At 46.9% G+C, this 57671-nt stretch carries 52 protein-coding genes and 3 pseudogenes (1 of these 55 running past the window's edge); 10 read left to right on the top strand and 45 right to left on the bottom strand.

What is annotated here, in order from left to right:
• The 3 genes from alaS to hflK all read right to left on the bottom strand — a co-directional run.
• A protein-coding gene (gene alaS, locus VSQ61_RS17165; protein WP_334345616.1) for an alanine--tRNA ligase crosses the window boundary here: on the bottom strand, nucleotides 1–854 show its 5' end (the start). It extends 1786 nt beyond the left edge of the window; only the first 854 of its 2640 coding nucleotides appear in the window; its start codon is at nucleotides 852–854; the stop codon falls past the left edge of the window.
• A 444-nt stretch (nucleotides 855–1298) separates the two neighbouring features.
• Entirely contained in the window at nucleotides 1299–2270 is a 972-nt protein-coding gene (hflC, locus tag VSQ61_RS17160) for a protease modulator HflC (RefSeq protein ID WP_334345615.1), read from the bottom strand.
• Nucleotides 2263–3285 (bottom strand): FtsH protease activity modulator HflK, encoded by a 1023-nt coding sequence (hflK, locus tag VSQ61_RS17155; protein ID WP_334345614.1) that lies wholly within the window; start codon nucleotides 3283–3285, stop codon nucleotides 2263–2265. Before hflK ends, hflC begins: the two co-directional genes overlap by 8 nt.
• A 275-nt stretch (nucleotides 3286–3560) precedes the next feature.
• On the opposite strand from hflK, the gene VSQ61_RS17150 reads away from it, so the two are divergent.
• Nucleotides 3561–4913: an MATE family efflux transporter gene (locus tag VSQ61_RS17150; RefSeq protein WP_334345613.1), complete on the top strand. Its 1353-nt coding sequence runs from the start codon at nucleotides 3561–3563 to the stop codon at nucleotides 4911–4913.
• 325 nt (nucleotides 4914–5238) lie between these two features.
• Here the strand turns inward: VSQ61_RS17150 and VSQ61_RS17145 are convergent, their stop codons facing one another.
• The 33 genes and pseudogenes from VSQ61_RS17145 to ybiA form a co-directional block, all read right to left on the bottom strand.
• Nucleotides 5239–6108: a MerR family transcriptional regulator gene (locus VSQ61_RS17145; protein ID WP_334345612.1), complete on the bottom strand. Its 870-nt coding sequence runs from the start codon at nucleotides 6106–6108 to the stop codon at nucleotides 5239–5241.
• A 183-nt stretch (nucleotides 6109–6291) separates the two neighbouring features.
• Nucleotides 6292–7320, bottom strand: coding sequence for a C40 family peptidase (locus VSQ61_RS17140; protein WP_334345611.1), 1029 nt, complete (start codon nucleotides 7318–7320; stop codon nucleotides 6292–6294).
• A 121-nt stretch (nucleotides 7321–7441) separates the two neighbouring features.
• A complete protein-coding gene (locus VSQ61_RS17135) occupies nucleotides 7442–7945 on the bottom strand; it encodes a restriction endonuclease (protein WP_334345610.1) in 504 nt (167 codons plus the stop codon).
• 91 nt (nucleotides 7946–8036) lie between these two features.
• Complete coding sequence (locus VSQ61_RS17130) at nucleotides 8037–9656, bottom strand: Na/Pi cotransporter family protein (protein ID WP_334345609.1); 1620 nt, start codon at nucleotides 9654–9656, stop codon at nucleotides 8037–8039.
• Nucleotides 9657–9836: 180 nt separating this feature from the next.
• Nucleotides 9837–10730: a bifunctional riboflavin kinase/FAD synthetase gene (locus VSQ61_RS17125; protein ID WP_334345608.1), complete on the bottom strand. Its 894-nt coding sequence runs from the start codon at nucleotides 10728–10730 to the stop codon at nucleotides 9837–9839.
• Between the two features lie 25 nt (nucleotides 10731–10755).
• Complete coding sequence (truB, locus tag VSQ61_RS17120) at nucleotides 10756–11646, bottom strand: tRNA pseudouridine(55) synthase TruB (protein WP_334345607.1); 891 nt, start codon at nucleotides 11644–11646, stop codon at nucleotides 10756–10758.
• 61 nt (nucleotides 11647–11707) lie between these two features.
• The gene (locus VSQ61_RS17115; RefSeq protein ID WP_334345606.1) at nucleotides 11708–12667 is read right to left on the bottom strand and encodes a DHH family phosphoesterase; all 960 of its coding nucleotides are present in this window, start codon (nucleotides 12665–12667) and stop codon (nucleotides 11708–11710) included.
• Nucleotides 12668–12733: 66 nt separating this feature from the next.
• Complete coding sequence (rbfA, locus tag VSQ61_RS17110) at nucleotides 12734–13099, bottom strand: 30S ribosome-binding factor RbfA (protein ID WP_334345605.1); 366 nt, start codon at nucleotides 13097–13099, stop codon at nucleotides 12734–12736.
• Between the two features lie 78 nt (nucleotides 13100–13177).
• The gene (infB, locus tag VSQ61_RS17105) at nucleotides 13178–16270 is read right to left on the bottom strand and encodes a translation initiation factor IF-2 (protein WP_334345604.1); all 3093 of its coding nucleotides are present in this window, start codon (nucleotides 16268–16270) and stop codon (nucleotides 13178–13180) included.
• A 39-nt stretch (nucleotides 16271–16309) separates the two neighbouring features.
• On the bottom strand, nucleotides 16310–16594 hold the full coding sequence (locus tag VSQ61_RS17100) for a L7Ae/L30e/S12e/Gadd45 family ribosomal protein (protein WP_334345621.1): 285 nt from the start codon (nucleotides 16592–16594) through the stop codon (nucleotides 16310–16312).
• Between the two features lie 10 nt (nucleotides 16595–16604).
• Nucleotides 16605–16859, bottom strand: coding sequence for an RNase P modulator RnpM (gene rnpM / locus VSQ61_RS17095; RefSeq protein WP_334345620.1), 255 nt, complete (start codon nucleotides 16857–16859; stop codon nucleotides 16605–16607).
• A 62-nt stretch (nucleotides 16860–16921) separates the two neighbouring features.
• Nucleotides 16922–18199, bottom strand: coding sequence for a transcription termination factor NusA (gene nusA, locus VSQ61_RS17090; protein ID WP_334345603.1), 1278 nt, complete (start codon nucleotides 18197–18199; stop codon nucleotides 16922–16924).
• An 89-nt stretch (nucleotides 18200–18288) separates the two neighbouring features.
• Nucleotides 18289–18756, bottom strand: coding sequence for a ribosome maturation factor RimP (gene rimP / locus VSQ61_RS17085; protein WP_334345602.1), 468 nt, complete (start codon nucleotides 18754–18756; stop codon nucleotides 18289–18291).
• 196 nt (nucleotides 18757–18952) lie between these two features.
• The gene (locus tag VSQ61_RS17080) at nucleotides 18953–19897 is read right to left on the bottom strand and encodes a calcium/sodium antiporter (protein ID WP_334345601.1); all 945 of its coding nucleotides are present in this window, start codon (nucleotides 19895–19897) and stop codon (nucleotides 18953–18955) included.
• A 185-nt stretch (nucleotides 19898–20082) separates the two neighbouring features.
• Entirely contained in the window at nucleotides 20083–21516 is a 1434-nt protein-coding gene (purB, locus tag VSQ61_RS17075) for an adenylosuccinate lyase (protein WP_334345600.1), read from the bottom strand.
• Nucleotides 21517–21550: 34 nt separating this feature from the next.
• A complete protein-coding gene (gene purC / locus VSQ61_RS17070; RefSeq protein WP_334345599.1) occupies nucleotides 21551–22255 on the bottom strand; it encodes a phosphoribosylaminoimidazolesuccinocarboxamide synthase in 705 nt (234 codons plus the stop codon).
• 81 nt (nucleotides 22256–22336) lie between these two features.
• Entirely contained in the window at nucleotides 22337–23119 is a 783-nt protein-coding gene (locus VSQ61_RS17065; RefSeq protein WP_334345598.1) for an amino acid ABC transporter ATP-binding protein, read from the bottom strand.
• Between the two features lie 14 nt (nucleotides 23120–23133).
• Nucleotides 23134–23820 carry an amino acid ABC transporter permease gene (locus tag VSQ61_RS17060; RefSeq protein ID WP_334345597.1) on the bottom strand — a complete coding sequence of 229 codons (687 nt, stop codon included), beginning with the start codon at nucleotides 23818–23820 and terminating at the stop codon, nucleotides 23134–23136.
• Between the two features lie 115 nt (nucleotides 23821–23935).
• Entirely contained in the window at nucleotides 23936–24820 is an 885-nt protein-coding gene (locus VSQ61_RS17055; RefSeq protein ID WP_334345596.1) for a transporter substrate-binding domain-containing protein, read from the bottom strand.
• 276 nt (nucleotides 24821–25096) lie between these two features.
• On the bottom strand, nucleotides 25097–28171 hold the full coding sequence (locus VSQ61_RS17050; RefSeq protein ID WP_334345595.1) for a PAS domain-containing hybrid sensor histidine kinase/response regulator: 3075 nt from the start codon (nucleotides 28169–28171) through the stop codon (nucleotides 25097–25099).
• Nucleotides 28172–28476: 305 nt separating this feature from the next.
• Nucleotides 28477–29718 carry a D-alanyl-D-alanine carboxypeptidase family protein gene (locus tag VSQ61_RS17045; RefSeq protein WP_334345594.1) on the bottom strand — a complete coding sequence of 414 codons (1242 nt, stop codon included), beginning with the start codon at nucleotides 29716–29718 and terminating at the stop codon, nucleotides 28477–28479.
• Between the two features lie 91 nt (nucleotides 29719–29809).
• Nucleotides 29810–30262 (bottom strand): hypothetical protein, encoded by a 453-nt coding sequence (locus VSQ61_RS17040; RefSeq protein ID WP_334345593.1) that lies wholly within the window; start codon nucleotides 30260–30262, stop codon nucleotides 29810–29812.
• A 91-nt stretch (nucleotides 30263–30353) separates the two neighbouring features.
• Complete coding sequence (locus VSQ61_RS17035; protein ID WP_334345592.1) at nucleotides 30354–30503, bottom strand: FeoB-associated Cys-rich membrane protein; 150 nt, start codon at nucleotides 30501–30503, stop codon at nucleotides 30354–30356.
• Nucleotides 30504–30659: 156 nt separating this feature from the next.
• Nucleotides 30660–30827: pseudogene (locus tag VSQ61_RS17030) on the bottom strand (transcriptional repressor); the annotation flags it as partial.
• 151 nt (nucleotides 30828–30978) lie between these two features.
• Nucleotides 30979–33171, bottom strand: coding sequence for a ferrous iron transport protein B (gene feoB / locus VSQ61_RS17025; protein ID WP_334345591.1), 2193 nt, complete (start codon nucleotides 33169–33171; stop codon nucleotides 30979–30981).
• A 101-nt stretch (nucleotides 33172–33272) separates the two neighbouring features.
• A complete protein-coding gene (locus VSQ61_RS17020; protein ID WP_334345590.1) occupies nucleotides 33273–33494 on the bottom strand; it encodes a FeoA family protein in 222 nt (73 codons plus the stop codon).
• Between the two features lie 113 nt (nucleotides 33495–33607).
• The gene (locus VSQ61_RS17015; RefSeq protein WP_334345589.1) at nucleotides 33608–33820 is read right to left on the bottom strand and encodes a FeoA family protein; all 213 of its coding nucleotides are present in this window, start codon (nucleotides 33818–33820) and stop codon (nucleotides 33608–33610) included.
• Nucleotides 33821–34063: 243 nt separating this feature from the next.
• Nucleotides 34064–34342, bottom strand: a complete 279-nt coding sequence (locus VSQ61_RS17010) for a DUF2325 domain-containing protein (protein WP_334345588.1) — start codon at nucleotides 34340–34342, stop codon at nucleotides 34064–34066.
• Between the two features lie 127 nt (nucleotides 34343–34469).
• Entirely contained in the window at nucleotides 34470–34835 is a 366-nt protein-coding gene (locus VSQ61_RS17005) for a DUF2752 domain-containing protein (protein WP_334345587.1), read from the bottom strand.
• A 1-nt stretch (nucleotide 34836) separates the two neighbouring features.
• Nucleotides 34837–35172 (bottom strand): DUF4234 domain-containing protein, encoded by a 336-nt coding sequence (locus VSQ61_RS17000; protein WP_334345619.1) that lies wholly within the window; start codon nucleotides 35170–35172, stop codon nucleotides 34837–34839.
• 217 nt (nucleotides 35173–35389) lie between these two features.
• Nucleotides 35390–36229, bottom strand: a complete 840-nt coding sequence (locus VSQ61_RS16995; protein WP_334345586.1) for a TIGR02452 family protein — start codon at nucleotides 36227–36229, stop codon at nucleotides 35390–35392.
• Between the two features lie 55 nt (nucleotides 36230–36284).
• A complete protein-coding gene (locus VSQ61_RS16990) occupies nucleotides 36285–37154 on the bottom strand; it encodes an NUDIX hydrolase (protein WP_334345585.1) in 870 nt (289 codons plus the stop codon).
• On the bottom strand, nucleotides 37151–37717 hold the full coding sequence (gene ybiA / locus VSQ61_RS16985) for a riboflavin biosynthesis intermediates N-glycosidase (protein WP_334345584.1): 567 nt from the start codon (nucleotides 37715–37717) through the stop codon (nucleotides 37151–37153). Before ybiA ends, VSQ61_RS16990 begins: the two co-directional genes overlap by 4 nt.
• A 472-nt stretch (nucleotides 37718–38189) precedes the next feature.
• Here ybiA and VSQ61_RS16980 point away from each other — a divergent pair, with 472 nt between their 5' ends.
• On the top strand, nucleotides 38190–39575 hold the full coding sequence (locus tag VSQ61_RS16980; RefSeq protein ID WP_334345583.1) for an MBOAT family O-acyltransferase: 1386 nt from the start codon (nucleotides 38190–38192) through the stop codon (nucleotides 39573–39575).
• Between the two features lie 22 nt (nucleotides 39576–39597).
• Nucleotides 39598–40578: a GDSL-type esterase/lipase family protein gene (locus VSQ61_RS16975; RefSeq protein WP_334345582.1), complete on the top strand. Its 981-nt coding sequence runs from the start codon at nucleotides 39598–39600 to the stop codon at nucleotides 40576–40578.
• Nucleotides 40579–40875: 297 nt separating this feature from the next.
• Here VSQ61_RS16975 and VSQ61_RS16970 read toward each other — a convergent pair whose 3' ends face one another.
• From VSQ61_RS16970 to VSQ61_RS16930, 9 genes and pseudogenes are all read right to left on the bottom strand, one after another.
• Nucleotides 40876–42138, bottom strand: a complete 1263-nt coding sequence (locus tag VSQ61_RS16970; RefSeq protein WP_334345581.1) for a zinc-binding dehydrogenase — start codon at nucleotides 42136–42138, stop codon at nucleotides 40876–40878.
• A 118-nt stretch (nucleotides 42139–42256) separates the two neighbouring features.
• A complete protein-coding gene (locus tag VSQ61_RS16965) occupies nucleotides 42257–42904 on the bottom strand; it encodes a class II aldolase/adducin family protein (protein WP_334345580.1) in 648 nt (215 codons plus the stop codon).
• A 1-nt stretch (nucleotide 42905) separates the two neighbouring features.
• A complete protein-coding gene (locus VSQ61_RS16960; RefSeq protein ID WP_334345579.1) occupies nucleotides 42906–44087 on the bottom strand; it encodes a PHP domain-containing protein in 1182 nt (393 codons plus the stop codon).
• A 128-nt stretch (nucleotides 44088–44215) separates the two neighbouring features.
• The gene (locus VSQ61_RS16955; protein WP_334345578.1) at nucleotides 44216–45088 is read right to left on the bottom strand and encodes an SDR family NAD(P)-dependent oxidoreductase; all 873 of its coding nucleotides are present in this window, start codon (nucleotides 45086–45088) and stop codon (nucleotides 44216–44218) included.
• 364 nt (nucleotides 45089–45452) lie between these two features.
• A pseudogene (locus VSQ61_RS16950) lies at nucleotides 45453–46448 on the bottom strand (ABC transporter permease).
• A gap of 158 nt (nucleotides 46449–46606) precedes the next feature.
• Nucleotides 46607–47061: pseudogene (locus VSQ61_RS16945) on the bottom strand (ATP-binding cassette domain-containing protein).
• A gap of 359 nt (nucleotides 47062–47420) precedes the next feature.
• A complete protein-coding gene (locus VSQ61_RS16940) occupies nucleotides 47421–47723 on the bottom strand; it encodes a 6TM ABC transporter family protein (RefSeq protein ID WP_334345577.1) in 303 nt (100 codons plus the stop codon).
• Between the two features lie 418 nt (nucleotides 47724–48141).
• Nucleotides 48142–48630, bottom strand: a complete 489-nt coding sequence (locus VSQ61_RS16935) for a hypothetical protein (RefSeq protein WP_334345576.1) — start codon at nucleotides 48628–48630, stop codon at nucleotides 48142–48144.
• Nucleotides 48631–48989: 359 nt separating this feature from the next.
• Nucleotides 48990–49541, bottom strand: a complete 552-nt coding sequence (locus tag VSQ61_RS16930; RefSeq protein WP_334345575.1) for a hypothetical protein — start codon at nucleotides 49539–49541, stop codon at nucleotides 48990–48992.
• A gap of 202 nt (nucleotides 49542–49743) precedes the next feature.
• On the opposite strand from VSQ61_RS16930, the gene VSQ61_RS16925 reads away from it, so the two are divergent.
• The 7 genes from VSQ61_RS16925 to VSQ61_RS16895 form a co-directional block, all read left to right on the top strand.
• Nucleotides 49744–49950, top strand: coding sequence for a hypothetical protein (locus VSQ61_RS16925; RefSeq protein WP_334345574.1), 207 nt, complete (start codon nucleotides 49744–49746; stop codon nucleotides 49948–49950).
• Nucleotides 49951–50424: 474 nt separating this feature from the next.
• Nucleotides 50425–51081 carry a YczE/YyaS/YitT family protein gene (locus VSQ61_RS16920; RefSeq protein WP_334345573.1) on the top strand — a complete coding sequence of 219 codons (657 nt, stop codon included), beginning with the start codon at nucleotides 50425–50427 and terminating at the stop codon, nucleotides 51079–51081.
• Nucleotides 51082–51546: 465 nt separating this feature from the next.
• Entirely contained in the window at nucleotides 51547–53664 is a 2118-nt protein-coding gene (locus VSQ61_RS16915; RefSeq protein ID WP_334345572.1) for an alpha-glucoside-specific PTS transporter subunit IIBC, read from the top strand.
• A gap of 249 nt (nucleotides 53665–53913) precedes the next feature.
• Nucleotides 53914–55248, top strand: a complete 1335-nt coding sequence (locus VSQ61_RS16910; protein ID WP_334345571.1) for a 6-phospho-alpha-glucosidase — start codon at nucleotides 53914–53916, stop codon at nucleotides 55246–55248.
• 294 nt (nucleotides 55249–55542) lie between these two features.
• Nucleotides 55543–56046 (top strand): hypothetical protein, encoded by a 504-nt coding sequence (locus VSQ61_RS16905; RefSeq protein WP_334345570.1) that lies wholly within the window; start codon nucleotides 55543–55545, stop codon nucleotides 56044–56046.
• 240 nt (nucleotides 56047–56286) lie between these two features.
• Nucleotides 56287–57057 (top strand): MurR/RpiR family transcriptional regulator, encoded by a 771-nt coding sequence (locus tag VSQ61_RS16900; RefSeq protein ID WP_334345569.1) that lies wholly within the window; start codon nucleotides 56287–56289, stop codon nucleotides 57055–57057.
• On the top strand, nucleotides 57044–57671 hold a 628-nt coding region (locus VSQ61_RS16895; protein WP_334345568.1), incomplete at its 3' end, for a MurR/RpiR family transcriptional regulator. The genes VSQ61_RS16900 and VSQ61_RS16895, both read left to right, overlap by 14 nt.

Genomic DNA, 57671 nt, shown 5'->3' with positions numbered 1-57671 from the left:
AAGGTAGCGGAACGGATATGATCCGTAATGAGACGAATGGATACGTCCTTATTTTCATCCTTTTTGTATTCTGCATGGGCGAATTCACACACCTTGTCCCGAAGAGCCCGAACCGTATCCACATCAAAGATGGAATCTACATCCTGGACCACAGAAGCCAGACGCTCCAAGCCCATGCCTGTGTCAATATTCTTCTGTTCCAGCTCCGTATAATGATTGTTGCCGTCATTGTCAAACTGGGTAAAGACGTCGTTCCAGATCTCCATATAACGATCACAATCGCAGCCTACGGTACAGTCCGGCTTGCCGCAGCCGTACTTCTCGCCACGATCATAATAAACCTCGGAACAGGGACCGCAGGGACCTGCGCCGTGCTCCCAGAAGTTGTCCTCCTTGCCAAAGCGGAAGATCCGCTCTGCAGGAATCCCGATTTCCTTATTCCAGATATCAAATGCCTCATCATCTTCCAGATAAACGGACGGATACAGCCTGTCCTTATCAAGCCCTACAACCTCGGTCAGAAATTCCCAGGTCCAGCCAATGGCCTCACGCTTAAAATAATCTCCGAAGGAGAAATTACCCAGCATCTCAAAGAACGTGCCGTGGCGTGCTGTCTTTCCTACATTCTCAATATCTCCTGTACGGATACACTTCTGACACGTAGTCACACGTTTTCTGGGCGGAATCTCTGCCCCTGTAAAATAAGGCTTTAAAGGAGCCATGCCGGAATTAATCAGCAGCAGGCTCTTGTCATTGTGCGGAATCAGTGAAAAGCTCTTCATGGCCAGATGGCCCTTACTCTCAAAAAACTCCAAAAACATCTTTCGAAGCTCGTTTACTCCATATGGTTTCATTTGTTCCCTCCTGGGCCTGCTTTATTATAGAAAGAGCACAGGCCATATCTTCTATATTTTAACAGACTAAGTCCGTTCACCCCATAGGGGGTATTCCTTACCGAATTGGACATAAGTAATCCAATAAGTATAAATTATAAATAGATTTTGTTTCTCTGTCAATGTTGAACGTAAATTTGTCTGTGTCTAGTAGTCCGTATCGGAAATCCTTGTGTATATTTCTGAGGATACTTTTCCGAGAGTGCAGGTCAAAAAACGCAGACGTAGTGGTGCTACGGCGAGGCTTTTTGACCTGTGCTATCGGAGAAATAGACCGGAAATATGCACAAGGATTTCCGGTACGGACTACTAGTAAATGTTATGAATTTTATCAGCAAAATAACAGATGACAGGAACCATTTACCGTATTCCTGCCATCTTGTTTATCATTTATCTTATCCTTATTTATTGTCCTGCAAAAATCCGTGCAATCGGCGAATCAGCCGGAAGTATAAGGGTCTTCTCGTTGCTGCCCTTCAAGCTCTCCTTGGCTGCGTCCAGGCTGCGCACAAAGGCATAAAAGTCGCTTCGTGTCTCATCTGCATAGGCATCCGATAGAATCCGCATATATTCCGCCTCTCCCTCTGCAATAAGCTGCTCTGCCTGGGCATGGGCTTCGGAAAGCATAATGGAAACCTCTTTGTCCGTAGTATTCTGGATTATCTGGGCCTGGGAAGCTCCCTCCGCCGTATACTGGGCCGCAATGTTCTCACGCTCGGAGATCATACGGGTGTAGACAGCCTGCTTGTTGTCGTCAGGCAGATCCAGCTTTTTCACCTCCACTGCCAGAATGTTGATGCCATACTGCTGGTAATTGTCCCCGATGCTGTCCATAATCTCCTCAGTGAGCGATTTAATCTCCACCACTTCAGTCTTTTCCTCCAGAATCAGATCGTTGGATTCAAGCTCTTCTCCTGCATCGGCGGCTGTGATGGTCATTTTCCCATCACGGCTCTTGATGATCTCATCCTGTGTCATATTGGATACCGTATTCTTCGTGGCATTGTAGACTATGGCATTGATGCGGTTCTCCGCATTGTAAATGGAATTTGCCAGGGTCTGGGTAAACTTTAACGGGTCCTCCACTCTCCACAGCACATAACTGTCCACAATCATCGACTTCTTGTCGGAGGTAATGACATCCGAGGCAGGCAGATCATAAATAAGCATCTCTTTTGGAACCGTATCCACAGACTGGATAAAGGGCACCTTAAAGGTCAGTCCGGATACTGATACCACTCGCTGAACCTTTCCAAACTGCCGAATCAGCTTATACTCATCCTCATGGCAGATCACAATGCTGTTGCCCAAAAGCAACAGGAGCATAAGGGCCAGCAGATATTTCCATATCCTTCCCGCTTTTTTCACCTTACTCATTGTCATTTCCCTCCTCTCCTGCTGCATTACCCGAACCAATGACCGTATTAAACGGTTCCAGGGGAAGAAGCTGCTGCACCTGGCCGCCCTCTCCGCCCTGGATGATAATCTTCATATCCGGCATCACATCCTCCATAGTCTCATAGAACATCCTCTGCTTTGTGATAGTGGGATATTTGATATATTCCTCATACATGGAATTGAAACGGGCTACCTGCCCTTCCGCCTCATTGATGCGGCTCTCCTTTTGGGCCTGGGCATCCTGGACAACCTTATCCGCCTCCGCCTTGGCTTCGGGAATCTGCTCATTGCGGTATTTGTTGGCATTATTAAGGGCTGTCTCTTTTCCCTGCTTTGCCGTCTCTACCTCCTTAAAGGCCGTGACAACCTCCGCAGTAGGCGGCTGAGCATCCTGAATGCTGATATTCACCAATTGAATTCCGATGTCGTAGTTCTCCAGCTTGTCCATAATCATCTGCTTAATATTGGCCTGGATCTCGTTCTTTCCAGTGGTCAGTACGGAATCCACACCGTAGGAACCGATGGTGGTGCGGATGCAATTCTGGGCAATGTTATCCAGAATCGTCACCGGGTCCTCGGAGGCATACAAAGCCTTCACCGGATCGGAAATACGGTACTCCGCATAAAAATCCACTCGAATAAAATTGTAATCTGAAGTGATCATCATAGCGTCATCCGTATAATTCTCCTCTTCATCATAGCCTACGGATAAGCCCTGGATGGTGGTATTTACCTTCGTTACGGTTTGTATAAGGGGAATCTTAAAATGAAGCCCCGGCTCCGTCACGGCTCTTGGCTGTCCGAAGGTGCAGACTACTGCCTGCTGCTCCTCCTGAATGGTAAACCAGCAGGAATTGGCAACAGCCAGCACCAATGCCGCCAGCACTACAACCGTTAAAATGCGCTTTACTTTTTTTAAATTTGGCTTTGGCCAGCCTGGGGCTTTTCCGCTTTCAGGATTTACTTCCCGAAAATTTCTTCTGAACTGGAACATAATTTTTCCTTTCTTTTTGCTACTATGTACAATAATATGCATTATAGCAAAATTCTGCCGTTTTGTATACTCCCTGTCCTTATCCATTGACATCCAAATGGTTTCATATTACCATATTTTCTGTAATCATTTCATAGTGTTGGGCGAACGTCAATCCGCAATGGCAGTTAATCTTCGGAAAGAAGCCTTCATAAACTTTTAGAGCTCAGCTTAATGACTCTAGCTGCAAAGGAAATGGTTTTCAAGCAATTAATATACAAAGGAGCATCTCGGCTATGAAAAAGGATTTGACCCATGGTCCCATTACAAAAACCATGCTGCTGTTTGCGGTTCCCATGATTCTGGGAAACCTTCTGCAGCAGCTCTATAATGTGGCGGACACGCTGATTGTGGGACAATATCTGGGACCGGATGCCCTGGCCGCCGTAGGCTCTTCCTATACCCTTATGACCTTTCTGACCTCCATTCTCTTAGGGCTCTGTATGGGCAGCGGCGCTGTGTTTTCCATCCGCTGCGGTGAAGATAACCAGGAGGGGCTTAAGGTCAGCATCGTACATTCCTTTTTGATGATTGCTGCTCTTTCCTTGATTTTAAATGGCCTGGTTTTTGTTTTTATCGATCCCATTCTCCACTTTCTCAAGGTCCCGGACAGCATCTATGAGATGATGCGTTCTTATCTATGGATTATTTTTTATGGAATCACAGCTACCTTTTTCTATAACTTTTTCGCCTCCCTCCTGCGTGCGGTAGGAAATTCCGTCACACCTCTTATCTTTCTCGGGGTCTGTGCCATCTTAAATATTGTTTTGGATCTTCTGTTTGTGATTCGGTTTCACTGGGGAGTGGCCGGTGCTGCCGCTGCCACGGTAATTGCTCAGTATGTGTCCGGCCTGGGACTTTTTGCCTATACCTTTTTATTCTTCCCTGAATTTCGGTTTTCTCTAAAGGGTATTCACTTGAAAAAGGCCGTATTTTCCGAAATTGCACGCTTTTCCTCTCTCACCTGCCTGCAGCAGTCCGTGATGAACCTGGGTATCCTCATGGTACAGGGACTGGTCAACAGCTTCGGCCCGGCAGTTATGGCGGCATTTGCCGCTGCAGTGAAGATTGATTCCTTCGCTTATATGCCGGTACAGGATTTTGGAAATGCATTTTCCACCTTTACCGCCCAGAACTTTGGAGCAAAAAAATCAGAGCGCATTCGGGCTGGAATGAAAAGCGCCGTCTTTTGCTCTGTTGCTTTCTGTCTGATAATCAGCACATGCGTCTTTGTTCTTGCCCGGCCTTTGATGCTGCTCTTTGTCAAGCCCTCAGAAACAGAGATTCTGGCAATTGGTATCCAGTATCTGCATATTGAAGGCTCCTTCTACTTTGGCATTGGCTGTCTGTTTTTACTCTATGGCTTCTACCGTGCAGTGGAGCGTCCCGGCATGTCTGTGGTACTCACAGGAATTTCTCTAGGGACACGAGTGCTTTTAGCTTATGTACTGTCCGGCATTCCAGCAATCGGGGTTGCGGGCATCTGGTGGTCCGTGCCGATTGGATGGATACTGGCAGATCTGGCTGGATTTGGATATCTGTTTCTTATGCGGAAGCACAAAAAAGATCCTCTTGCCCGTATTTCGTAAGAAGATCCTTTTCTATCCCGTTTTGGCCATTTTCTACATGTATATTTAACGCAATGCTATATCCGCAATGTCATTAAGTTAATCTTCGGAAAATTACCGGCGCAGGGGAGGAGGGACGCCCCGGATAGGGGTGGCGGTTCTTACCCGAAGCCTTCATAAGCTTATAAAGTTTAACTTTATGACATTGGCTATATCAGTAAGCTCTATAAAAATAGTTCTTATGTAAGTAATAAATGTATGTCACACTTTAAGAGACCAATCTATTATAAAAATATTGGTTCAAACATTACAAATTTTTCACAGAATCTTATAATGTGGTATACCTTTATAATCCTTCCATCCCCGGATAACGCTCCAAAAACTTCTGATTAGCCTCCTCCATCCGTTTACAATATTCGCTATAAGAAGGACTAAGCTGCTTCATAGCCGGTAGAAACACCTCCGTGTAACCACTAGCCTCCTGAAATTCTCTCATACACTCCATCCATCTCCCAGCAGCAGAATTTCGATATTCTTCCGACTGCCTATAAGCCAGATACCCTTCAATCGTCTCCCTGTTTCTTGCAAGAAAAGCCTCCGGCTCCTCAATGGACTGCTTAACTTTGTCAAACATCTCCCCAATATGCTCTACACCAAGGCTCTTTGTCCCCTCCTCCATAGCCTTTGCCACATCCTCCGGCACAGGAACGGATGGCATACCATCTAAAAAAGACAAAACCTTTTCATAAGCCTCCTGCTGCTCCTCTGTCTTTGCCGGTTCATTTAAAAAACCAGAAAAATGCATACAGACAAACCTTCCAAAAAATCCAGGAAAAGCATCAAGCAGCCTTTCTCCAATCGTTTCCTGCATCTCCAAAGTCCGAAGCTCCCCCTCAATCTCCGCATAAGACCTGCCCTCTCCCAGGTTCCGAATCAATGCATCCCTTTTCACATTTCTCAAAGCCTCTAGCTCCTTTCGAATAGACACCTTTCGCAGCACCTCACCCGTATCATCTTGCAAAATCTCACGAATATCCTCCATGCCAATGCCAAGTTTGCGCAAAACCCCAATTCTCTTTAATATCTCCACATCCTCTCTCCTAAAATCTCGATATCCATTTTCCTGCAAAATCGGAGCAACCAATCCCTTCTCCATGTAATATTCAATAGCCTTCTTCGTCAAATTCGTACACTTACTCACTTCATGAATTAGCATATTTCTCACCTCCATCTGAATCATAAGCCCTCCCCCAAGGGAACAGTCAAGAAGCTTTTACACAAAAAATACCAAAAAATAAATCCTTCTACACGCAAGGAACTGCTAAAGCCTTTCCTAATGAAAAAAAGAGCCATATCCCATCGAATACAGCTCTTTCTCTCATGCAATTATATATCAAACCTAATCATTAATAATCCGCGCCGCACTCACCGGACTCCGGTAATACATATTCGAAATAATAATCCCAGTCCTAGAATTACTAGCATGCACTACCTGACCATTTCCAATGCACATAGCCACATGATTTATCCGCCGCCCATTCCCATAAAAAATCAAATCCCCAGGCTTCGCCTCACTCACACTAATCTTCGTACCACAGCCAGCCTGTGCCCTAGAGGAATGCGGCAGGGAAATTCCAAAGTTCCGATATACCGACATGGTAAATCCGGAACAATCTGCACCCTTAGTCAGGCTGGTGCCTCCCCATACATAGCGATTGCCTACATACTGCTTTGCAAACTCACAGATAGAAATCCGCACATCCGTAACGCCCTCGCCATACAAAGCCTCTGTAATTGTAAGCGCCGTCTTAAGCTCACTGGTTACATTCACATATTCAGCAGCCACATAGCCTTCTTCACCGTCAATATCCACCTTAATCCAATCACCTTGTTCCTCAATCACGGCCAACTCCTCACCCTTTGGAATCATTGTCCAAAAGTCTGCCTCCGTGCTGGGCTCCATCCGAACATAAAGAGCATCCGCATCTACCTTGGCTACCGTCTGTCCCAACTGAAACGCCAGATTCACAGCTTCTTCACCGGTATATAAATACTCTGCCTTTACATAGCCTTCCACTTCACCAGATACAATGTGAGCCCATTCGCCCTCAGTCCCAAGGATCTCACATGCGGAATCTTTCCTGAGCTTACCAACCAGCTTACTGTCTGTGTTTGCCTCGGACCGAATGTTAAGATTATCCTCCACATTGGCAATTCCGATATTCACATACCCCTCCAGAGGCGTACCCGTCCAAACAACCTCAGCAGTTGCCTTTGTTTCTTCCTCCGTGTTTTTAGTCTGATCAAAATTAGCTGCGATTCCTTCACTCAGGCTTTCTCCAAGGTCTGCAGCATTTGCATTGATACCAGTTGCCGCCATCAATACCGCTCCCAATACAAATCCTGCTGTTCTTCTGCTTCTATACATAAATGCCTCCATTTATTTCATAATTTATTACGAATTTGTTAAATTTCTATTACATGATATCGAAATTATAGAAATTTGTCAAGCCTGTTTTTGTTACAATTCAGCAATAATTCTCACGATGCTAGATCTTCCGCCTTGCTGTACGAATCAGATGCTTCAACTCCTCACGATCCCAGAGTTCTACCCCAATCTCATCTCCCAGCTCCAGCGCCGAAGGAAAGAAATAACTGTTCGTCAGAACTACCGGAATCTCACAGCCATAAAAGCTTGCGCCTGCATAAGCCTCCTGGACCGCTTTGTTGGAAATTTTTCCTGTATAATGTTTACATTGCACTGCATAGGATACTCCGTCTTTGTCTGCCAGAATATCCACGCCCTGATCGCCGCTTCCCTTTGTTACCTCCACATGCGAAAAACCATTCCGCACCAAAAGCTCCGCAATATATTCCTCAAATTCCCAGCCATCCATTCTGTCAAAATCTGTTTTTCGGAACCGGCGGTTCTCTCCTGTCTTCCGAAACAGCCATCCTATAAACCGAAACAACATTTTAAAAGGCCAGAAAAAAATGCGAAGCAGCAATAGCACAGGCGCTGCAATCAGATAATAAAAAAGCTTTAAAAACATATCCCCTATAACCTTTCGGTACACAAATAAGACTGCCGCAGAGAGAAAACAGTTTCCTTTATCTCTGCAACAGTCTTGCCTCTATCTGCAATTATTCATCCAAAATCGCAAATGCAATGTTGGTGGCATGGTCCGCAACACGCTCCAACCCGGAACAGATATCCGAGAAAATCATGCCCGACGCAGGCGTACACTCATTTCTGGTCAGGCGATCCACATGAGACTGCTGAAGCTGCTTTTCCAGAATATCCACCTGATTCTCAATCTGGGAAATCTCCTCCACATGCTCCCGATTGTTATGAGAAAAGGTATCCAAAGAGTATTGAAGAATCTTATTCACCAGCTCCATCATCTCACCTAACTCATGCTGGGCCTCTTTGCTGAAGTTTATATTTTTCTCAATCCGCTGCTTTGCCGAATCCGCCACATTCTCCGCATGGTCACCGATACGTTCAATATCATTCACCACATGGAACAGGCCGCCGATGCTCTTGGCATCATCCACAGGCAGGGTGGACTGGTTAATCTTTACCAGATAATCCGTAATCGCATGGTTCAGGAAATTGATATTTTCCTCCACATGATATACTTCTTCTATGTCCTCCTCATCCAGGGTAATCAGGGCATTCATGGCGCGGTTCAGGTTGTTATAGGCAAGCTGTCCCATACGCTCCAATTCCTTGGTCACTTCTACCACTGCCGTAGCCGGAGAAAATACATTCTTTGCTCCAATGTATACCAGTTCGAAGTCCTTCTCGTCGCCGCTCTCGTCTCCGGAAACCAGAAGATAGGTCAGTTTTACAATCATTCCCGAAAGGGGGAACAGCACAATTACCTGGAAAATCTTGAAGATAGTGTGGGCATTCGCCACCGCACGTCCGATATTTCCACCGGAAATCTGCATAAAGAAACCTTCCAGCCATCTGGATGCAAAAGCCAGAACAATTACCATTAAAATAGTTCCAAATACATTAAACAGGAAATGAATCAGCGATGCCCTCTTTGCATCCTTCTTTCCGCTTAAACCGGCAAGAAGGGCTGAAGTACAGGCGCCGATGTTACAACCAAGAATAATATAGAAACAGATGCCAAGCTCCAACAATCCCTGCTGTGCCATCAAAAGCACAATACTGACCGTTACGGAAGAGCTCTGTACGATCGCTGTCACCAAAAATCCCATAAAGACAGCCAGAATCGGGTTAGACAAAGAACCAAGAGCATTTACAATCAAAGGGGAATCGTGAAGGGAAGACATGCTGCCGGACATTCCGCTCAGCCCCATAAACAGCACGCCGAAGCCTAAAACTACCTCGCCAATCTTCTTAACCATAGGCTTCTTGCAGAACATAACCATGATCACGCCTGCCATAAGAAATACCGGGGCAATCTCGGAAAGATTGAAGGCTACCAACTGGGAAGTAATGGTGGTACCAATGTTGGCGCCCATGATCACGCCGGCTGCCTGATATAATGTCATCAGGCCTGAGTTTACGAAGCTGACTACCATGACCGTAGTAGCGCTGGAGGATTGAATCACTGCACAGAATACAATACCTACCAGCATTCCTACAAAGCGGTTCTTGGTAAAAAATTCCAGAATTCCTCTCAGCTTTGCTCCTGCCGCTTTTTCCAGACCGTCACTCATGAGCTTCATTCCATAGAGAAACAGGCCTAAGCCTCCGATCAGTCCCAGAATGATTGAATAATCCATGGCTTTCTCCTTTGCATTTTACTTGTTTTTTCCTGAGAATTACTGTTATTTACAGGCTTTTAGCCAATAAACCAGTGACTGTTTTGCGAACTTCATAAATTCTTCATATATACTTTAATATAAATTCATAGATCGTGCAAGTAAAATTATAGAACTTATGGAACTTATGGAACTTATGCATCAACTGAAGAATTCCCGTCCCCAGGCCACGTCGGACTCTATCTGGGCTTTCAGGGCTTCTAATGTGGGAAATCTGCGTTCCGGGCGCTCATAGCCATAAAATTGTACTTGTATGATTTCTCCGTACAGGTTTCGATCCAGATCAAACAGGTAGGTTTCTACACCTCTCTTGGTCTCTCCCCCTACTGTGGGTTTGTAGCCGATGTTGGTGATTCCCTCAAAGGTTTCTCCGGCAATGATTGTCCGAGTGGCATAGACGCCGTTGGGCGGAAGGAGCTTCTGTTCTCTCGGAAGCAGGTTCGTGGTGGGCATCCCTAAGGTTCTTCCGATCTGCCTGCCATGGAGGACTTCTCCTGTGACGGAGTAGGCATAGCCCAGAAGCTGGTTTACCAGCTCCATATGCCCCTGCTCCAGTTCTTCCCGGATGAAGGTGCTGCTGATTTCCCGGCCCTGCCAGCAGGCTTTTTCTACTACTTCCACCTGAAAGCCGCAGGACTCACTCATCTGCTGTAGCAGATGGTAATCGCCCCTGCGCTGATAGCCGAAACGAAAATCGGTTCCTACTGCCAGATATTTTGCATGGAGACGTTTTTTCAGTACTTCCTGTACAAATTCCTCCGGCTCCATATGGGAAAGCTCTGGGGTAAATGGACATTCCACCAGATAATCCAGATGTTCCCGGCGCAAAAGCTCTCTGCGTTCTTCCGGAAGGGTCAGTGCCGGCCGTTCTCCGAAATCAAAAGTAAAAATCAATGAGGCAAGTCCCTCTTTTTTCTTTTTTAAAATGCGCTCTACCAGAAGGTGATGTCCCTGATGCAGTCCGTCAAATTTTCCAAGAGAAATGGCTGTAGGCTCTGCTATCTGAAATTTTGTTGTGTTTTTGATTATTTTCATGGCTGTTACCCTTACTTTATATCACTTATAGAAACATCTTCACCGGACGGAACATCTTCTGCTCATACTGATAGATTCCCACAAAAACTCCTTTGGAATCGTAGACGCAGACAGGCGAAGCGTCTGTTCCTGCCGCCGAAACGTCAACGGCAATGGACAATTCAAAGGGATTGCCGTTATAAACCAGCCGATCCCCCGCTTCTTTCATCTGAACCCGGGGATACTGTTCAAACATTTTGTCTACAGGAATCAGGCATTCGGAAATCCTGCCTGCTGCCATTTTTTCCTCTATTTGAGAAAGACGCAGACTGTCTTCTATGCGAAACCGATCCACACGGGTGCGGAGAAGGCTTTTCATACAGCCGCCGCAGCCTAATTTCCCTCCGATATCATGGCAGAGAGTTCGTATATAAGTTCCACTGGAGCAAGTCACTGTAAAAGAAGCTTCCGGCAGTTCTATCCGGGAAATAGAAATTTCATGCAAGGTTACTTTTCTGGACTTTCGTTCTATCTCTTTCCCCTCTCTTGCCAATTCATACAGCTTCTTCCCGTTTACTTTCAAAGCTGAGTACATGGGCGGCACCTGATCGTAACTTCCCTGAAAAGAAAGAATGGCATCCCGTACTGCTTCCCCGCTTACTGTTATCTCCGACTTGTGTAAAACTTTTCCGGAGAGATCCTGCGTGTCTGTCTCCTGTCCCAGCAGCAGAACTGCCTGGTAGGTTTTTTCTTTTTCCGTCAGCATTCCGCAGAGCTTTGTGGCATTTCCCACACATACAGGAAGAACTCCCTCCGCATCGGGATCGAGAGTTCCTGTATGTCCTATTTTTTTCTGTTTTAGAATTCCGCGGAGCTTCGCCACCACATCATGGGAGGTAAAGCCTGCTTCTTTATAAATATTGAGAATTCCGTTCATTTCGGATACTTCCTGTCTGCATTTTTCGCTGTAATGCTATTGGTATTTCACAGGCTGCCATTTACTCAGCCTGTAAAAGCTGCTGTTCAATATGTAAAGTCAGATTGTTGACTACGTCATGAAGGGTCCCGTGCATGGTACAGCCAGCAGCTTTTACATGGCCGCCGCCTCCAAAGTAGGTGCAGACCTGACTTACATCTATAGGCCCGTTGGAGCGCAGGCTTACCTTATACTCCTGATTTCCTGTTTCATGAAGGAAAATCGCCACCTGAACACCCTTTGTCACCCGAAGCTGGTTCACAATACCCTCCAGATCCTTGGGCCCTACTCCATAAAACTCCATGTCCTTCTGGCGCATTCTTCCCATAATCACTTTTCCGTCTAAAAGCAATATGCTCTCCATCAGCGCCCGGCCTAAAACCTGATTCTGAATATACGTTTTCTGATAAAAAGTCTCGTCTATAATCCGGGAAAAATCAATACCTTTGGCGATCAGCTTTCCTGCGATCTCCATGGTTTTTTGCGTGGTATTGGAATACTGGAAAATCCCCGTGTCGTGGATAATGCCCATATATAGAGCTTCTGCTGTATTTTGGGATATCTTCTCTTCTTCCATTGTGCCGAAAACGAGTTCTGCCGTGGAGCTTGCCTTTGGATCAATGCAGTTTTCATCTGCAAATCCCTGATTGGTAATGTGATGGTCTATGCAGATTCTCCGGCCGGCTGTCTCAAAATACTTAAGAGCCGCTCCCAGACGCTCCTTGTCGCTTGCGTCCAGGGAAAGGAAGATGTCGTACTGCCTGTCTTCTGTATAGTCTGTCTCTATGTCTTCTCCCCCACACAAGAGTGCAAACGCCGGATTGACGGACTCCAGATAAACTGTCACCTCAATCTCCGGAAAGTTCTCCCGTATGTAGCCGTACACGGCCAGACAGGAACCGGTACAGTCCCCGTCAGGCCTTACATGCCCTGCAATTGCAACACTTTTTACCTGTTTAAGTTCATTCGCCAGTTTGATCATTTTTTCCTCCTTCTGCCGCACTTGATGCGTCATCTAGGCAGATTTAAAAGTTCTCTTCCAAACTCATTATTCTTGATCCTCTTTCCGGTTCACCTGGTCAATGAATTTGGACATATTCACACCGTACTCAATGGACTGATCCAGAATAAAACGAATCTCCGGTGTATTGCGCAGATTGATGGATTTGGCCAGCGCACGGCGGATATAGCCTTCTGCACTCTTTAATCCTGCCAGTGTATCCTGCTGCTCCTGCTCATCTCCCAGAACGCTGATATATGCTTTGGCACTCTTCAAATCAGGTGCCACCTCCACCTCCACCACCGTGGTCATAGGGTGGATCCGGGGATCCTTAATCTCGCCCCGGATGATATTGCTCAGTTCTCTTTTGACCTCTCCATTAATTCTTGTATTTTTGATACTGTTTTTTCTCATTTCTATCTCCCTGGGGCAAGCGGATATGCCTGCATATCCATTTACCCCTCAAATCAGTTGCCGGCATGCCAATGCAGCCTATCTGGGCACCTCTACCATGGTATAGGCTTCCACAATATCCAGCTCCTGAATATCATTAAACTTTTCAAAGACCAGACCGCACTCGTAGCCTGTCTTTACTTCCTTCACATCATCTTTGAATCTTCGTAAGGATGCCAAATCGCCGTCAAAGATCTGCTCTCCCTCTCTTGTAATCCGGCACTTGCAGCCTCTCTGGAATACGCCGTCCAATACATAGGAACCGGCAATATTGCCCACGCCGGATGCCTTGAAGATCTGGCGTACCTCTGCATGGCCCAGAACCTTCTCCTCGAATACCGGATCCAGCATTCCCTTCATGGCCGTCTCTACATCATTGATTGCATCGTAAATTACGCGGTACAGCCGCAGATCGACCTTTTCTCTCTCCGCCGTCTCCTTCGCCGTCGCATCCGGCCTTACATTGAAGCCGATGATAATGGCATTGGACGCAGAAGCCAGACTTACGTCGGACTCGTTGATTGCTCCTACTCCGCCGTGGATAATCTTTACCACAACCTCCTCGTTGGAAAGCTTTAAGAGACTTTGCTTTACGGCCTCCACGGAACCCTGCACGTCTGCTTTTACGATGATGTTCAGCTCCTTTAAGTTGCCGGACTGGATCTGAGAATACAGATCGTCCAGAGACATCTTAAGCTTTGTATCCTCCAGAAGCCGCTCTCTGCTTTCCTTCACATAGGTTTCCGCAAAGGCTCTTGCTTCCTTGTCTGTCTCCGGAGATACGAAGATCTCTCCTGCTCCCGGCACATCATTCAGTCCCAGAATCTCAACCGGCTTGGAGGGGCCTGCCTCCTTCACCCGGCGGCCGTTGTCATCCATCATGGCACGAACCTTGCCGTGGCAGGATCCCACTGCAATGTGATCTCCCACATGAAGGGTTCCCTTCTGCACCAAAACAGTTGCAACCGGGCCCTTTCCTTTGTCAAGCTCTGCCTCAATCACCAGACCTCTTGCCCTGCGGTTGGGGTTCGCTTTCAGCTCCAGCACCTCGGCCGTCAGAAGGATCATTTCCAGAAGGTTATCTAAGCCTTCATGAGTATGAGCAGATACGGGTACGAAAATAGTGCTTCCGCCCCAATCCTCGGGAATCAGTTCATGCTCTACCAGCTCCTGCTTTACCCGCTCAAGGTTGGCGCTGGGCTTATCAATCTTGTTAATTGCTACAATAATCTCAATGCCTGCGGCTTTGGCGTGGTTGATGGCCTCTACCGTCTGAGGCATGACGCCGTCGTCCGCCGCTACTACCAGAATAGCAATATCTGTGGAATTGGCTCCGCGCATACGCATGGCTGTAAATGCTTCGTGTCCCGGCGTATCCAGGAAGGTGATCTTCTGTCCGTTGATGGATACCACATAAGCTCCGATGTGCTGTGTAATTCCGCCTGCCTCCCGGTCAATCACATGAGTATCACGGATAGCATCCAGAAGGGAGGTTTTTCCGTGGTCAACGTGCCCCATTACGCACACAACCGGCGGCCGGGAAACAAGGGTTTCCGCTGCATCCTCTACATCCTCCAGCATCTTTCCGATTACATCCTCTTTTTCCTCCGGAACGGGATCGTAATTCATTTCCATGGCCAGCTCTCCGGCTGCCTCGAAATCCAGCTCGGAATTTACCGTTACCATCTTGCCTTCCAGAAACAGCTTCTTAATAATGACCGAAGGCTGAATCTTCATTCGCTCTGCCAGATCGTGGATGCTGATAAGCTCCGGAATCTGAATTACCTTTGGCGTAAGATCTTCCTTCTTTGGTGCCGGAGCCGCCGGACGCACCGGCGCAGAGCCCTTGCCGCCCCTGCCGTTTTTCTGGTTCGGACGATTGCCGCCCTGATTTGGCCGGCGGCTTCCCTGACCGGGCTTACCGCCCCATTTATCATTGAATTTGCTGTTTTTCTCTTTTTTGCTGTCATCATTTCGGTTCTTATTCTCCGCTCTGCGGTTTTCTGTCTTGCGAAGTTCTACAACGGGAGCTGCCGGAATATCCATGGAACGGCGGCTGTCTCTTCCCTGACCGCTTCGGCCATCCCGGCCCTGGCTGCCATAGCTTCTCTGACCGTCCCGGCCCTGACCGCCCCGGTTATCGCGATTATCCCGGCCTTGGCCTCCAAAGCTTCTCTGGCCATCCCGGCCCTGGCCGCCCCGGTTATCTCGACTGTCCCGGCCCTGGCCGCCGAAGCTTCTCTGGCCATCCCGGCTCTGACCGCCCCGGTTATCTCGACTGTCCCGGCCCTGGCCGCCGAAGCTTCTCTGGCCATCCCGGCTCTGACCGCCTCGGTTATCACGGCTGTCTCTCCCTTGTCCGTCACGGCTCTGACCGCTGCGATTCTCACGGCTCTGATTACCTTGGAACCTTTGACCGTCACGCCCCGCATTCTGTGAAGGCTTTGCTGCTGTCTGCTGCAGACGGCGTTCCGGCTGCTGTGCCGGCCGCTCTGCCTGCTGGGCGGAACGTTCCGTCTCTGGTGCAGCAGCTTTTACAGCTTCCGGTTTCACCGGCTTTGCAGCCGGCTGCTCTGCCCCTGACGGGCTCACCCCAATGCCTGATACCGGACGGCCCGATGCCGGCGCTGCCCCAGCCGGCTTTACCTGGCCGGAGGCTGCTGCGGGCTTTGCCTGACCTCCCTGTACTGCCGTTTTACCTTCGGCCGGTCTTCTCTGGCCCGGGGCTGCTGGACGATTCTGCCCCGGTGCTGCAGGACGGCCCTGGCCTCCTGGAACTGCCGGGCGCCCCTGCTGGGAACGGGCCTGATTCGCGCGCCGCTCTGCTCTGGGATCTTTGATTCCCGTCTGGCTGTTATGTGTGTTATATACTGCAATGATTTTTTTCTTTCTTGGCGGCGCTGCCGGTGCTGCTTCCTTTGCCGGTGCTGCTTCTTTTGCAGGCGTCCCTTCCTTTGCCGAAGCCGCAGGAGCCTGCTTTGGTGCAAAGGCTTTCTTTACCATTCCCTCCTGCTCATCCGTCAGTACGCTCATATGGCTCTTTACCTCTATATTTTTCTCACTTAAAAATGCGAGAATCTCTTTGTTTGACTTATCTAATTCTTTTGCAAGTTCATGTACTCTTTTCGACATACTTACCTCCGTTATTCAGTTTGTATTCCACAGGCATTTTCATTCATGGATCAAATTCTTTTCTATGGCCTTTGCCAGTCCCGCGTCCAATACTGCCAGCGAAGCCCGGAATTCCTTTCCTATGGCATGCCCCAGTTCTTCTTTTTCCCCGAAGAAATGTAAGGGCACTCTATAGTAATCACACATATTGCGAAATTTTTTCTTTGTGTTTTCTGATGCAGTCTCTGACACAATCACCAGGGCTGCTTTCCCGGCCTTAACTGCCTTTTCTGTTGCAAATTCTCCGCTTACAACTTTACCGGCCTTCATAGCCATGCCAATCATCCCATATGCTTTATTCCATGCCAATTTTATCCAGCTCCTTTTCCAGACTGTCGTACACCTCCGGAGGAATGTTCATTTTCAATGAGCGCTCCAAACCACGATTTTTCTTTGCCTTTCTCAGGCATTCTTTTGAAAAACACAGGTAGGCTCCCCGGCCATTCTTCCGGCCTGTGGTGTCCAGTACGACTTCACCCTCTGCTGTCTTTAGGATACGCAGCATTTCTTTTTTGCTTTTCATTTCCTGACAGCCGGTGCACTGGCGCATAGGCACTTTACGATTTGTACTCAATCTATCACATCCTGATCTCTGCCCGAGAGCAGATTTTTTTATTCCTCATAGGCGTCCTGAGAATACTCCTCCGAATATTCGGATTCTTCCCCGTAGGCTTCTCCATACTCTTCTGCATACATGCCTTCCTCAGGATATTCCTCACCTTCCGGGTAGGCTTCCTGATAAGCTGCCAGAGCTGCCTGCTCTTCCTGATAATGCTCGAAGTCTTCATACTCCTCGTATTCTTCGTCCACATCCAGCCATCCTTCAATCTCCTTGGCCTGTGTCTCGCTCTTAATATCAATCTTAAAACCCGTAAGCTTTGCCGCAAGCCGGGCGTTCTGCCCTTCCTTGCCGATGGCCAGAGACAGCTGATAGTCGGGAACCACCACCTTAGCTGTCTTATCCTCCGGATCTGCCAAAACCGCTACTACCTTGGCGGGACTTAAGGCATTTTCAATCAAGATTGCAGGATTCTCGCTCCAATTAATAATATCAATCTTTTCGCCTCTCAGCTCGCTCACAATGGCGTTAACTCTTGCTCCATTCATTCCCACGCAGGCGCCTACCGGATCCACATCCGGATCGTTGGACCACACAGCAATCTTTGTTCTGGGACCAGCCTCTCTGGCTTTGGTCCGGTAATCCGCTTCTCTGGCAATGGCTTTAATCTCTACGATTCCTTCCCGAACCTCCGTTACCTCTGATTCAAAGAGGCGCTTTACCAGCTCCGGATGGGTTCTGGAAACAAGAATCCGAGGGCCTTTGGTGGTATCCTTTACTTCCAGAATATACACCTTGATCCGCTCAGTAGGTTTGAATACCTCGCCCTTTACCATCTCATTCTCATTAAGCATGGCGTCTACCTTGCCTAAATTAATACTGACATTTTTGCCGATATAACGCTGTACTACGCCGGTTACTACATCCTTCTCCTTGGCGTAATACTGGTTAAACAGTACCTTGCGTTCTTCCTCACGGATCTTTTGAAGGATGACATTCTTTGCATTCTGTGTGGCGATACGGCCAAATTCCTTGGACTTAATCTCCACGTTCACAACATCGCCCAGCTCATATTGAGAATCCATCATTTTTGCATTGGCAAGGCTTATCTCCTTCACCGAGTCCTCCACCTGCTCTACCACAGTCTTTTCCGCATGTACGGAAAACTGGCAGGTCTTGGGATCGATGTTTACTTTTACATTGTCTGCCGTTCCAAAATGGTTTTTGCAGGCCGTAAGCAGGGAATTCTCAATGGCTTCCAGCAAGGTTTCCTTGCTGATGTCCTTTTCCTTTTCCAAAATCTCCAAAGCTTCCAGCAATTCTGTGTTCATTGTTCTCTTTCCTCCTCGTTTTAAGCAGAGTACTCCTGGAAATTCTCTTTCTCTCAGTCCGTCTCCAAGAGTGCTCCTGCGGCTGCAATCTAAAAATCAAAAGCCAGCCGAATCAGCGCAATGTTATCCCTTGGGAATATCTGCTCCTCTTCCTCTTCTGTTACAATTGTTACCGCATCCTTATCATATGCTTTTAAAACTCCCCGAAATTCCTTCTGCCTATCCACCATGCGGTAGGTACGGATCTCCACTTCCTGCCCCAGGCTTCGCTCAAAATCCCGTTCTTTTTTCAGCGGACGGCCAAGCCCCGGAGAGCTCACCTCCAGAATGTAGGACTCGTCAATAAAGTCCTTTTCGTCAAGAAGATCGCTTAAGGCCCGATTCACGATCTCACAGTCGTCCACGGTGATTCCGCCGGGCTTATCAATGTAAGCCCTTAAGTACCAGGTTCCGCCCTCTTTTACATATTCTACGTCCACCAGTTCAAAATGGTTGGCATTGATGATGGGCAGTACCAGCTCCTCTGTCTTCTGTTCGTAACTCTCTCTTTTTGTCATAGACTTCCTTTCCCGTCCGGGGCCATGTTCTTCTGTTTTTGCTGCTTTTCTTATTCTGTCATACCCTGCTGCTTCTCAAAAACAAAGAGTGAACTTTCGTTCACTCTTTTCGGCCGCCTTATTTAATCTACTATATTGTAGCACATTTTTGGAAAAATGCAAGAGTTTTTTTGTCTTTTCCTTCACAAATCAAAATCTACCGTACAATAATATAAGCCATATATCCCAAATAGCACCCCATCATAAAGATTCCTGTTATGCGGCTTACCTGCTCTTTTTGCCAAAGAGGGATGAAGAACACCGCCGTCAATGCTGTTAAAATCACAATATCACATACATTCTCCATACCGACGCCAATGGGATGAATGACACCTGAGGTTCCCAGAATAAATCCAATATTCAGGATATTGGAGCCCAGCACATTGCCCAGGGCAATCTCACTCTCTCCTTTTCTGGCTGCGACCACGGAAGTTACCAGCTCCGGCAGGGACGTTCCGATGGCTACAATGGTAAGTCCTACCAGCGACTCGCTCATTCCAATCCGGTAGGCAAGATCTGTGGCGGAATTTACCACCATCTGACCGCCGCCGATGATGGCTACCGCTCCTCCTGCGCAGAAGAGAAGGCTGACAGGAAGAGGGCGTGTGATACCGAATTGTTCCGCCACCCGATCCCGGACCGCCGTGCGGATAAGGCGGCACATATATCCTGCAGTTACTCCAAGGAGCACTGCCCCGTCCAGTCTGGAAATCTCCCCATTTCCGCTGTTCCAAAAGCTTTCTGCAGCAGTTCCCAGCATCAGCAGGATCATAAGAAACATCATCACATAGTCACGTCTCAAGACAGAACGCTTTACGGCCACAGGCCGAATCACTGCCGCCAGTCCCACCACCACTAAAAGATTCATAATATTGGAGCCCGTCACATTGCCCAGAGCAATATCATTACTGCCCTTTAATGCTGCCGTTACGCTTACTGCCAGCTCCGGCAGGGAAGTTCCCAGAGCGACGATTGTAAGTCCGATGACAATGGATGGAATTCCAAGCTTTCTTGCTATATCCGATGCGCCCTCCACAAAAAAATCCGCACCCTTTACCAGAAGCAAAAAACCAATAATCAAAAGTATTATGGACAATATCATTTGTTTCTCCTATTCCCTTTCGGATACTGCCATTTCCAGGGCAGCATCCTTTCCGTACACAGAAAAGACTTTTACTGCTGTACATGTAAAAGTCTTTCCGTTTTTCCTCTTATTCATACCCAAGAGCAGGTATCCCGCAGGGATGTGTATTATTCGGATGTCCTTTGGCATACCATAGGACAGCTCTAAACATTGATTTCAGCTTTTACGCCAAGCAGCTCATTATACTCATCCAGAATCGGCTGTACCACCTGGCCAAGGAACGCATCCACCTGTTCCTTCGCCCTGCCCACGTAACGAGCAGGTTCCATGGTCTTCTTCAAGTCCTCCAAAGACAGATTAAAGGCCGGATCCGCTGCAATCAACTCCAGAAGGTTGTTCTCGCCGCCATTTACCTTCACATTCTTTCCTGCTTCCATGGAAAGCTCACGAATCCGCTCATGAAGCTCCTGACGGTCTCCGCCTGCCTTCACCGCATCCATCATAATATTTTCCGTAGCCATAAAGGGCAGCTCAGACATAAGGCGCTTCTCGATGACCTTGGGGTATACCACCAGACCATCCACCACATTAAGACACAGATCCAAAATTCCGTCCACAGCCAAAAAGCCCTCCGGAACACTTAACCGCTTATTGGCCGAGTCATCCAGCGTCCGCTCAAACCACTGGGTTGCGGAAGTAATAGCCGGATTCAAAGCATCCGCCATCACATACCGGGCTAAAGAAGCAATCCGCTCACTGCGCATGGGGTTGCGCTTATATGCCATAGCAGAAGAACCAATCTGAGACTTCTCAAAAGGCTCCTCCACCTCTTTTAAATGCTGCAAAAGCCGGATATCATTGGACATCTTATGGGCGCTGGCCGCAATACCTGCCAGAACATTTAACACTCTGGTATCCACCTTGCGGGAATAGGTCTGTCCGGATACCGGGTAGCACTCAGAAAAGCCCATCTTCTTTGCAATCATGGGATCGATCTTGTCGATAGTCTCCTGATCCCCGTCAAACAGCTCCAGAAAACTGGCCTGAGTTCCTGTAGTTCCCTTGGACCCAAGGAGCTTCATGGTGGAAATCACATGGTTCAGATCCTCCAGATCCAAACAAAATTCCTGCATCCACAGGGTTGCCCTCTTTCCTACGGTAGTAGGCTGCGCCGGCTGAAAATGAGTAAAAGCCAGCGTCGGCAGAGCCTTATACTCTCGTGCAAAACGAGACAGCTCCCCAATTACATTTACCAGCTTTTTCCGGACCAGCTTCAAAGCCTCAGTCATTACAATAATATCCGTATTATCCCCTACATAACAAGAGGTTGCACCCAAATGAATGATTCCCTTTGCCTTGGGACACTGCTGTCCGTAGGCATATACATGGGACATTACGTCGTGGCGCACTTCCCTTTCCCGTGCCTTTGCCACATCATAATTAATATCATCCTGATGGGCTCTAAGCTCGTCAATCTGCTCCTGTGTAATATTTAATCCCAGCTCTTTCTCAGTCTCCGCCAAGGCAATCCAAAGTCTTCTCCATGTCCGAAACTTCTTATCCGGAGAGAAAATATACTGCATTTCCCTGCTTGCGTAGCGCTCGGATAAGGGGCTTACATATCTGTCTGTGCTCATCTTATTCTCCTATTCCAATCTTTTAAAATATGTTTTACAGTCCCAGACGCTTAAATACCTCGTTGTAAGCCTCTTCCACATTTCCCAAGTCCCTGCGGAAACGGTCCTTATCAAGCTTCTCATGGGTATTGATGTCCCACAGACGGCAGGTATCCGGCGAAGTCTCATCCGCAAGAATTATCTGCCCCTTATAGCGGCCAAATTCAATCTTAAAGTCAATCAGTTCAATGCCCGCATTGGCAAAATACGCCTTGTATACTTCATTTACCTTAAAAGCGTACTTTGTAATGGTGTCAATCTCTTCTCTGGTAGCCAGTCCCAAAGCAATGGCAAAATAGTCATTGATCAGGGGATCGCCCAGATCATCATTCTTATAGCTGAACTCCAGGGTAGGCGCCGCAAACTTCGTCCCCTCCTCTACGCCGAGACGCTTGGAAAAGCTTCCGGCTGCCACATTTCGGATGATGACCTCCAAAGGAACAATCTCTACTTTCTTCACTGCCGTTTCCCGATCACTAAGCTCCTCGATGTAGTGAGTGGGGATTCCCTCTTTCTCCAAAAGCTGGAACACATGGTTGCTCATACGGTTATTGATAACGCCCTTTCCCTGAATGGTTCCCTTTTTCAAGCCGTTGAATGCCGTAGCATCGTCCTTGTAGTCAACAATTAAAACATCCGGATCCTCCGTGGTGTAAACCTTCTTTGCCTTTCCCTCATACAAAAGTTCCTTCTTTTCCATGCTGTTTTCCCTGCCTTCCTTTATCCTGTAATAATGAATTTTCTTTCTTAGTATAACCGCTGCCATTTTGAATTTCAACTATCATTGAATATAATGTCCCAAAAATTGCTGTGTTCTAAGCTCTCTCGGATTCCCGAACACCTCTTCCGGCGTTCCCTCCTCCAAAATCCGTCCGTCATCCATAAAAATCACATGATTGGACACATCTCTGGCAAAGGCCATCTCATGAGTTACGATAATCATGGTGGTCTTCTGATCTGCCAGTTCCTTGATGACCTTCAGCACTTCTCCTGTCAGCTCCGGATCCAAAGCCGATGTAGGCTCATCAAAACAAAGAATATCCGGTGTCAAAGCAAGTGCCCTTGCAATCGCCACACGCTGGCACTGTCCGCCGGATAGCTGATGAGGATAATTGTTCATTCGATCCCCAAGTCCCATCTGAACAAGAAGCACCTGCGCCTTGTGCTCAATCTCCTCATGAATCGCCTTTTTATTCTCCTTGTAATCGGGCCGCTCCTTGGCCAGAAGCTCACTGGCCAGCATCACATTTCCAAGGGCCGTATACTGCGGAAACAAATTAAAAGACTGGAACACCAATCCAAAATGCAGCCGCTTCTTCCGAATCGCCTCTTCCTGGGTCGTCACCGGATCATTGGCATCAAAAAGCGTCTCCCCATTTACCCGGATAATCCCCGTATCCGGCCGCTCCAGAAAATTCAAACAGCGCAGACAAGTGGTTTTCCCGCTTCCCGATGATCCAATCAGCGAAACCACCTGTCCCTTTTCCAAGGAAAAATTAATATCCTTAAGCACCTCCGTGCGCTCAAAGGTCTTGCTTAAGTGTTCTACCTCCAACATCGCCATTTTCATACGCCCCCTTACCTAAAATAATCCAGCTTTTTCTCCAGCCGTCCCAGCAGCACCGTCAGCAGACCGCTGAAAATCAGATAATAAACCGCCGTGAAAAACAGCGGCCAGATCTGACCGGAAATTCCCTGGGACCCTTTCATAAACGCCTGCCCTGCCCAGATAATTTCCTGAAGGGCAATAATACGCGCCAGAGAAGTATCCTTCACCAACGTAATAATCTCATTGGACAGCGGCGGAACAATACGCTTGATCATCTGAAGCAGCGTAACCTTGAAGAAAATCTGCCTCCTGGTCATACCAAGCACCAGTCCGGCCTCCTCCTGCCCCACCGGAACGCTCTGAATCCCGCCCCGGTAAATCTCCGAAAAATAGCAGGCATAGTTAAAAATAAACGCCACGGCGGAAGCCAGGAACCGTGCGGCCTCTCCGCCGCCCCAGATCTGCTTTCCAAGCACCAGCCCCGGAAAATAAAAAATAATCAAAAGCTGAATCATCAGAGGCGTTCCCCTGATAATCCAGACCACAATTTTCGTAAAATAGCTTAAGGGACGAAAACGGGACATGGAGCCAAAAGCAATCACAAGCCCCAGGGGAACCGCACCCAAAAGTGTAACCGTAAACAATTTTAACGTTTGTAAAAAGCCAACATTCAGCGATTGAACTACAATCGGAAACTGCTCCAAAAACTGCTCCATGTATGTATCCTGCTTTCCTGTGTGATAAAAATCAAATTACAGCAAAAGATGCGGCCAGGAACCCAGCCCTCTAAGGCCAGATTCCGGTCGCAATCATTTTTATAGAAAAATTATTTTACTGCTCAATCAAAGCTGCCTGTACATTGTAGGTCTCAGCACATGCTGCCATGCTGCCGTCCCCATAGCTTGCAACAAAGAAATCATTCAATGCCGCTGCCAGATCGGAACCTTTCCGGAAGCCTACGCCATACTCCTCGCTGTTAAGCTGAACCGTATAAGTCAGATCCGCATAGCCGGTTCCCTCTCCTACCATAGCTGCCGCCATCAGGGAATCGATAACTGCCGCATCGGAAGTACCGGACTTCACCTCCAGAAGCGCATCGGACTGTGCCTTTACCGGAGTACAGCTTAAGCCCAGAGCCGTTACCTCCGCCTCGCCTGCGCTGCCTGCCTCAACGGCAAAGTTCAGATCCGCCAGACTGTCCGTATCCTGATACTGGTCTGCCTTATCTGCCGGAACAATGACAATCTGCGCATTGTTGCAGTATGCCTTGGAGCACTCCATGGCACTGGTCACTTCAGAGGTCAGGGTCATACCGTTCCATACACAGTCAATGGTCTTGCTGTCCAGCTCCAGAACCTTGTTGTCCCAGTCAATCTCTATAAACTCCACATCAACGCCCAGGCTCTCTCCGAAAGCCTTTGCCATATCTGCGTCAAAGCCGATCCACTCACCGTTCTCATCCTTGTAATCCATTGGTTCAAAATCAGTGATGCCTACTACAAGAGTGCCTTTTCCCTGCACATAAGCCATATCACTTTCTCCTGCATCTTCCGCTTCCGGTGTCCCGGCATCCTCATTATCCTCAGCCGGCGCTTCTGTCTCCGCATCAGTCTCTGTCGGAGCATCTGATGCCGGTGCCTCCTTGGAACCGCAGCCTGCCAGCAGAGCCGCTGTCATCAAGCCGCACAATAACAAACTCAAAACTCTTTTTTTCATAGTATCCTCCCGTCCCTGTACGAAAACATGTCCGAACCTTTATTTCTGTCAATCTTTGACAAAATACCGTTCATTCATATCCCCCACAGGCTTTTACTTTTTTTCTCTACCAATTGGTCACTGTACTATAGTAAAGTTACCGTTGTATTCTAGCACAGGATCGGAATACTGTCAATTATAAATTTCTTTGTTATCCTTTTTTCTCCTTATCACTTGTTACTGTTCACACCCATGATGTTCACAGTAACTATCACTTTTCACTCTTAAGACAGCATTTCAGTCAAGAGAACTGCCGCTCTTCAAAATCTCCTTCAAAAGCTCCATAAGCCCCGGAATATCAATGGGCTTTGCGATATGCCCGTTCATTCCCGCTTCAAGGGCTGCACGGCGGTCCTCATCAAAGGCATTGGCTGTCATGGCAATAATCGGAAGCCCGGAAAGCTTTGGATTATCAATAGCACGTATCTGTCTGGCAGCCTCGTATCCGTTCAGAATGGGCATCTGAATGTCCATCAGAATCAAATCGTACCGGCCGGGCTGTGCCTCCTTTATCTTTTCTACCGCAACGGCTCCGTCGTCCGCCACGTCGATTTGGAATCCTGCTTCCTCCAGGATCTCTACGGCAATTTCCTGATTCAGCTCATTATCCTCAACCAGAAGAATTCGTTTTCCTTCAAATATTGTATTATCTTCCTGGAACTCTTCCTCGATCTCTTTCTCCATAAATGGAGATTCCAAAAGTTCCCGAAGCTCTGACAGGAAAATAGGCTTTGAACAGAAAGCGGTTACGCCTGCCTCTCTTGCCTCTTCCTCAATATCTGACCAGTCATAAGCAGTCAGAATAATCATCGGTTTTTCATCTCCGATGATGGCACGAATGCGCCTTACCACTTCGATTCCATTCATATCCGGCATCAACCAGTCTATGATATAAGCGGCGTACTCGTCATCCTGCTCCTCGGCAAGCTGAACCCGAAGCACCGCTTCTTTGCCGGAGGTAGTCCAGTCCGGACGCATGCCAATCACGGAAAGCATCTTGGTTACACTGGAGCAGGTGTCAAAATCATCGTCCGCTACCAGTGCACGAAGGCCCTGAAGCTGCGGTATCACTCCCTGCTTTACGGGATCAGATGAGATGGCAAACTGCAGAGCAACGGTAAAGGTAGTTCCTTTCCCTTCCTCGCTGACCACGGAAATGGTTCCGCCCATCATATCCACAATATTTTTCGTAATTGCCATGCCAAGACCGGTTCCCTGGATGCCGCTGACTGTACTTGTCCGCTCACGCTCAAAGGGTTCAAACACCTGCTTCAAAAAATCCTGGCTCATTCCGATTCCGGTGTCTCTTACCTGGAATTCGTAGGACGCAAAGCCATCCGGCGCATTTCCCTTCTGAACAATGCGGACGCCCACAAGACCGCCGGGCTTTGTAAACTTCATGGCATTGCTTAAAAGGTTCAAAAGGATCTGATTCAATCTGAGCCTGTCGCACAAAATATGCTCATGTATCACATCGGCCGTATCAATATAGAATTCCAGCTGTTTGGATGTGATATCCGCCTGCACAATGGTTCTCAGATCGTGCATAACCTCCGGCAGAGAGGTTTCCTTTTCCTCAATCTTTACTTTTCCGCTCTCTATGCGGCTCATATCCAGAACATCGTTAATCAGGCTCAGCAGATGGTTGCTGGATGTGGCAATCTTCGCAAGATAGTCCTGCACCTGCTCCGGATTGTCCATATGCGCGGCCGCTAGGGAGGTAAATCCGATAATGGCGTTCATAGGCGTCCGAATGTCGTGGGACATATTGTTGAGAAAGGTGGTCTTTGCTTTGTTGGCATGCTGTGCCGCAGCCAGTGCATCCTCAAGATCAATCTTCTGCTTTTCCAGCTGCATTTTCATCCTTTTCTCTTCTTCAATGTCAACAAAAAGCCCCACAAAGGTAACGGGAGAGCCGTCTGCGCGCCTGGACAGCCGGCCGGCTGCATGAAACCATCTGCATCCCATATACTTGGTGTGAAGGCGGTACTCCACATTATAAGTTTTCTCGCCTGTATAATCCTTTACGGTATCCCAGTATTCTTTGATTACCCGCTCTTTATCTTCCATATGTAACAGATCGGACCAGGATTCCAGCTTATTGGGAAAATCCTCTTCACTTTCATAGCCCAGCATTTTCCGGAAATCATCGGTCCATACACAGGATACCATCTCTGCATTCTCGTCAAATTCCATACTCCAGCTTCCGGAGCCTATGGAAGCATGAATATTATCCATAGCTGCACGCTCTCTTCGGATCTGGTCATAAGCTGCACGGATCTTGTTACTGTCCGCTTTTTCCTGATCAAGAAGCATATTCGCATTCTTTCGGGACTGATAAAGCAGAACCATGCACACCACAAGCATTACGCTTATGGTCATAATAATCTGAATTGTACCCCGCCTCATCATTCCGGAACTGATGGAACTGAATTGACTGCTGAGCACATTATCCTGGATCAGAATCGTCAGCATCCAGTCGGTTCCTTCCACCGGAATATAGCAGAGGTCCTCCTGCATTCCCTTATACCGGAAGATTATCTGTCCGTACTGCCCCTGGGCAAAGTCATTTTTCAGCTTTTCGTAATCAGATTCCCCTTCTATCTCGGCTTCCCCAAGGAGCGCCAAAAGGTTATTTTCCCCTGTCAGATTCCCGAACTCTCCTCCCGTCAGGCGCTGTCCGCTGCGGTCATATAAGTTGCAGTAAGTTTCGTTATAGCTGGTCTGGAGAATTAAGGTCTTTAGCATTTCATCAATGTCAAGCTGAATGAAGCACACAGAAATCGGGACTCCCTGAAAGGAAATATCTTCCACCGGAATTGCCTGAACTACCATTTTCTCATCCTCGTCAGGATTCAGGATGCCGACAATGGGCTCAGTCAATTCCTCCGACAGAAAATAGTATTCACCTAAATCCGAGACGGCGCCGTCCTGAGTATAGATAACTCCGTTTCCATCTGCCAGGGCAAATTTGTCCACGCCTAAAAGTCTTCTGGTCCTGCCAAGAAATCGGCCCAGGGCTTCCTGAGACTTAAGATCTGTGTCCTCCAAAATACCTATGGCATTCTCCATATATTGAAAATTGTTTTTAAGCTTCTCTTCAACCACCTGTCCCCTTCGGCCAGCCAACTCTTCCAAGTAGAATTCACTGACCCTTTTGACAGCCTGCCCGGTTCCCAGACGGGCGCCTGCGGATGCCCAGACGGCTGTAATAAGAAGAATCGCTCCGACAATGATGCTGCCCCACATAACTTTGACTGCCGTCTGCTTTTTGTTTTTTTCAAATTTATTTTTGTGCTGTGATGCTTCCATTTTTGCCTCCATGGGTCAAAGGACATGACTGTATGCCTCTTTGGGCTTAACTGTTAACATATGGTAAAACCACCTTTTATGAGCTGTTCGTCGAATATCTGAGCATGCTCTTTTCACTAACGCCCATTATATCACAAGGTTATAGCAAAAGGGAAAAAAATTCCCGTCAGCTCATAATTTCTCTTACTCTGACAGGAATTTCCCTGAATTTAACATTTATTTATACTGCATTCTATGCAGCTATTGCTTCCTTAAGGGGAAACTGCATTGTGCCTACGATTTCTGCACCATGCTTTTGAGCAGCCCTAAAACATTTTAACTAAATAGATAGTAATAATTTTTTTCATACACCAAGGAAGAGTAATAGGCTCCACCTGGTCTGTCGCTACGACAGGATAGATCTGTACAACTTCCCCGTTCAGGTAATAACGGATGCTGCCTATAATGGTACCCGGCTCAATAGGGGCTGTCAGGACTTCGGGGAAGTTGGTTTCTACGGATACCTGTTCTTTTTCAGAAAGGAGAAGCTCTAAGTGATCCGCTTCGGATTCGACCGCTAATTCTACACCGGTGTAGGCGCTGTCTTCCAGGTTGCCGCTTTGGGGGATTCCGTTTTTTACCAGGAGAGGATGGAAAACCGTCTCCTCCCAAACATCCCGATACTCGTAGTTTTCCAGGCCGTAGCTCATAAGCTTTCTGGTATCGCTCCACTTGTAGCTTCGGTTATTGGGCCAGCCACAGGCTAAGAGGGCTACGATAAATGTGCGTTCTTCCCGCTTCAAGGCTCCCACGTAACAGTAGCCGGCATTGTTGGTGAAGCCGGTTTTGCCGGATAAAGCACCCTCCATCATGGTCAGGAATGCGTTTTTGTTGCCTACGGTGAAGCTTCTAAGCCCCTCTGCATCTCCGAAGCTGTAGGATGAGGTTCGGGTGATGGTAAGAAATTCTTCCCGTTTCGGAGATTGGGTGATGCAGTAACGCAAGGTTCGGGCAAGGTCAGCTGCGGTGGTGGAGTGGGTTCCGCCCTCGTCTGTGGCGTCCAGGCCGTTTGGTGTTATGTAGTAAGTGTCAAAGCAGCCGATATCCCGGGCTTTTGCATTCATCATTTCTGCAAAACCTTCTACGGAGCCCCCCACATGCTCTGCGATGGCTACGGCGGAATCGTTGTGGGATTCCAGCATAAGGGAGTAAAGAAGATCTCCCAGGCGGTACTGCTCTCCTTTTCGAATTCCCAGCTGGACATCAGGCATACTTGCAGCATACTGGGATACGGTGACGATTTCGTCTAAATTGGCATTTTCCAGCGTGACGATAAGGGTCATAATCTTTGTGGTGCTTGCCATGGGTTTTTGTTCATAACCGTTTTTTTCAAACAAAACACGCCCGGAGTCAGCATCCATCAACACGGCTGACTGGGCGTATAATTGTCTCAGTTCAGAGGGAATCTCTGTTTGTCCTTCCGGCTTTTCCACTTCCTGCCCATATGTATTGATGGAGAGACAGAAAATAAATCCAAGAAGCATCAGAATGGAATATAATTTTTTCACGGGAAACCAACCTGTACTTTGTTTCCTTTTATTGTATTCTCCATGAACAAGATTTATAACACAGGTTTGTTCCGGCTTGACAGACTTCTTTTCAGGAAAAACGCAGCATACGGATTTCTGACGGATGAAATCCGTCATCTCCAAACTCTCCTTTCATATCTATGGTCATATGAAGCTCCAGATCCTCAAAGCTTCCCTCCGTGTCCACACTCTCCCCTCCGTCACCGGAAATGTTTCTCACATAGAACTTGGTGTCCTCCGTGTAGATAACCGGTATGAGATCGGAATCCTTAAGGGGGGCGTTGGATGAGGGGCTGCTGCTGTTTATGGAGCCGTCTTCCTGGACCTTTACCTTACATTTGGCTGCATAAAGCTCCCCGTCCTCAAGCTTCCATACCTTTCCCCGAAAATCTGCGTCAATAGCCTCCGCCGTCTCCTGGTCCAGGGTGGACCAGGCTGATTTTCCTCCGCAGCCGGTTACAGCCAGACACACAAGGCAGGCTGCGCTGAGCAGAAGCACTGTTTTTTTGATGGTTTTTTTCATGTTGTTTCCTCCATTTTGCTCTACAAGATATATTTTGATTTTAACGGACATATCTGTAAATTATCTCTAAAAATGGAGTTTTTCGTATCATTCACTCCTTTTTGCCGCAGCAGGAAGAGCCGCTGCACCCGGAGCAGCCGCAGCCGCAGGAGGAACCGCCTTTTTTCTTGTTGCGTATGGTGTATCCGATGCTGGCTGCCAAACACACGCCTATGATGATAAGTACTATAAAATCCGCCATTTTGAATACCTCCTTTTCTTGCCTGTCATCACCAATTATAGTATTTGGCAAATAATTTTAACTATAATATCGGTGCTTTCAGCTTCTAAAATAATTATATATTATTTTTCCACAGCAGCACAAGGCAGCGAAAATACGCTGCCATGCACAAATATTTTAAATACGGTACATGTTTCTTCGGTCAATGATCCCCACTTCTTCCAAAGTCTTGATCATGCGGTACACCGTGGCGATCCCCACGGCGGGATCCTCTTCCCTTACGTGATAATAGATTTCCTTACAGCAGGAGCACTCATGCTCCAGTATGAATCGGATGAGCAATTTCCTCTGTTTGGATTTCTCCTATTAAAAATTGCTGCGCAATAGCACTAAAGGGTAAAGTCGCTTCGCCACACCTGTAATGAGAGAAACTTTCATTCGAAAGGGCACTCATGAAAGTTCCTCTCGTGCGCCTTTGCGACTTTACCAACAAATATTATATAAATAATCCGCCTATTACATTTACCAAAAGGGCTACTACATAGGCGGTCGCCATCTGTACGGCTACGGCCTTGCCGGTCTCCTTCCAGGTCTTTAACTCTCGCTTCATGGCGCCTACGGCTGCAAAGCAGGGCATGCACAGCAGATTAAATACCATGTAAGCGTAGGCTGCTGCTTTTGTCTTAATATCATCTTTCATATGGGGCAGAGCATTTTCATCGCCGCCCTCAAACAGTACGCTCTCAGAATAAATATCTCCTGCAGACTCCTCATCGTACTCGCCGCCCTCAAAACCAAGCTCTTCCAGTTCCTCCGGGCTATACTGGGCAAAGTATTCTTCCAGATATTCGTCGGTTACGTCCTCGTCATAGAGCTGTGCAAAGGTTACGACTACATTTTCCTTGGCAATCCATCCGGTTACCACGCCTACGGCCGGACGCCACTCACCGAAGCCCAAGGGCTTGAAAATAGGAGCGATGACATTTCCGATGGAAGCCATAAAGCTGTCGTTCATCTCGCACATAACGCTGCCGTCCTCGTTCTCGGCTGCATTTGTTCCATTGAAGGAACTGAGATTGAAGCCGGACAGGAACCAGATAAGGATAGTGGATACAAAGATAACGGTTCCGGCTTTCACTGCGAAGCCTTTTACCTTTTCCCAGCCATGGATGAGGATGCTCTTAAGGGTGGGAATACGGTACTGAGGCAGCTCCATAATAAAATTGGAGGCTCCGTCCTTATATACGAATTTATTTAACAGCAATGAAACAATAATCGCTACTACAATACTGAAAATATATAAGGAATAGGTTACTAAGGTCTGGTTGCTGTCCGCAAACAGAGTGGATACGAACAGGGCAAAAATGGGAAGCTTTGCGCCGCAGGGCATAAAGCCTGCCAGAATGGTGGTTATCTTTCTGTCCTTCTCGGATTCCAGCGTACGGGTTGCCATAACAGCCGGAACGCTGCAGCCGAAGCCCTGAAGCAGCGGGATAAAGGAACGTCCGGACAATCCGAAACGGCGGAAGATTCGATCCAGCACAAATGCGATTCTTGCCATGTAACCGCAGTCCTCCAGGAAGGAAATCAGGATGTACAGCACCAATACCAGCGGAATAAATCCAAGGATTGCGCCAAGTCCCTCCATGATACCGTCAACTACCAGGGAATATACCCAGGGTGACGCACCTCCTACAAGTCCGGCTACCAGGTCTGTCAGCCAGCCCCAGATGGATTCTACCACGCCTGCCAGCCAGATACCCGGGCTGTTGATTCCAAGGAACAGAAAGTTCTCGCTGTTGGTGCAGGCGAACAGCAGGTACATGATCACCGCAAAGATGGGCAGGGCTAGGATTCGGTTGGTGAGAATCTTATCCAGCTTGTCGGATTTTGTCTCCACATGGCCCGTGGAGCCTTTCTTTACCGCATCCTTTACCACCTTTGCTATGTACTGGTAACGCTGATCTGCCACGGCCGCTTCCAAATCCACTCCCGGACCGTAGGCTTTTACTGCAACCTCTTCTACTTTCTTCTTCAGATCTTCCGTTACCTGTCCTGCTACATTTTCATCATTTTCCAGAAGCTTAATGGCTTTCCACTCGCTGTCAGACTCACCTGCGGCTTCTAAAAGCTTCTTTGCCTCGTCTACGGCTCCCTGAAGCTTTTCATCGAAAACAGACAGCTTTTTGGGCGTTTTCTTTCCCTTTGCCACTTCTATCGCTTCTGCCATCAGCTCCTGAATTCCTTTGTTGCTGCGGGCTACGATGGGAACTACGGGCACGCCGAAAATCTCGGAAAGCTTCTCTGCCTTGATCCGGTCGCCTCTTGCCTCTACCTCGTCCATCATGTTCAGGGCAATGACGGCGGGAACACCTGTCTCAAGAATCTGCAGAGTCAGATACAGGTTACGTTCAATACTGGTTCCGTCTACAATATCTATTACTGCGTCAGGCTTTTCTTTTACAATGTAATCTCTCGCAATGATTTCCTCTGCGGAATAGGGGGACAGGGAGTAGGTTCCCGGCAGATCCATAATGTTGATCTCTTTGTCCTTCTTATAGGTTCCCTCTTTCTTGTCTACGGTTACTCCCGGCCAGTTTCCTACACGCTGTCTGGAACCGGTCAAGTCATTGAATAAGGTTGTTTTGCCGCAGTTCGGGTTGCCTGCAAGCGCAATGGTGTATGACATTTCTTACTCCTCCACTCGTTTCTATTGTTAGCTTCTGCTAACTTTAGTTCTTATTTTTAGGGGTTATTATTGGCTAACCCCCTGTCAAAAAAATATCTTTTTTATGCCTGAACTTCAATTCGCGCGGCCTCTTCTTTTCGCAGGCTCAGCTCATAGCCACGCACATTGATTTCCACCGGATCTCCTAAGGGGGCAACCTTAATGACCTTTACGTCCACGCCCGGAGTGATTCCCATATCCATGATTCTCCGCTTTAAGGGTCCGCTTTCACCGATGGATATTACCTGTCCGGACTGTCCCGGCTTCATTTCCTTCAATGTCATGTTTTCTCCTCACTTTCTATAATATAGTTCCACAACACCTTTTTGGCGTTACTGCTTCTCAATTATTTCTGCAAACAGCGTACGAAACGCAGATGCCTGCATCCACATCTGACTTAAGCAACCATAATCTGGGAAGCCAGCCCCCGGTTCAGAGCAATTCTCACGCCCTTGACCAAGAGAATCATACCGCTTGGATTCTCCCCAATCACCTGTACTTTCTCGCCTTTTACGAAGCCCAGATCCTGTAGATGTCGTTTTACTTCTTCTTTTCCGTGAAATTCTTTAATTTCCCTTGTTTCTCCAACTTCCATCATAGCCAGTGCCATCTGTGATCGCTCCTTTCCTTAATTTGCACATGCCCTTTGTGCATAAGGGGATACCCGCAGGGTGTTTCCTTAGCTCTGCACATGCCCTTTGTGCATAAGGGGATACCCGCAGGGTGTTTCCTTAGCTCTGCACACGCCTTTTCAACTTGCTGCCGTTTATTAATTGAGAATAACTATCATTTTCTTTATATATTATAGCATACCAAGCTTGTTTGTCAATACCTTTATTGAGAATAATTATCATTAACAATAACTCCCAAGAATCTCCTCCAAAGCCGCTTTGCTGCTGGTATGACATCTCACTACTTCGATGTTGTTTCGTTTTGCTTCCTCCACGGCACATTTTACCATCTTGTGAGATACCGTATTGGTAAACAGTACAAAAAGATCCGGTTTGCCAACCTGTTTCTTTAAATCCCCTGTCATTTGGGTAAATACTTTTGCCTTGCAGCGATAGGCTTTACAGATATCCTGATATTGGCGAACCATTCGATCATGCCCTCCGATTATTACAACACTCATGTTCCGTACCTCTCTCTTAATTAGCATATACTAACTATTGCTTTTTATAAAAGTTAGCTTTTGCTAACTTCATTTTAAGACTAACATACTTTCCCGTCATATGCAAGTATTTTTTATCGGAATCCTCTCAAAAAACATTCCGGAAGATTCCAAAGAGGATTAATGCCGCCAAAAATACCAGCATCCCGGCGGATTCCCATTTCTTCCAAACTGTTTTCCTGGAAAATAAATAATTCCCAAGAGATTTCGCCAAAATCCATATCAGAAATGGACCAAAGCAAAAGATAACCGGATGGCTGTGAAAGGCTCCCGAAAAATCTCCTTTCCCCATTGCCATCAGCATATGAGTAACGCCGCACCCCGGACACTGCAGATGAAAAACAAACCGGAACAGGCAGGGTACGCCCATTCCGGTATATCTGACAAATCCATAGTATCCGACAAGAAGTAAAGCTGCCAGTCCTGCTTTTCCCAGCCGTCTATGATCCATCATCTTAATTTGCCAGCTTGTTCAGCTCGTTCTGAATCAGCGCATAGGCAATAATTCCGCCAAATATATAGAGAATCAGATAAAGCACACCTCCATTGGAAGCCGGAAGTCCTCTGTCCATCTTTGCCTTATCCAGCAATTCTCCACGCTTATATGCCCAGTAAAAGCCATAAATCCCGCAGGTGATAAGAGTAAACACAAGAGCCATCACGCCGGATGTTCCTTCCTCATTTGCTGCTGCATTGGTATCATCTGTCATGCATATAAACCAATAAAAGCTGTAAATTCCACAGGTAACCAATGACAGAATAATGCAAAGGGCAATGTTTCTCTGCTGTATTGACCTCATAACTATTCCTCCTTCGTAGTATAAACCATAAATTTTTCTGGCTAGTTTAATATACTACTTTGTCAGAAAAAATTCAATACTAACTATACACTTTGTCAGATATTTTTCGAATATTTTTCAGATAATAGTTTTTTATATTTGTATTCTACAGATAATTTCTGCTATCTACGCTTTCAAAGCAGGCGGACTTTGTTCATAAATCTGCCATTTACTCCTGGAAAGCTTTTATGCAGCACTGGTTTTTGGAGTGATCCAGGACCGCATGGAACACAGAAATAAAATGCTGTCCCATTCCCTCTTCCAGAAGCTCTCTCCACCAGAGCGCCACTTCCTTCGGATCGTTTCGAAATACGCCGCATCCATATGCGCCCAATACCAGATGCTTTGCCCTCTGCTCTGCAAAGATTCCAAGACATAGCTTCATTCTCCGGCGCATAACCCTTTTGGCTTCTTCCACATTTTCTCCTTTTAAAATCACCTGTCCCATATTGACTGCCGGCAGGGTCAGCACGGACGCTTTTACGGGTGTTTCTGTCAAACGAAACGTCTCATCCCGAAAAAAGATAACATCCGGAGAGTAGATTCCGTAATCCAGATACATCATGGAGCTGTGAGACCGATTCTCTCTGTAATACTCTTCATGAGCCGTTAATGTTGGATACAGCGTGCCGGAGGCTGCCAGACTTTCTTCCTGTGCCTTGGCTCCGTTCAGAAAACCGCCTCCCGGATTCTTTGCACTGGCAAAATTCAGTACGCCGATATCCGTCTTTCCATCCCCATAAAGCCTGCGGATGGCTTCTACGGTGGAAATATTTTCAACTCTTGTTTCCGGCTGGCCGCATCCCTTACATGTACCATATTTTGCAAGGATTTTCTCTCCCTCCGCCGGAGAAATCAATATGCTGCGCCGGATGGATTGTTCCATGGCTTCTTTTATCTTTATCTGTTTCTTCTCTTCTTTCCGGCCTGCCCCATTTTTGCCGGGCAGCTCATAGTATCCCTGCTTCATAATCTCCAGGGTTTCCTTTGCGATTGCTTTTCGATCCATATTTCCCTCCCAATGTCTCAAATAAATGCATGGCTTAGCCGCATTCTTATATTTTTCATCCTTCGTTTTTCCGGTAAAGTCTGGAGGGCCGATGCCCTTCATTTTCCGTATAACAATCTGTCTCCGTCACCATAGGCGCCGCCTTCCTGCGAAATGCTGCCGCAGGAAATTCTCTGTCCAAAACCACCTCGTACACCTGCTGAAGCTGAGTGAGCGTAAAATACTCCGGCATCAGATGAAGGGCCAGATCTGTGTAGCTTAGCTTTCCTCTCAAACGCTCATATCCGCAGGCCAATATTCGGGCGTGATCAAAGGCCAGACCGCCGGAATCCAGAATCTTACATTCTGAAAAGGGTCTGCCCGTCTCCTTCTCTATCAGGGCTCTCAGTGCGGTTTCCTTATGAAAAAGGGTCAGCTCCCACAGCTCTCTTCTGTCCTCCTGTTCGATTTTGCAGAAGGATGTTTGGAACCAGGCTGCCTGGGCCGCATCATCCCCGGCCTCTATCTGAACCCGGCTGCTGTCTATAAGAGCCATGTAGGAACAGCTCATTACCCACGTTCTGGGGTCCCGGTCCGGATTGCTGAAGGTATAAAGCTGCTCTAAGTATACCTTATCCACGCCTGTTTCTTCACGAAGCTCCCGGGCGGCTGCCTCCTCGGTTGTCTCCGTGGGGCGGACAAAGCCGCCGGGCAGGGCCCAGGATCCAAGATAGGGGTGAGCGCCTCGTTTTATGAGCAGAATGCGAAGCTCTTTCCTGGCCAGCTTCCGGTAATTTTCTTCCTCTGCATCGGTCACTGTGAAAATCACCATATCCGTTGCCACAGAAGGCCGCAGATAATCCCCCGGCTCATAAGCTGCCAGAAATTCTTCTTCGGTCAGGCCGTTGTGATCCTTTTGCAAGGTGTCTTTTCCTTTATCAGTCATTTTGCTTCTCCCCCTTCTGCCAGCAGTTGATCCCGTACCTCTGTCAGTGCGAAGCCCAGGAGATTGGTTCCTCTCCATTTCAGCGGATTCTGGGCATCCGGATTGGCTTTTCCCATACCGATTCCCCAGATCCGGTCCATGGGGCTTGCCTCTACCAGAATACGATTCCTGGTAGTGAGAAGAAATTCAAGAAGGTCCGGATTCTGCGTGAATTTGGCTATATTGCCTCTTTTTACGATTTCATAACCTGCATTGTCCCAGGATGCTTTGTCAAAACCTTTTACTGCACGGCCGTAAGCTTTCATTTCTTTGGGATGGGATGCTTCCATGATCTTTGTGAGCATTTCCTTATCACCAAACATTCTGGCTTTTTCCGCCATCATAAACTGCTCTGCACAGGTGTATTCCACTCCGTCCACTTGAAACCTACTTTCCCACCACTGCCCCAGACAGGATTCGCAAATATGGCCGTCTGTTGCCGACGTAGGCTTCCAGAAAAACAAGAATTTAAAGTTTTCTCCTGTCTCACAGGCTTTTTTCAAGTCGTTCAGATTGTAAATCATAAGTTCTTCTCCCCCTTCTACTTTCTATCCTTCACTTTTCTCTTTGTTCCTGTAAGCAATGAGCTGTTCTTTCTATAAAAAGCACTTACTCACATATTGGTATGATGAACATCCCTGTTCAATCTGCCTATCTATATTTTTATTTTGATATTATCAACAAGATATTATCATTTTGATTTATTATAAAGGAGTAACCATGATTTGTCAAGTCCATAATGTGATCATGATCATTGACATGCACGGCCCCATGTTCTATTCTCATAGTATAGTTTTTGAATATAGGATAAAGGCATTGTACATAAAGTTGCTGCCTTTTGTGCTGGTGATTTTCAAAGATATCCGGAGTTTATCTGCCTATGTCAGCATTTAGAGCAGAAATGTAAAATGAAATAGATTGAAAAACAAACGCATTTTAGATAAAATTTCAGTATCCAATATTGCAAATGATAAATAGAAAGGTTCTGAGGCAATCGTGGTATTTTCAAGTATAGAATTTATCGGAATTTTTCTTCCAATACTATTCTTTCTCTATATGCCCGTAAATAATAAAAAGAAAAAATGGGTTCTTTTCATTGGCAGTCTGGTTTTTTATGCTATAGGAGAACCGTATTATGTATTACTTCTTATGGCTTCTCTTGTGTTTAACTACGCACTCTGCAAACGGATGGCACAAAGTAAAAGTCACAAAAAACTGATTTTGTGCATCCTGTTACTCTGGAATTTCGGGCTGCTGCTCTTTTTCAAATATTTTGATTTTATTGCAGCGAATATAAATACACTCTGCAGAAAAGAGCTTCTGCCGCTTTTACATCTGGCGCTTCCTCTGGGGATCAGCTTTTATACCTTCCAAATGACTGCTTACCAGATAGATGTTTATCGAGGTGCACAAAAAGAAAGCTCCGGTTTTTCCGAATTCGGCTTATATGTAAGCATGTTTCCTCAATTAGTTGCCGGTCCGATTGTGCAGTTTCGGGAAGTAGAGAGAAGTATTAAAAACCCGAACTTCCAAATGAAAAATGTAGAAGACGGTCTGAAGCTGTTTACCCTTGGATTGGGCTCTAAGGTTCTTTTGGCCAACCAGATCAGTACCTTATTTAACACAATACAGGGAATCGGCGCTTCCCATCTGGATCTTTCCATGGCATGGCTGGGGGCATTTTCCTATTCCTTTCAGATTTATTTTGATTTCTGGGGATATTCGCTGATGGCCATCGGGCTTGGCCGGATCTTCGGATATGAGCTCCCCATTAATTTTAATAATCCTTACATGGCAAAATCCGCAACGGACTTTTGGCGGAGATGGCATATTACTTTATCAAGATGGTTTCGTGAATATGTATACATACCTTTCGGAGGCAGTCGAAACGGAAAGCTGAAAACCTGCCGGAACCTCCTGATTGTCTGGAGCCTTACCGGATTGTGGCATGGAGCCAATTGGAACTTTATTCTCTGGGGACTGTTTTTCTTTGTGCTGCTTGTGATTGAAAAAATGGGGCCGGGAGACTATCTGGAACGTCACCCATTTGGGGGACATCTGTATTGCGCTCTTATCATTCCTGTTTCCTGGATGATCTTTGCCCAAACTGATTTGGGAACGCTCTTGGCATATCTAAAGGCTATGGCCGGGGGCAATGCCGGACATGCGCTGGTGGGGACGCAACAGTTACTTCGCTATGCGAGGGAATATTGGTTCTTATTTGCCGTATGCTTTTTGTGCAGCACGCCCCTGCCCATGAAAACATTTAACAAATATAAAAACAAAAAAATTGTGATTCTTATGCTGTTTGGAATTTTCTGGTTTAGTATTTATCAAATACACATTGGAAAAAATAATCCGTTTTTATACTTTAGATTTTAAATTTGTAAAGAAGTGGAAAGCTATGAACAGGAAATTATTATTACCTATAAAAGAATATCCTTATTTTTATCTTTTGCTGGTATCCGGAATCTGTGTGTACCTCTACCTGGGCGCAGGCAATATGAGACATATAATTCACCAACAAACGGGTTCCTTCCATGCAATGGGAACGATGCTTGCCCAGTCTGCGGCAAGGGAACTTGAGGAATACCAAAAGAACAGAGAAGCCCTTATCCGGGAGGCAGAAAGCTCTGCTGCCCAGGAACAGGCAGAATCCAGCCAGCAGGACGAGGCACCTGCCGGGGTTACAGAATTCGTCACTTATGATCCCAAAAGTGTCGTATCCCCCTATTACACGGACCCGGGAAAAATCGCATTAACTACAAGCTATCCCTATGAAACAGCGGATGACGCCTATTTTTCAGATGCCGCTTTTATCGGTGATTCCAGAACCCTGGGACTGTATGATTATTCCGGTCTGCCCTATACGGATTTTTATTGTGACAATGGATTTTGTACCTACCGTTGGTCAATGGGAGAAAAAATCATGTATCAGAATGCCGGAAGGGAGGTCTTGCTGAATGAAGCAATGGAACAGAAAATTTATGGAAAAATCTATTTGATGGTAGGTTTAAATGACTGCGGATATGGGAATATAGAAAACTTCAAGGAGCGATATGTACAATTGCTGGATATGCTCCATAACAAACAGCCGGATGCTGTCATCTATCTGCTTGCCAATCTGCACATTAGCAAGGAAAAGAGCGATGGGGACGCCGTCTACAACAATGATGATATTAATGCCCATAATGTGGCGATTGCGGAATTGGCAGATGGTGTAAACTATTTTTATCTTGACGCAAGGGAGCTTTTTCTTGATGAACAGGGGTACTTAAAAACAGAGCTTACTTTTGACGGCGTGCATTTGTATGCAGACGGCTACCGGCAGTGGATGGATTATCTCAGGCAGCATGCCGTAGTGAAATCTCCCTTGGCAAGCTGATAAGTATTGCTTTCTCAAAGGTAATTGCACGGCTCCTATCGCAATACGTCCGCCAATATTCTACGTTTCGAAAAAGGGGCTGTCGGGAAATAAGACAGAAGACTTTTCTAATACCCAGTGTCCGGCTGTTTGTGTACAGACTGTCTGATATGTACGGATATTGCTTTTTAATGTCCGTACAGAGCAGACAGTCTGTACACAAGCTATCCGAACACAGGGTATAGAAATGGCTGATGTCTTATTTCCTGACAGCCCCTTTCATTCTCTTACTTTATCGTGTCAGGCACAAAGCTCTCATTAGATAGCCGGTGCATGCTCCAGCAGGTACTTCTCTGCTTCCGTATTCCACAGACCGTTAGTCTTGGATACCAGCTTATGAAGCTCCGCAAACATGGGATCTTCTTTTCCCTTCTCCTCAAAATCCGCAATGGCAGTAAGAGGCAGAGAAATATGAGTATAAATCAGCTTCTTTCCGCCCGGTACTTTCGGCAGGTTTAGGGTTGTATCCTTTGCAACATCCAGGCCGCCGATATGAGTAACCAGAATAGCCGGATCAAGCTTGCCCTGCCCCATCATAGCCAGGCATTCTTTCATATCATCCGTATTGCCGCCGGAGGTTCCAACTACATGGGTTCCGGAATAATGTACATTGTAGAAATTGAACTTTGCAGAGAATTCCGGGTTGGAGGGGCCTGCAAAGAAGTTGAGGCAGCCGTCCTGAGCCAGAATGCTGTCAGCCAGCTCTACCACCGGAGCAACGGGAGCAAAGCACAGAACATCATCATAACCGGCTCCGTCCGTAAAGTCCATCATGCATTTCTTCTGATCTTCAACCTTGCCTGTGTTCACATAGACCAGCTTAATTCCCTTTTTCGCCGCTTCTTCCGGGGAAAGGATCTTCTCTGCCCGGGCAAGACGTGCATCGTCAATATCCGTTACAATCAAAAGAGAGGGATTGCGATCACAGTGAATGATATAGTCGATGGCAGCCAGACCCATGGGGCCTACGCCTGCCAGGATCGCCATCTTGCCGCCCTCTACGATGCCCATGTCATGCTCGTATTTTCCTCTGGTTACATGGTACATGGCATGGAAGGTTCCTGCCACGCAGGACAGAGGCTCTGCCAGAGAACCGCCGAAATAATTCTCGCTGTCAAAGTGAAGAAGACAGCCCATCTCCATAACCTCATTGGGAATTACCACGTAGGTGGCATCTCCGCCGATGTACTGGAAGGAATATCCCGGTGCGTCCAGGCTTCCCTTGTAGTTAAGGGCCGGCTGAATGGAGAACTTCTCTCCCTCCTTAAACTCATGTGCCCACTTGGAGCCTACCTTTACCAGCTCACCGCAGAACTCATGTCCGATGATGGTGGGATGCTCTGCCACATCGTTGGGTACACGCTTGTGATCCGCCCCCTGCATGGCTGCCTTGTAGGAGGACATGCAGATACTGTCAGATACCACCTTAGCCAGAATCTCATCATCCTTAAGCTCAGGAAGCTCAAACTCCTCCAGACGCAGATCTTCTTTTCCGTACAATCTTAACGCTTTTGTTTTCATATTTTCTCTCCTTTTTGGCTTTGTAAGCCTTAATTTTTCTTTTTCTAATAGCAGGCAGACTTAACTGCTGCTGTTACAGCATTTCACAATTTATTCTCTTATCCTGCAAATCCTCCGTCTAACGGAAGGTAACCTGCTGCTCCTCGTGCTGGGAAAGCAGATAGCGGCACTCCTCCTCCGGAAGATCCTTTTGCGTTCCCACAAGCTTTGAAAGGGTCAGCACCTTGGCAATGGCTTCGGCTGCTTCCATATTGTTCATAGCTTCCAGGGCATCCGGTCCCACCGCAATGGCGCCGTGATTTTCCAGAAGGGCCACGTTGCTGTGCTTTAAAACAGGTCCCAGATCACGGCAGATATCGTCCGTTCCCGGCCTTCCGTAGCCTGCCACCTCAATGCGTCCGTATTTAAACATCATCTCAGGATAGGCCTTGGTCTCCACCGGCTTGCCGCACACCGCATGAGCCGTAAGATAAGCGGGATGCGCATGGACAATTCCGCCTATATCCTCCCGCATCCGGTAAGTCAGCACATGAAGCCGAAGCTCTGAGGTGGCCTTTAAGGTTCCGCCCACCTGATTGCCGTCCAAATCGGTAACGGCAATCATTTCCTCTGTAAGAAATGCCTTATTCCTGGCGCTGGGCGTCACATAGATAAGCCCGTCACGCTTGATGGAAATATTCCCCTCCACCGCATTTAAGAGCTGCTTTTCGTCCAGACGCTTTGCCACCAGCAGAATCTCCCGGATCGCATCCTTGTCTATTTGCATGCTATTCACTCACCTTTTCCCGTTCAATCAGCTTCCAGGTAGCGTCCACCAAATGCTTGAACTGTGGGTCCTCAAGCTGCTTGCAGATCATGCTCTGCCGGGAGCTGTTTACATCCTCGCCGGAGATCTCGGTCATATGGTATTCCCGGCAAAGCTTCTGAAGCCTTGTCATCTGCTCCTTGGTATTCCGGGCCGGCATATAGGTTACTCCATGGACGCCTTCTTCCTTCAGCATCTCAAAAAGCTCATCCAAGAACTCATCCTCAAACTTGGCAGCCTTCTTGTCCCCGGTTACGGAATCCGTAATGTCTCCCAGATAGGGATAGCATAAAATGGCTCCCACCTCATCCGCCAGCTTTACCAGATCCTTAAAGGAAATGCATTCCTCTGTTGCCGGAATATAGATCTTCTCCACCAGCTCCGCTTTCATAACTCCCAGCAGATCATATACAAAATGAGGATTCTCCGGGTCGGAAAGCTGTCCCCTTTGCTTCTCGGAAAGAGCGATTCCCAGCTGCTTTTCCACAAAGTCCGCACACTGCTCTTTTCCTGCCTTTGCAATAATCTTCTCGCTCAAAGCACACAAAAGATGACGCTCGGTTACGGAACCTCCATTTGCATACTGGGAAATGGGCAGTACATCCTTGTTAAAATCCAGAGTGATTCCTTTTGGCTCCATCAACTGATTGATGTTGGCAACCATCTTCCGGTTCCGCTCATTTCTCTTTTCCCGAAGAGGCCCGAACACCTCCTGGAGCCTTGAAAAACCCGAATCGGGTACGCTGTGAATGGCCATGTAAGCAATGCCTGCCTGGTCCGGGTTGTTTAATTTTCTTCCTGCCATACGAGTACCATCCAGGTTTGCACGGCACTCCATGCCGCAGGTGGTTCCGATTCCTGCAAGCTTTCCTGCCTTGCGGAATTCCACCGCACCGGCAATGCTGTCGTGATCCATAATTCCTGCTGTCTCCAGGCCCTCATCTCTGGCACAGTAAACTGCTGCTGTGGGAGAGTAGGGCGAGAAGGAATAGATGGTGTGTATATGATTATTGGCAAACTGGGGCTTTACCTCCGGCTTCTCCTTTTCACTTCCAAGAACGATAGCCAGGTTTGCCAGACGCTCTTCCGGGGTGGGGGCGTTCAAAAGCTTTAAGGCCTCCTGCCGTTCTACAAATTTATCCATAAGTCCTCCATATTTAAGTTCCGCATCCTTTTAACAGTCCCCCTCTACTTAAATGAATTTCCAGCCACTAAGTACATGTGTCTGTAAATCCGTCTGGGCACTGTTCAAAGGATGCCGTGTAAGTTTTATTAATTCAACATATTCTGTCCGCCGGTTACCGGTACGGCCTGTCCTGTCTCAAAGTTCTGCTCCACACAGTAGAACAGTGCCTTGGACACGTCTGTCGGAGTACAGCCCCGATGAATGGGAGATTTGGACAGGTAGTAGTCTTTTACATCCTGTACGGTCTTTGCTCCCGGAACCTTGCCTGCATTTAAGTACTGTACGAAAAGTCCCCTCTCCGGGTCGGACCACAGAGGACCGTCATAGAAGTTGCCGGGGCAGATAGAATTAACCTTAATCTGATATGCTACCAGCTCAAGGGCAAAACTCTGGGTCAGGCCGATGCCGCCGAACTTGCCGCCTGCGTAGGCACTGTTATTCTTGGAGCCTTCCAGACCGGATTTGGAGTTAATCTGAATGATATCAAACCAGAGGCTGTCATCGGCCTCATGCTGTGCTTTCATAATTGCAGAAGCATATTTTGCCGCATTAAAGTATCCAATATAATTCACCTTTGTTACAAACTCAAAGGCTCCCGGCTCCATATCCTCCAGGCTTCCGGCTTTGAGAACGCCTGCATTGGATACAAAGATATCAAGCCCGCCGAAATGCTCTACAGCACCGCACACCATAGCCTCCATGGATTCCGCACTGGATACGTCTACCTTTAAACCGACAGCACGCTCTCCTAATGCCTTGGCTGCTTCTACCGCCTGTGCTTCGTTTAAATCTGCCAGTACTACGCTGGCGCCTTCCTTATACATCTCTGTTGCAATTCCGAGTCCGAATCCCTGTGCACCGCCTGTAACAACCGCTATCTTTCCGGCCAGACGTCCGGTTGTCTGAGGTCTGTTGTGAATGTTTTGTTTTGCATACTCTTTTGCTTCTGCTAAATTCATGGTTTTTCCTCCATTTTAGTTCCGCAGCACCTCTCCCAGTACCCCTTACCTAGAAGGAATTCCAATCACGAAAGCATGTGCCTGTAATTCCTTCTGGCACTGGAAAAACTGTTGCTGTTTCCATCATTTTCTAATGGATTGTTTTTGAATTACAAATTTATTATAGCACTCTTCCAACACAAGTCAATATGAATCTACTAAAAACCACACAAAAATCCAAATTTTTTATAAGCAAAAAAGGAATCGCACAGAAAACTCATGCTGATTCCTTATCGGGGCTTTATTTTAGAAAATTTTTGTCCTATAATTCTGAAACCACAACTCATATCAAGTCATACCCCCTGCATACTGTGTCATATAAAGCTCATAATACTTTCCTCTCTTGATAAAACCGCAGAAGCAGATTCACAATCGTAGTCTTTTCGCTTCCAGTAGAGCCCACTAAAGCCACTTTCTTACCCGACGGAACAGTCAAGGTAAAATTCTGAATAACCGGATGCCCCGGTACATAGGAAAAAGTCACTTTCTCAAAAGAAACCACTGGATTTTTTTCTTCCTTTATGAGGCTCCTCTCCATAGATTCTTCCTCTTCATCCAACACATAAAAAACACGCTCCGCACCTGCAACAGCCGTCTGAAGCTGGCCATATATCTGGGCAAGCTCATTAATAGGACGTCCAAGCTGCTTGGCATAAACGATAAATGCAGAAATTACGCCTACAGAAATACGTCCATGAATAGCAAAACACCCTCCAAATGCGGCAATAATCACAAAGCCAATATTGCCGATACAGTTCATAATCGGCCCCATAACCCCACTATACCCATCGGTGCGGATTCCTGCTTTTGTCAGAGAATCCGATGTTTTGCAAAAGTTCTCTATTGTCTCATCCTGGCGAGTATAAGCCGTCACCGTACGGTATCCGGAAATCATTTCCTCAGCCGTGCCATTCAGTTCCCTCAAAAGCCGCTGGCGCTTTCGTGAAAACTAACGCACCTGCTTTGACAAAATGTTAGCAGCCAGAAAGGTAAGGAAAACCGTTATAAAGCTTAAAATCGCCAGCTGCCAACAGTAAAACACCATAACTGCCACAGTCCCAATCACCGTCAGCACACCGGAAAACAAAGAAGGCAGGGACTGAGAAACTGTTGTAGAGATATTTTCAATATCATTTGTGATGCGGCTCATCACATCCCCATGGGAATGTGTATCCATATACCGAACAGGCAGATCCATAAACTTCCCAAACAGCTCATCCCGCATTCGCTTAACTATCTGCTGGCTGATTCGTGCACTTAGGATCCCCTGAAAAAGCTGACTTGCACAATAGAACAAATAGAACATCAGCATTCCGGCCAAAGTACTTGTAAGAATACCTTACCTCGCTCCGGCAATCATATCAACCGCTCTGCTTTGCAGACTCGGGGCATAGACGCCGCAGAGGGTTCCAAGGACTACAACAGCCGGCATAGTCAGTACCATCCGCTTTTCACGGGCAAAATAGGTAAAAAGCTGCTTTACAGTTTTCCCGCATTTTCCGCATGCTCCGCTTCCATCTTTAAATCCAGTGCACTGGTAGAATCATCAAATATGAGAATCTCTGCATCCCTGATAATCGCCCTGCTGATAGAAATCCGCTGCTTTTGTCCGCCAGACAGACTCATCCCCCGTTCCGCAACCATTGTGTCATAACCAGCGGCCGCTGCCCGAATAAAACCGTCAGCCTGGGCTGTCTTTGCTGCCCTTTGAATCTCATCCTGTCCGTCTCCTTTCTTTCCCCATGCAATATTTTCCTCAATAGAAAGGCTGAACAGCTCGCTTCTCTGCAGTACGAGGGCGATTTTTCCCTCAAAGCTTTCTGAGCATATTCTTTGACATTCACTCCATCCACCAGAACCATGCCCTCAGACACATCATAAAACCGAGGAATCAAATGAACCAGAGAGGACTTTCCACAGCCTGTTGCACCCATAATTGCCAGCGTCTCGCCTGGGTGTATCTTGAAATTAATATCTTCTAAAATTGTCTGCGTACTGCCTGGATAGGAAAAAGATACATTGCAAAATCCAATCTGCCCTTTCTTTTCTATCTGGCCCTCAAAGATGCCGTCTTTCAATTCCGGGCTGCTCTCCAGAATCTCTTTCAGCCGCTTCCAGGATACAATTCCCTTGGAAATACTCTGAAACAGCATAGCAAGTCCCAGAATTCCCGTTAAAAGCTGTGTTGTATAAGTAATCGCCGCCATAACATCTCCCGGCGTAGCTCCCCCCTGCAGAAACCTGATGATCCCCTGCCTTTAAAATAACTGCTGCAGACAGATAAATAATTCCATTAATAAGGGGATTCATAAACGCAAATATCGTCAGCACCTGAAGCATTCTGTCCGGTCATATGCGCAAATACGTTATTCAGCGCTCTGCACAGGCCTCCAAAAATCACAAGACACGCCATTCGGATTCCCAAAGACCACACAAGCGTCATATTTCCCACACCACCGGCAGAAAGACCCAAAACACCCTCATCCACAATCTCCCTCATGAGCCCCGGCTGTAATAAATCCGTCAAAACCTCACCAATCATAAAGCTTCCGGCAATAACTGCAATATGTAAATGCCGCCTGATATACTTCCACATTTTTATTTCCCTATGTCAACTCTTTCTGTGTAATATTCCTATTCTCTTTCAAAAGCATCTAGATCCGCTTCTGGCTTCCTTTCCCCTCCGAAATCCGGCGCTTTGTATTGCTAATATCCCAAAAATTTAAAATAATCTTATTATTCATATCAAATCTTCATACTTCTTAACCATGCATATTCTTTCATCAAGCTGCCTTGACTATTTTAACCCGCTTCCCCAATAAATTCAAGGTACCTTAAAAAAATTATTCTGGCATTTTCCGAAACAACTGTGCTATAACCTGAGTTTTACAGTTATGATAGCAAAAATCCTTGTATTGCCCGAAAATACTGGCTTTACAAGGATTTCTTTTTGTTATGCTCTTTTCATCAATTTCATCTCTTTGAAAAATCGCTTGGCTATTGTATTTTAAACGCTATGCCGTTGCAGCAAATTGTTCTTTTATTTTGCGTATTTCATCTTCCAGTATATTAAGACGGATTCCCTGCAGTTCTTTCTCATTTTCAACTTTCAATGCCTCATCAAGCTTTCGGCTCAAATCCAAATGGCCTTCCGCAATCAATCGAATATTCCGATCCGTTACATTCTCCAGGTGCACTTCAATGCCAGTAACCTTCCGCTCCAGCTTCTGCATATTGTTTTTCATGTCTTGCAGCTCACTCTTCATGCCCTGCATATCGCTTTTCATGTCTTGCAGTTCACTCTTCATGCTCTGCATATCACTCTTCATGCCCTGCATATCACTTTTCATGCTCTGCATATCACTCTTCATGCCCTGCATATCACTTTTCATGCTCTGCATATCACTCTTCATGCCCTGCTGTTCGCCTTCTAAGCCCTGCACATTATTCTTCACACCCTGCAGTTCTGACAAAATCAGATCCAGCTTTTCACTATCCGTCATGTTCCTCCTCCTTCCTTTATATTCACTGCTATGTAGTGTATTGCAAGTATACCATAATACCAAAGCCAAGTCTATTATTAAAATATTTTTCAGCACTTTTACTATAACCGATACTATCATATTTCATATTTTATTTAGGTACCTTGACTTTTTTTGCTCCATTATGTTTATAATAAAGTTACCAAAAGTTATAACTTCTCGGAATCTCAATGAATGAGATTCTAACCGAAGACTGACAACTGAATATGGTGCAGGAAAAGAAATTAGAGAAAAATGGACATAAACATTGGACATAGCGGGGACTATGCCTTGAAAAATCTTGTGGAATCGCTTAATATATCATTATTAGGCGGCTAAACCTAAGAATGATTTTGAAATGCTTCGACAGAGGGCATTTCCCAGGCATCAAGGTGTTGGAGCATCATGATGCCGTAGAGGCGGCAGTACCACATCTTAGTCGAGCGGCGCCTGCCGTCTTCTAATTTATAGTCCTCTTTCTCCCGCTTGTTGGAGCGGTCCACGGAAGTTCTTCTATCATATTCCTTTTCCCATGCTTTAGAGTCCCTTGGCGGTATGTTAAATAACCTTGGATTGTCATCGGTAAAGATGTGTACGGTTCTTCCATATTTCGCCGGTGAACAGGGGTGTTCACAGAAGCAGCCACGCTTCTGGTTTGATTTCGGGCACCGGTATTTTGCTCGGTGCTTGGCAGCTTCATATCCATCTTTATGCATGCGTAAGCCCATTTTACAGACAGGGACACCATCATCATCAATAGTGAAATCATCCTTATAAGTGAAATATCCGGTATGTCCGGGGTTGAGGTCAATAAAAGGAACGATATTTTCCCGTCTGCAGTAATCATAGACAGCGTAAGCGTCGTGTGCAGAATCCAGAAGGAGCTTTTTCAATCTGGAATTCCGGAAGATACGCTTTCATGGTGAAAAAGGAATGCAGGAAAGAAAGCATGTCATGCCGGGAGGCCCGTTCTAAAAGCGGAAACACAGGGAGATCGCTGAAGGAATCGGAAGCCACATACATGTAGAGGTGGCAGCCGAAGAAATAGCATTCCTGGTGGGAGTCCCATCCCCAGTTAGAGTCGGGCTGGGAATAATGACGTTTGCAGTTACAGGAAGAACAGCCTTTCTCCTTACAATCGCAGATGCGCTTTTTCCGCTGCTGTGCGGCAGTAGGGACAGGGGTGCCGTCACCGGCAAGAGCCAGGTGCCGGGGATCAATCAACCCACTGTGGACGGAATGATCCGGGAACTGCTGATGATAAAGCCGGAAAATGAGGAAAAAGGGATTCTCAGGCTTTAAATGCCATCGTTCCAGCAAGGGAAGAAGTTTTGAAGCAGTGCTGGAAGACACTTTTAGTTTCAAAGCAAGCAGGTAGGAATGCAGCATGCAGGAAGGGAGCCTTGGTTCCGGTCCAAAAACAGAGTAACATTCCCGCATGATAGAATCAGTCTGGGAAAGATCGAGATACCAGAACTGCACGATATAATCCCATGTGCTTTTTGGAAGCACAAAGGGATCAGGATAGAATTTAAGAAACCGGGATACGAAAGTATCCTGATAGGCGGCATGGCCGCCGGGATTTGTAGGTAACAAAGAAATCGCCTCCAGTCGATTGAAATAAAATATAATCAATCGGCTTCGCCGCAAATTTTGATCGATTCGTCAAGTGTTTTTACAAAAAAAGTGGGTGATTTTTGAGATAGGGGTGTGAAAGCCTTATAAAATCAAGGCTGAAGATTCCGAGAAGTTATAATTGATCTGAGGAGGAAAAAAATGCAACTTCCTGAAAACTTTAAAAAGCGTATTTTAATGACAACAAGCGGCGTAACCCTGTGCGCCATAGCCGTAGGCTTCTTCAAATGCTCCAGCTTTGGCGTAGACCCTTTCCAGTGCTTCGCCCAGGGCATCTGGGGCCACTTTTTTGAAACAACTCTTTCCTTCGGCTTGTACTACACAATCCTAAGTGCTCTTTTGCTGCTTTTGGATCTCATCATAGCCAGAAAATGCATGGGCGCCGCCACCCTGGTCAATATGTTCCTCACCGGCTACATCGTAGACTTCACCTGCACAGTGATCAACCGCCTTGCCCCGGCCCCTACCCTGCCCTTACGAATCGTATACCTATTCATAGCCGTCCTGGTCATGTGCTTCGCATCATCCCTCTACATGACCTCCAACCTGGGCGTCTCCGTATACGACGCAATCCCCATCGTCATCTCCGACACCCGGAAGCTCCCATTCCGCTTCGTCCGAATCGGCTGTGACCTCCTCTGCGTCGTCATCGGAACCCTAACCGGCCTGCTCCCCGGAATCGGTACCCTAATCACCGCATTCTTCATGGGCCCCCTAATAGAATACTTCAACCACACCTTCTCCGAGCCTTTCCTAAAAGGAAAACACACAAAACAAACTATCGCCCAAAATACATAATCAAACATAGAACAAAAAACAACCAACACACTTCCACCCCCACAACCAGGGTCATCCGGAAAATAAGCCGACAGGCTTTTCCAATATCAAGTGTCCGGCTGTTCACGCACGCTCCGTATGATATGAACGAACATTGCCCACAGTAATTAACACCCCAAAAACGTTCAGGGGTAATGTACGTTCAGAGCATATGGAGTGTGCGTGAACCGTCCGAACACGGATATGGAAAAGCCTGCCGGCTTATTTTTCGGATGACCCGTCCGTCCCCCTGTGACAATTCACAACTTTTGTACCAATTGCCAACTTCCTCTCCCCATTACCAACCTCCCCCACTCCCCTTGTTTTCCCCATTTCAACCTGCTACTATAAACCTACCAGAAGGAATCATTCATGTACATCATCCCGGGAAGAATGAGATTCGGTAAGAGTAACATAATAAAAAACGAAGGGAAGTGTGTTGTAACAATGATGCAAAAAATCCAAAAATTCGGCGGCGCCATGTTTACACCAGTACTGCTTTTCTCCTTTGCAGGTATCATGGTCGGCATCGGTACCTTATGTACCACAGAAGCAGTCCTTGGTTCATTAGCTGCTCCCACAAGCATGTGGTATCTCGTATGGAACGTAATTCTTCAAGGCGCATGGTGTGTGTTCAACCAGCTGCCGCTGCTGTTTGTAATCGGTCTTCCAATCGGCCTTGCCAAAAAACAGGCCGCCCGCTGCTGTATGGAAGCCCTTGTCCTTTACTTAACTTTCCACTACTTTGTCAGCACCATCCTGGCTCAGTGGGGCGCAGCATTCGGCGTTGATTTTGCTGCCGAGACAGGCGGTTCAAGCGGATTAACTATGATTGCCAACATCAAAACCCTGGATATGGGTATGTTTGGAGCCCTGCTGGTATCCGGTCTTGTTATCTACCTACATAACAAATACTTCGACACAGAGCTGCCGGAGTGGCTGGGTTCCTTTAACGGTTCCACTTTCATCTTCATGATTGGCTTTTTCGTAATGCTTCCGGTTGCACTGTTATCCGTTCTCATCTGGCCCAACATCCAGCACGGTATGCAGATCTTCCAGAACTTTGTTATGAACGGCGGCGCACTTGGCGTCTGGGTATTCATCCTCTTAGAGCGTTTGTTGATTCCGTTCGGTCTGCACCACCTGCTGTACAGCCCGTTCTACTACGACAACCTTGTGTGTCCCGGCGGCATCTACTCCTACTGGGCTACGCAGCTCCCGGCGCTGGCTGCTTCCACAGCCTCCTTAAAGACCCTATGCCCGGAAGCCGCATTTACCGCAACCGGATTTTCCAAAATCTTCGGTTGTCCCGGTATCGCACTTGCCTTTTATGCAACCGCAAAGCCGGAAAAGAGAAAGCAGTTAAAGGGTCTCTTAGTTCCCATCGTACTGACAGCTATTGTCTGTGGTGTAACGGAGCCTATTGAATTTACTTTCCTGTTTATGGCACCGGCACTGTTTGTTGTCCATGCAATACTGGCAGCATTCCTGTCCACAACCATGAACCTGTTCGGAATCGTAGGTGTATTCTCCGGCGGTTTGATTGAAATGAGTTCTCTGAACTTTATACCACTGATGACCTCCCACTGGAAAGAATATCTGCTGATGCTGGTTATTGGTCTGGTATACATGGGAATCTGGTTTGTTGTTTTCCGTTTCCTGATTGTCAAATTTGACTTTAAGACACCCGGCCGTGAAGAGACAGACGAAACCAAGTTCTACTCCAAAGCAGAGTTCCGTGCAAAACAGGCCGGCGGCGGAGAGATGGACAAAAAGACCATGCTGGCAGCTCTTATCTTAGAGGGCTTAGGCGGAGCCGACAACATTGTAGATGTTACCAACTGCGCAACCCGTCTTCGTGTAAATGTAAAGGATGCCGCACTGGTAAAGGATGACGCATATTTCAAGGGCGTAGGTACCCATGGTATTTCCAAGAACGGCAAGGCCATGCAGGTTATCGTAGGCATGACCGTACCAAGCGTTCGTGAGAAGTTTGAAAATATTCTGGCTAATCCCTCCGCCCATGTACTGGATATGGGGCAGGCAGATGAGCAAAAGGGCGCTGCCAAGACAGAGGAAAAAGCGGCTGTAGATGCTGCAAGTCTTCCGGCGCATGAACTTAAAGCAGTTGCAAACGGCGAAGTTATCCTTGTAAGTGACGTACCGGATGAAGTATTTGCATCCAAAGCCCTGGGGGACGGCGTAGCGGTTATCGTAACAGACGGCAAGATTTACGCTCCCGCTGACGGAACCATTTCCATGATTGCGGAAACCCTCCATGCTTATGGAATCTCCACCCCTGACGGACTTGAGCTTCTCGTTCACATCGGCATCAATACCGTTGAATTAGACGGAAAGGGCTTCACGCCAAAGGTTAAGGAGGGAGACACGGTAAAGGCCGGCGATCTTCTCTGCGAAATTGATATGGATTTAATGAAAGAAAAGGGTTATCCAACCCACACTCCCATCCTTATGACAAACGGCGACGAATGTGCCGATGTAAAGCTTCTTCCGAATAAGGATGCCAAAGCAGGAAAAACCACTGTAATTACCTATCGTAAGTAATATTAAATAATCATAAAAACAGTAATATTCCTCACAGTGCACAAATCGATTTACGGGCACATGCACTTTTGGCTGGAAATTGATTTAGACTAAGGTGTACTGAGAGGGATATTACAAAACTTAAAAACAGTAATATCTTTCACAGTGCACAAATTGATTTACAGGCACATGCATCTGTGACTGGAAATTGATTTATCCAAGCTGTACTGGGAAAGATATTACGGAACTCAAAATAAGGAGGAATTTATTATGTCTAAAAAATCATTTGCTGTAACAGTTGCCGGAGGCGGCAGTACCTTTACGCCAGGAATCGCCCTGATGCTGTTGGAGGAGCGTGATCGTTTCCCGGTTAACAAGATTATGTTTTATGACAACGACGCAGAGCGTCAGGAAATCGTTGCAAAGGCTTGTGAAATCTATTTTAAGGAAAATGCGCCGGATATCGAATTTGGCTATACCACAGATCCGGAAACCGCTTTTACCGGCATTGATTTCGTTCTTGCGCATATCCGTGTAGGAAAATACGCAATGCGTGAAAAGGACGAGAAGATCCCCTTGAAGTACGGCGTTGTCGGCCAGGAGACCTGCGGGCCCGGAGGAATCGCATACGGAATGCGTTCTATCGGCGGTGTTCTGGAGATTCTGGACTACATGGAGAAATACTCTCCCAACGCATGGATGCTGAATTACTCCAACCCGGCTGCTATTGTAGCTGAGGCAACAAGACGCTTACGCCCCAATTCCAAGATCTTAAACATCTGCGATATGCCTATCGATCTGGAGGAAAAGATGGCAAGCATGGTTGGCCTGAAGTCCAGAAAAGAGATGCAGGTTGGCTACTACGGACTGAACCATTTCGGATGGTGGCACAAGATCTATGACAATGCAGGCAATGACCTGATGCCCGAGATCAAAAAGCATATGGCTGCAAACGGCTTCGCAGACGGTATCGCAGAGACTAATCAGCATGTGGACGACAGCTGGAAAGAGACCTTCGCAAAGGCAAAGGACGTATACGCCGTAGATCCCACTACTATTCCGAATACCTACCTTAAGTACTACCTGTATCCGGACTACGTAGTTGAGCACTCCAACCCGGAGCATACCCGTGCAAATGAGGTTATGGAGGGTCGGGAAAAGACCGTATTCGGCGCTTGCCGGGAAATTATTGAAAAGGGAACTGCAAAGGACTGCGGCTTTGAGGCAGACGCACATGCTACCTACATTGTTGACCTTGCCTGCGCTATTGCCGAAAACACAAGAGAGCGCTTCCTCCTGATTGTTCCGAACGAGGGCGCTGTTGAGAACTTTGACCGGACTGCAATGGTAGAGATTCCCTGTATCGTAGGCTCCAACGGCTACGAGCGCATCTGCCAGGGCGCAATTCCCCAGTTCCAGAAAGGCTTAATGGAGCAGCAGGTAAGCGTGGAAAAGCTGGTTGTAGAAGCATGGGTAGAGGGCAGCTACCAGAAGATGTGGCAGGCATTGACCCTTTCCAAGATTGTGCCCAGCGCACGTGTTGCAAAGCTGATTCTGGACGATCTCATTGAGGCAAACAAGGGCTACTGGCCGGAGCTTAAATAATTCAGATAGATAAATAAAAATTTATTCCTGGTCAGTCGATTTACGGCTGGCCGGGAAAGTCGCAAAGATGCACGAGAGGATCTTTCATGAGTGCCCTTTCGAATGAAAGTTTCTCTCACTACATGTGTGTCGAAGCGACTTTACCCTTTAGTACTGTTGCATAGCAACTTAAATCAGTAATATCCTATTCGTGCACAAATCAATTTACAGACGCATGTATTTGCGGCTGGAAATCGATTTATACAAGGATGTACGGATAGGATATTACGGAACTTAAAATAGGAGGTAAGGAGCATGACAGCAATGAAAGCAATAAACATAAATACCCAGACAGATTATCACAAATATGATAAATGGTTTACAATCGCAAAGGTACTTTTAACACTGGCTCCGTTTATCGCATTAATATACATGCAGGCATTTATAGGCGGAAGCAATCTGTCCGAATTATTGCAGCAGAATCCCGAGATCACCCTTACCTTCCTGGTATCCATGGCCGGGCCCTTCACAGCCTATCTTCTGAGCTTTGCACAAAAGCATCTCTATGAAGAAGATGTCCCCTATATGATGGCACATCTGGCGCTGCTCTTTGCTGTTGAGCTTCTGCTCCGCAACGGAGTTTATGCCCTCCTTATGGGATGCCTGATGTTCCTGGTATATCGAATGACAGGAATGTCGCCTCTTGAAGCCCTGCGGCTAAAGTGGAAAGATCACTTCTTTCGGGATCTGTCCGGCTGTATTGTACTGATGGTCTTTGCCATGTTCTGCCTGTTTGTTTCGCTTCGCCTTGGTATGTAATATTTATTTTCCGGTGATTCCCATGTGGCTGCCATAGACTTGTCCTATGGCAGCCATATTTCGCTTATAATGCAGTTCAAGCTGCAGCTCTAACCCATTCCATAGCGCATACTTCCTATTTTCCTAAAGAACAGCCGTTACTGTGAACAGTAATGGACACCTAATTTTACGGAATCAGTGGACTTTACCGAAAAAAATATGCTATGATATTCACATCAAAGGCAGAGGGAGAATATGATTATGAGCCTTGAAGCATTGGTGAATCAAAATTATAAGCATTTCAGCGAAAGTGACCGGGCAGTGTGGACATATCTTTCCGCTCACCGGAAAGAATGTGAAGATATGGCAATCAAGAAGATGGCAGATCGATGCTGTGTCTCCCGCTCTGCTGTTATGCGTTTTGCTCAAAGGCTTGGATTCAAAGGCTTTGCGGAGTTAAAGCTCTATTTGAAAATGGATGGCCAAAAAGCGCCTGCTCACAACGATCTGACACACATCTGCAAACTGTATCAAAACGTTATGAACAGCATGTGTGAAAAAAACTGCGATCCCATGTTTCAGGCTTTCGACGCTGCCAAAGAGCGCTATATCTTTGGGGAAGGCATGGTGCAGGCTTCCATAAAAAAAGAATTCAAGCGGATCTTTATGAGCGGCGGCCGCATGCTCTACGATGCCCCAAGCGGTCAGGAAATGTACAATCTGGTTCCCATGATCGGAAGCAGCGATTTCTGTATCCTGGTTTCTGTATCTGGTGAAAATAAAAAGCTGGTAGATATTGCAAGAAAGCTCCACATTGCCGGAGCAGCTTTAATGTCCATTACAAAAAACCGTGAAAACACCCTTGCCCATTTATGTGATTTCAATCTCTATGTGGATGAGAGCAACTATTTTGAGACCCCCATCCATTGGCAGTATGAATCCACTACTTCTTATTTTATTTTAATTGATATCCTCTTTTTTAAATATTTGGATTACCATCAGCGAAAGGAGACTTCCCATGAAACTGGATGATTTGGTTCAGGAACACTACGAACGTATGAGCGCCAATGACCACCGTATCTGGCAGTATATCTGCCGGCATAAAAAGGAATGCAGAAGCATGACCCTCCATGAACTGGCGGATGCCTGTGAAGTCTCCCATACGACTGTGCTGCGTTTTCTGCAGTTAATCGGTATGGATGGCTACAATGATTTCAAGGCATTTCTCAAATGGGACAGCTTAAACCAGCCTGGATTCAACCGGCAAAGTATTGAAGAAAATTGCTTTAATCTCTCAAGAACCATCTCTTCCATCCAGCAGGCTGACTGTCTGGAATTATTTTACCGGATGGAACAGGCCAAGAGGCTTTACGCCTACGGAAGCGGCGCTGTCCAGAAATCCGTTGCCAAGATATTAAAGAATTATCTGATTTTGTCCGGAAAGCTGCTGCATGTGATTGAGGGGCAGGAAGAACGGATTATGGCCCTTCGGCAGATGGAAAAGGGAGATGTAGTCTTTCTCTTTTCCGTGTCCGGAAATAATCCGGTTATGAATGAGTATGCCAGGAAGCTTCGGGATAAGGGGCTGTTTCTGGCTGCCATCTGTCAGGACGGAGCCAATGACCTGTCCAAGATCTGCCACTTCT

The organism is Candidatus Merdisoma sp. JLR.KK006, from assembly GCF_036941035.1.
In the GTDB taxonomy this organism is placed as follows: domain Bacteria; phylum Bacillota; class Clostridia; order Lachnospirales; family Lachnospiraceae; genus Laedolimicola.
The sequence above is the reverse complement of the archived record's forward strand: the minus strand, read 5'-3'. Positions and strand labels throughout refer to the sequence as shown.

Bases quoted from the DNA above. Each gene is read 5' to 3' on its own strand.
- VSQ61_RS17100 (WP_334345621.1), bottom strand. From the start codon at position 16,594: ATGATTGGCATGGCTATGAAGGCCGGTAAAGTTGTAAGCGGAGAATTT.
- VSQ61_RS17060 (WP_334345597.1), bottom strand. From the start codon at position 23,820: ATGGAGCAGTTTTTGGAGCAGTTTCCGATTGTAGTTCAATCGCTGAAT.
- VSQ61_RS16940 (WP_334345577.1), bottom strand. From the start codon at position 47,723: ATGTGGAAGTATATCAGGCGGCATTTACATATTGCAGTTATTGCCGGA.
- hflK (WP_334345614.1), bottom strand. From the start codon at position 3,285: ATGTTCCAGTTCAGAAGAAATTTTCGGGAAGTAAATCCTGAAAGCGGA.
- VSQ61_RS17130 (WP_334345609.1), bottom strand. From the start codon at position 9,656: ATGGATTATTCAATCATTCTGGGACTGATCGGAGGCTTAGGCCTGTTT.
- purB (WP_334345600.1), bottom strand. From the start codon at position 21,516: ATGAGCACAGACAGATATGTAAGCCCCTTATCCGAGCGCTACGCAAGC.
- VSQ61_RS16970 (WP_334345581.1), bottom strand. From the start codon at position 42,138: ATGAAAACAAAAGCGTTAAGATTGTACGGAAAAGAAGATCTGCGTCTG.
- VSQ61_RS16900 (WP_334345569.1), top strand. From the start codon at position 56,287: ATGAGCCTTGAAGCATTGGTGAATCAAAATTATAAGCATTTCAGCGAA.
- ybiA (WP_334345584.1), bottom strand. From the start codon at position 37,717: ATGATTTACAATCTGAACGACTTGAAAAAAGCCTGTGAGACAGGAGAA.
- VSQ61_RS17005 (WP_334345587.1), bottom strand. From the start codon at position 34,835: ATGATGGATCATAGACGGCTGGGAAAAGCAGGACTGGCAGCTTTACTT.
- VSQ61_RS16995 (WP_334345586.1), bottom strand. From the start codon at position 36,229: ATGGATCGAAAAGCAATCGCAAAGGAAACCCTGGAGATTATGAAGCAG.
- VSQ61_RS16960 (WP_334345579.1), bottom strand. From the start codon at position 44,087: ATGGATAAATTTGTAGAACGGCAGGAGGCCTTAAAGCTTTTGAACGCC.
- VSQ61_RS16925 (WP_334345574.1), top strand. From the start codon at position 49,744: ATGACGTTTGCAGTTACAGGAAGAACAGCCTTTCTCCTTACAATCGCA.
- VSQ61_RS17115 (WP_334345606.1), bottom strand. From the start codon at position 12,667: ATGATCAAACTGGCGAATGAACTTAAACAGGTAAAAAGTGTTGCAATT.
- VSQ61_RS17135 (WP_334345610.1), bottom strand. From the start codon at position 7,945: ATGTTTTTAAAGCTTTTTTATTATCTGATTGCAGCGCCTGTGCTATTG.
- VSQ61_RS16990 (WP_334345585.1), bottom strand. From the start codon at position 37,154: ATGACTGATAAAGGAAAAGACACCTTGCAAAAGGATCACAACGGCCTG.
- VSQ61_RS17140 (WP_334345611.1), bottom strand. From the start codon at position 7,320: ATGTATAGAAGCAGAAGAACAGCAGGATTTGTATTGGGAGCGGTATTG.
- rimP (WP_334345602.1), bottom strand. From the start codon at position 18,756: ATGACAAAAAGAGAGAGTTACGAACAGAAGACAGAGGAGCTGGTACTG.
- VSQ61_RS17080 (WP_334345601.1), bottom strand. From the start codon at position 19,897: ATGATATTGTCCATAATACTTTTGATTATTGGTTTTTTGCTTCTGGTA.
- VSQ61_RS17150 (WP_334345613.1), top strand. From the start codon at position 3,561: ATGAAAAAGGATTTGACCCATGGTCCCATTACAAAAACCATGCTGCTG.
- VSQ61_RS16905 (WP_334345570.1), top strand. From the start codon at position 55,543: ATGACAGCAATGAAAGCAATAAACATAAATACCCAGACAGATTATCAC.
- infB (WP_334345604.1), bottom strand. From the start codon at position 16,270: ATGTCGAAAAGAGTACATGAACTTGCAAAAGAATTAGATAAGTCAAAC.
- VSQ61_RS17050 (WP_334345595.1), bottom strand. From the start codon at position 28,171: ATGGAAGCATCACAGCACAAAAATAAATTTGAAAAAAACAAAAAGCAG.
- VSQ61_RS17125 (WP_334345608.1), bottom strand. From the start codon at position 10,730: ATGAAAATAATCAAAAACACAACAAAATTTCAGATAGCAGAGCCTACA.
- rnpM (WP_334345620.1), bottom strand. From the start codon at position 16,859: ATGCGCCAGTGCACCGGCTGTCAGGAAATGAAAAGCAAAAAAGAAATG.
- VSQ61_RS16935 (WP_334345576.1), bottom strand. From the start codon at position 48,630: ATGACGGATAGTGAAAAGCTGGATCTGATTTTGTCAGAACTGCAGGGT.
- hflC (WP_334345615.1), bottom strand. From the start codon at position 2,270: ATGAGTAAGGTGAAAAAAGCGGGAAGGATATGGAAATATCTGCTGGCC.
- VSQ61_RS17035 (WP_334345592.1), bottom strand. From the start codon at position 30,503: ATGGCGGATTTTATAGTACTTATCATCATAGGCGTGTGTTTGGCAGCC.
- VSQ61_RS17065 (WP_334345598.1), bottom strand. From the start codon at position 23,119: ATGGCGATGTTGGAGGTAGAACACTTAAGCAAGACCTTTGAGCGCACG.
- VSQ61_RS16975 (WP_334345582.1), top strand. From the start codon at position 39,598: ATGAACAGGAAATTATTATTACCTATAAAAGAATATCCTTATTTTTAT.
- VSQ61_RS16955 (WP_334345578.1), bottom strand. From the start codon at position 45,088: ATGAATTTAGCAGAAGCAAAAGAGTATGCAAAACAAAACATTCACAAC.
- VSQ61_RS17015 (WP_334345589.1), bottom strand. From the start codon at position 33,820: ATGGCACTGGCTATGATGGAAGTTGGAGAAACAAGGGAAATTAAAGAA.
- VSQ61_RS16915 (WP_334345572.1), top strand. From the start codon at position 51,547: ATGATGCAAAAAATCCAAAAATTCGGCGGCGCCATGTTTACACCAGTA.
- VSQ61_RS16920 (WP_334345573.1), top strand. From the start codon at position 50,425: ATGCAACTTCCTGAAAACTTTAAAAAGCGTATTTTAATGACAACAAGC.
- VSQ61_RS16965 (WP_334345580.1), bottom strand. From the start codon at position 42,904: ATGCAAATAGACAAGGATGCGATCCGGGAGATTCTGCTGGTGGCAAAG.
- VSQ61_RS17145 (WP_334345612.1), bottom strand. From the start codon at position 6,108: ATGCTAATTCATGAAGTGAGTAAGTGTACGAATTTGACGAAGAAGGCT.
- VSQ61_RS17010 (WP_334345588.1), bottom strand. From the start codon at position 34,342: ATGAGTGTTGTAATAATCGGAGGGCATGATCGAATGGTTCGCCAATAT.
- feoB (WP_334345591.1), bottom strand. From the start codon at position 33,171: ATGTCATACACCATTGCGCTTGCAGGCAACCCGAACTGCGGCAAAACA.
- VSQ61_RS16910 (WP_334345571.1), top strand. From the start codon at position 53,914: ATGTCTAAAAAATCATTTGCTGTAACAGTTGCCGGAGGCGGCAGTACC.
- VSQ61_RS17040 (WP_334345593.1), bottom strand. From the start codon at position 30,262: ATGAAAAAAACCATCAAAAAAACAGTGCTTCTGCTCAGCGCAGCCTGC.
- VSQ61_RS17020 (WP_334345590.1), bottom strand. From the start codon at position 33,494: ATGACATTGAAGGAAATGAAGCCGGGACAGTCCGGACAGGTAATATCC.
- nusA (WP_334345603.1), bottom strand. From the start codon at position 18,199: ATGAACACAGAATTGCTGGAAGCTTTGGAGATTTTGGAAAAGGAAAAG.
- VSQ61_RS17055 (WP_334345596.1), bottom strand. From the start codon at position 24,820: ATGAAAAAAAGAGTTTTGAGTTTGTTATTGTGCGGCTTGATGACAGCG.
- purC (WP_334345599.1), bottom strand. From the start codon at position 22,255: ATGGAAAAGAAGGAACTTTTGTATGAGGGAAAGGCAAAGAAGGTTTAC.
- rbfA (WP_334345605.1), bottom strand. From the start codon at position 13,099: ATGAGAAAAAACAGTATCAAAAATACAAGAATTAATGGAGAGGTCAAA.
- truB (WP_334345607.1), bottom strand. From the start codon at position 11,646: ATGAACGGAATTCTCAATATTTATAAAGAAGCAGGCTTTACCTCCCAT.